The 56,291-nt window shown below is 73.1% G+C and carries 52 protein-coding genes and 1 CRISPR repeat array (2 of these 53 cut by a window edge); of the genes, 18 read left to right on the top strand and 34 right to left on the bottom strand.

Annotation, left to right across the window (positions count from 1 at the left end; all coding sequences use genetic code 11):
• From DFQ13_RS07955 to DFQ13_RS07930, 6 genes are all read right to left on the bottom strand, one after another.
• On the bottom strand, window positions 1–573 hold the 5' portion of the coding sequence (locus DFQ13_RS07955) for an alpha/beta hydrolase (protein WP_233427904.1). 159 nt of this gene lie to the left of the window's left edge; 573 of the gene's 732 nt are visible here — the first part of the coding sequence; the start codon lies at window positions 571–573; its stop codon lies off the left edge, out of view.
• Window positions 570–863 (bottom strand): DUF2516 family protein, encoded by a 294-nt coding sequence (locus tag DFQ13_RS07950; protein ID WP_035289652.1) that lies wholly within the window; start codon window positions 861–863, stop codon window positions 570–572. Before DFQ13_RS07950 ends, DFQ13_RS07955 begins: the two co-directional genes overlap by 4 nt.
• 99 nt (window positions 864–962) lie before the next feature.
• Window positions 963–1,655 carry a hypothetical protein gene (locus tag DFQ13_RS07945; RefSeq protein WP_110079400.1) on the bottom strand — a complete coding sequence of 231 codons (693 nt, stop codon included), beginning with the start codon at window positions 1,653–1,655 and terminating at the stop codon, window positions 963–965.
• 4 nt (window positions 1,656–1,659) lie between these two features.
• Window positions 1,660–2,106 (bottom strand): helix-turn-helix domain-containing protein, encoded by a 447-nt coding sequence (locus DFQ13_RS07940; RefSeq protein WP_052022027.1) that lies wholly within the window; start codon window positions 2,104–2,106, stop codon window positions 1,660–1,662.
• A 113-nt stretch (window positions 2,107–2,219) separates the two neighbouring features.
• Window positions 2,220–2,843 carry an AAA family ATPase gene (locus DFQ13_RS07935; protein WP_084176408.1) on the bottom strand — a complete coding sequence of 208 codons (624 nt, stop codon included), beginning with the start codon at window positions 2,841–2,843 and terminating at the stop codon, window positions 2,220–2,222.
• Between the two features lie 17 nt (window positions 2,844–2,860).
• Window positions 2,861–3,256: a TFIIB-type zinc ribbon-containing protein gene (locus DFQ13_RS07930; RefSeq protein WP_084176398.1), complete on the bottom strand. Its 396-nt coding sequence runs from the start codon at window positions 3,254–3,256 to the stop codon at window positions 2,861–2,863.
• Window positions 3,257–3,378: 122 nt separating this feature from the next.
• Between DFQ13_RS07930 and DFQ13_RS07925 the strand changes: the two genes are divergently transcribed.
• The 4 genes from DFQ13_RS07925 (at window position 3,379) to DFQ13_RS07910 (ending at window position 8,283) form a co-directional block, all read left to right on the top strand.
• Window positions 3,379–4,143: a 3-hydroxybutyrate dehydrogenase gene (locus DFQ13_RS07925; protein ID WP_110079399.1), complete on the top strand. Its 765-nt coding sequence runs from the start codon at window positions 3,379–3,381 to the stop codon at window positions 4,141–4,143.
• Window positions 4,144–4,274: 131 nt separating this feature from the next.
• Window positions 4,275–5,582, top strand: a complete 1,308-nt coding sequence (locus DFQ13_RS07920) for an MFS transporter (RefSeq protein ID WP_110079398.1) — start codon at window positions 4,275–4,277, stop codon at window positions 5,580–5,582.
• A gap of 17 nt (window positions 5,583–5,599) precedes the next feature.
• Window positions 5,600–7,522 carry a helix-turn-helix domain-containing protein gene (locus DFQ13_RS07915; RefSeq protein WP_110079397.1) on the top strand — a complete coding sequence of 641 codons (1,923 nt, stop codon included), beginning with the start codon at window positions 5,600–5,602 and terminating at the stop codon, window positions 7,520–7,522.
• Window positions 7,523–7,572: 50 nt separating this feature from the next.
• The gene (locus tag DFQ13_RS07910; protein WP_035289633.1) at window positions 7,573–8,283 is read left to right on the top strand and encodes a phytanoyl-CoA dioxygenase family protein; all 711 of its coding nucleotides are present in this window, start codon (window positions 7,573–7,575) and stop codon (window positions 8,281–8,283) included.
• Window positions 8,284–8,323: 40 nt separating this feature from the next.
• Here DFQ13_RS07910 and DFQ13_RS07905 read toward each other — a convergent pair whose 3' ends face one another.
• From DFQ13_RS07905 to DFQ13_RS07890, 4 genes are read right to left on the bottom strand one after another with little or no spacing between them, the layout of a single operon-like run.
• Window positions 8,324–10,639: an FtsX-like permease family protein gene (locus DFQ13_RS07905; protein WP_110079396.1), complete on the bottom strand. Its 2,316-nt coding sequence runs from the start codon at window positions 10,637–10,639 to the stop codon at window positions 8,324–8,326.
• Window positions 10,633–11,313: an ABC transporter ATP-binding protein gene (locus tag DFQ13_RS07900; RefSeq protein ID WP_035289630.1), complete on the bottom strand. Its 681-nt coding sequence runs from the start codon at window positions 11,311–11,313 to the stop codon at window positions 10,633–10,635. Before DFQ13_RS07900 ends, DFQ13_RS07905 begins: the two co-directional genes overlap by 7 nt.
• The gene (locus DFQ13_RS07895; protein WP_110079395.1) at window positions 11,310–11,834 is read right to left on the bottom strand and encodes a PadR family transcriptional regulator; all 525 of its coding nucleotides are present in this window, start codon (window positions 11,832–11,834) and stop codon (window positions 11,310–11,312) included. Before DFQ13_RS07895 ends, DFQ13_RS07900 begins: the two co-directional genes overlap by 4 nt.
• 42 nt (window positions 11,835–11,876) lie before the next feature.
• Window positions 11,877–12,236 carry a VOC family protein gene (locus DFQ13_RS07890; protein WP_110079394.1) on the bottom strand — a complete coding sequence of 120 codons (360 nt, stop codon included), beginning with the start codon at window positions 12,234–12,236 and terminating at the stop codon, window positions 11,877–11,879.
• Between the two features lie 87 nt (window positions 12,237–12,323).
• Here DFQ13_RS07890 and DFQ13_RS07885 point away from each other — a divergent pair, with 87 nt between their 5' ends.
• Window positions 12,324–12,800 (top strand): CGNR zinc finger domain-containing protein, encoded by a 477-nt coding sequence (locus tag DFQ13_RS07885; protein WP_052022025.1) that lies wholly within the window; start codon window positions 12,324–12,326, stop codon window positions 12,798–12,800.
• 27 nt (window positions 12,801–12,827) lie between these two features.
• Here DFQ13_RS07885 and DFQ13_RS07880 read toward each other — a convergent pair whose 3' ends face one another.
• Together DFQ13_RS07880 and DFQ13_RS34875 are read right to left on the bottom strand one after the other, a co-directional pair.
• On the bottom strand, window positions 12,828–13,103 hold the full coding sequence (locus DFQ13_RS07880) for a helix-turn-helix domain-containing protein (protein ID WP_219994336.1): 276 nt from the start codon (window positions 13,101–13,103) through the stop codon (window positions 12,828–12,830).
• Between the two features lie 343 nt (window positions 13,104–13,446).
• Window positions 13,447–14,655 (bottom strand): helix-turn-helix domain-containing protein, encoded by a 1,209-nt coding sequence (locus tag DFQ13_RS34875; RefSeq protein ID WP_325050909.1) that lies wholly within the window; start codon window positions 14,653–14,655, stop codon window positions 13,447–13,449.
• 83 nt (window positions 14,656–14,738) lie between these two features.
• Between DFQ13_RS34875 and DFQ13_RS07870 the strand changes: the two genes are divergently transcribed.
• Complete coding sequence (locus DFQ13_RS07870; RefSeq protein ID WP_325050908.1) at window positions 14,739–15,437, top strand: HAD family hydrolase; 699 nt, start codon at window positions 14,739–14,741, stop codon at window positions 15,435–15,437.
• A gap of 307 nt (window positions 15,438–15,744) precedes the next feature.
• Here DFQ13_RS07870 and DFQ13_RS07865 read toward each other — a convergent pair whose 3' ends face one another.
• Window positions 15,745–17,004, bottom strand: a complete 1,260-nt coding sequence (locus DFQ13_RS07865) for a DUF445 domain-containing protein (protein WP_407643145.1) — start codon at window positions 17,002–17,004, stop codon at window positions 15,745–15,747.
• Window positions 17,005–17,033: 29 nt separating this feature from the next.
• On the opposite strand from DFQ13_RS07865, the gene DFQ13_RS07860 reads away from it, so the two are divergent.
• The 4 genes from DFQ13_RS07860 (at window position 17,034) to DFQ13_RS35545 (ending at window position 21,394) form a co-directional block, all read left to right on the top strand.
• Window positions 17,034–18,200, top strand: a complete 1,167-nt coding sequence (locus DFQ13_RS07860; protein ID WP_181399891.1) for a pyridoxal phosphate-dependent aminotransferase — start codon at window positions 17,034–17,036, stop codon at window positions 18,198–18,200.
• Between the two features lie 91 nt (window positions 18,201–18,291).
• Entirely contained in the window at window positions 18,292–18,843 is a 552-nt protein-coding gene (locus DFQ13_RS07855) for an RNA polymerase sigma factor (protein ID WP_035289618.1), read from the top strand.
• Complete coding sequence (locus DFQ13_RS33650; protein WP_181399890.1) at window positions 18,840–19,244, top strand: hypothetical protein; 405 nt, start codon at window positions 18,840–18,842, stop codon at window positions 19,242–19,244. The genes DFQ13_RS07855 and DFQ13_RS33650 overlap by 4 nt, the downstream gene beginning before the upstream one ends.
• A gap of 254 nt (window positions 19,245–19,498) precedes the next feature.
• Entirely contained in the window at window positions 19,499–21,394 is a 1,896-nt protein-coding gene (locus DFQ13_RS35545) for a CHAT domain-containing protein (protein WP_181399889.1), read from the top strand.
• Here the strand turns inward: DFQ13_RS35545 and DFQ13_RS07845 are convergent.
• Window positions 21,342–22,208 (bottom strand): S8 family peptidase, encoded by an 867-nt coding sequence (locus DFQ13_RS07845; protein WP_233438319.1) that lies wholly within the window; start codon window positions 22,206–22,208, stop codon window positions 21,342–21,344. The two genes, DFQ13_RS35545 and DFQ13_RS07845, sit on opposite strands and share 53 nt — an antisense overlap.
• 455 nt (window positions 22,209–22,663) lie before the next feature.
• On the opposite strand from DFQ13_RS07845, the gene DFQ13_RS07840 reads away from it, so the two are divergent.
• Window positions 22,664–23,554: a hypothetical protein gene (locus DFQ13_RS07840; RefSeq protein ID WP_146241159.1), complete on the top strand. Its 891-nt coding sequence runs from the start codon at window positions 22,664–22,666 to the stop codon at window positions 23,552–23,554.
• Between the two features lie 358 nt (window positions 23,555–23,912).
• Here DFQ13_RS07840 and yczR read toward each other — a convergent pair whose 3' ends face one another.
• Window positions 23,913–25,352 (bottom strand): MocR-like transcription factor YczR, encoded by a 1,440-nt coding sequence (yczR, locus tag DFQ13_RS07835; protein ID WP_407643144.1) that lies wholly within the window; start codon window positions 25,350–25,352, stop codon window positions 23,913–23,915.
• A 61-nt stretch (window positions 25,353–25,413) separates the two neighbouring features.
• Between yczR and yczE the strand changes: the two genes are divergently transcribed.
• Together yczE and DFQ13_RS07825 are read left to right on the top strand one after the other, a co-directional pair.
• Window positions 25,414–26,043, top strand: coding sequence for a membrane protein YczE (yczE, locus tag DFQ13_RS07830; RefSeq protein ID WP_110079687.1), 630 nt, complete (start codon window positions 25,414–25,416; stop codon window positions 26,041–26,043).
• Between the two features lie 22 nt (window positions 26,044–26,065).
• Window positions 26,066–27,157, top strand: a complete 1,092-nt coding sequence (locus DFQ13_RS07825) for a calcium:proton antiporter (RefSeq protein ID WP_035289608.1) — start codon at window positions 26,066–26,068, stop codon at window positions 27,155–27,157.
• Between the two features lie 16 nt (window positions 27,158–27,173).
• Here the strand turns inward: DFQ13_RS07825 and DFQ13_RS07820 are convergent, their stop codons facing one another.
• The gene (locus DFQ13_RS07820; protein ID WP_110079387.1) at window positions 27,174–27,713 is read right to left on the bottom strand and encodes a Clp protease N-terminal domain-containing protein; all 540 of its coding nucleotides are present in this window, start codon (window positions 27,711–27,713) and stop codon (window positions 27,174–27,176) included.
• Between the two features lie 2 nt (window positions 27,714–27,715).
• The gene (locus DFQ13_RS07815) at window positions 27,716–27,925 is read right to left on the bottom strand and encodes a helix-turn-helix domain-containing protein (protein WP_110079386.1); all 210 of its coding nucleotides are present in this window, start codon (window positions 27,923–27,925) and stop codon (window positions 27,716–27,718) included.
• 64 nt (window positions 27,926–27,989) lie between these two features.
• On the opposite strand from DFQ13_RS07815, the gene DFQ13_RS07810 reads away from it, so the two are divergent.
• A complete protein-coding gene (locus tag DFQ13_RS07810; RefSeq protein WP_110079385.1) occupies window positions 27,990–28,757 on the top strand; it encodes a protein phosphatase 2C domain-containing protein in 768 nt (255 codons plus the stop codon).
• Window positions 28,758–28,839: 82 nt separating this feature from the next.
• On the opposite strand, the gene DFQ13_RS07805 is transcribed toward DFQ13_RS07810, so the two are convergent.
• From DFQ13_RS07805 to DFQ13_RS07790, 4 genes are all read right to left on the bottom strand, one after another.
• The gene (locus DFQ13_RS07805) at window positions 28,840–30,156 is read right to left on the bottom strand and encodes a UDP-glucose dehydrogenase family protein (protein ID WP_110079686.1); all 1,317 of its coding nucleotides are present in this window, start codon (window positions 30,154–30,156) and stop codon (window positions 28,840–28,842) included.
• Between the two features lie 19 nt (window positions 30,157–30,175).
• Window positions 30,176–31,546, bottom strand: a complete 1,371-nt coding sequence (locus DFQ13_RS07800; protein ID WP_035289596.1) for a glycosyltransferase family 4 protein — start codon at window positions 31,544–31,546, stop codon at window positions 30,176–30,178.
• A gap of 62 nt (window positions 31,547–31,608) precedes the next feature.
• Window positions 31,609–32,460 (bottom strand): glycosyltransferase, encoded by an 852-nt coding sequence (locus DFQ13_RS07795; protein WP_219994335.1) that lies wholly within the window; start codon window positions 32,458–32,460, stop codon window positions 31,609–31,611.
• The gene (locus DFQ13_RS07790) at window positions 32,457–33,422 is read right to left on the bottom strand and encodes a glycosyltransferase family 2 protein (protein ID WP_110079384.1); all 966 of its coding nucleotides are present in this window, start codon (window positions 33,420–33,422) and stop codon (window positions 32,457–32,459) included. Before DFQ13_RS07790 ends, DFQ13_RS07795 begins: the two co-directional genes overlap by 4 nt.
• A gap of 92 nt (window positions 33,423–33,514) precedes the next feature.
• Between DFQ13_RS07790 and DFQ13_RS07785 the strand changes: the two genes are divergently transcribed.
• Window positions 33,515–34,240: a polysaccharide deacetylase family protein gene (locus DFQ13_RS07785; RefSeq protein ID WP_219994332.1), complete on the top strand. Its 726-nt coding sequence runs from the start codon at window positions 33,515–33,517 to the stop codon at window positions 34,238–34,240.
• A gap of 62 nt (window positions 34,241–34,302) precedes the next feature.
• Window positions 34,303–34,696: a CRISPR direct-repeat array (repeat unit 28 nt; unit sequence GGAACAGCCCCGCCTGCGCGGGGAGGAG).
• A 66-nt stretch (window positions 34,697–34,762) separates the two neighbouring features.
• Here the strand turns inward: DFQ13_RS07785 and DFQ13_RS07780 are convergent.
• Genes DFQ13_RS07780 through DFQ13_RS07770 form a run of 3 tightly spaced genes read right to left on the bottom strand, consistent with a single transcriptional unit; the run spans window position 34,763 to window position 38,323 of the window.
• Window positions 34,763–35,740: a TolB family protein gene (locus DFQ13_RS07780; RefSeq protein ID WP_110079382.1), complete on the bottom strand. Its 978-nt coding sequence runs from the start codon at window positions 35,738–35,740 to the stop codon at window positions 34,763–34,765.
• Entirely contained in the window at window positions 35,737–37,134 is a 1,398-nt protein-coding gene (locus DFQ13_RS07775; RefSeq protein ID WP_110079381.1) for an MFS transporter, read from the bottom strand. The genes DFQ13_RS07780 and DFQ13_RS07775 overlap by 4 nt, the downstream gene beginning before the upstream one ends.
• Window positions 37,135–37,165: 31 nt before the next feature.
• Window positions 37,166–38,323, bottom strand: a complete 1,158-nt coding sequence (locus tag DFQ13_RS07770; protein ID WP_146241157.1) for a glycosyltransferase family 4 protein — start codon at window positions 38,321–38,323, stop codon at window positions 37,166–37,168.
• A gap of 119 nt (window positions 38,324–38,442) precedes the next feature.
• On the opposite strand from DFQ13_RS07770, the gene DFQ13_RS07765 reads away from it, so the two are divergent.
• Both DFQ13_RS07765 and DFQ13_RS07760 read left to right on the top strand, forming a co-directional pair.
• Window positions 38,443–39,513 (top strand): hypothetical protein, encoded by a 1,071-nt coding sequence (locus tag DFQ13_RS07765; RefSeq protein ID WP_110079379.1) that lies wholly within the window; start codon window positions 38,443–38,445, stop codon window positions 39,511–39,513.
• Window positions 39,514–39,527: 14 nt separating this feature from the next.
• A complete protein-coding gene (locus tag DFQ13_RS07760) occupies window positions 39,528–40,934 on the top strand; it encodes an O-antigen ligase family protein (RefSeq protein ID WP_110079378.1) in 1,407 nt (468 codons plus the stop codon).
• Window positions 40,935–40,942: 8 nt separating this feature from the next.
• Here the strand turns inward: DFQ13_RS07760 and DFQ13_RS07755 are convergent, their stop codons facing one another.
• On the bottom strand, window positions 40,943–41,908 hold the full coding sequence (locus tag DFQ13_RS07755) for a right-handed parallel beta-helix repeat-containing protein (RefSeq protein WP_035288181.1): 966 nt from the start codon (window positions 41,906–41,908) through the stop codon (window positions 40,943–40,945).
• Window positions 41,909–42,168: 260 nt separating this feature from the next.
• Here DFQ13_RS07755 and DFQ13_RS07750 point away from each other — a divergent pair, with 260 nt between their 5' ends.
• A complete protein-coding gene (locus DFQ13_RS07750) occupies window positions 42,169–43,626 on the top strand; it encodes a lipopolysaccharide biosynthesis protein (protein ID WP_052021866.1) in 1,458 nt (485 codons plus the stop codon).
• Window positions 43,627–43,681: 55 nt separating this feature from the next.
• Here DFQ13_RS07750 and DFQ13_RS07745 read toward each other — a convergent pair whose 3' ends face one another.
• From DFQ13_RS07745 to DFQ13_RS07705, 9 genes are all read right to left on the bottom strand, one after another.
• A complete protein-coding gene (locus tag DFQ13_RS07745) occupies window positions 43,682–44,239 on the bottom strand; it encodes an acyltransferase (RefSeq protein ID WP_110079376.1) in 558 nt (185 codons plus the stop codon).
• Complete coding sequence (locus DFQ13_RS07740) at window positions 44,236–45,336, bottom strand: DegT/DnrJ/EryC1/StrS family aminotransferase (protein ID WP_110079375.1); 1,101 nt, start codon at window positions 45,334–45,336, stop codon at window positions 44,236–44,238. The genes DFQ13_RS07745 and DFQ13_RS07740 overlap by 4 nt, the downstream gene beginning before the upstream one ends.
• Window positions 45,333–46,730, bottom strand: a complete 1,398-nt coding sequence (locus DFQ13_RS07735; protein ID WP_110079374.1) for a glycosyltransferase family 4 protein — start codon at window positions 46,728–46,730, stop codon at window positions 45,333–45,335. The genes DFQ13_RS07740 and DFQ13_RS07735 overlap by 4 nt, the downstream gene beginning before the upstream one ends.
• A gap of 2 nt (window positions 46,731–46,732) precedes the next feature.
• Window positions 46,733–47,371 carry a NeuD/PglB/VioB family sugar acetyltransferase gene (locus DFQ13_RS07730; protein ID WP_110079373.1) on the bottom strand — a complete coding sequence of 213 codons (639 nt, stop codon included), beginning with the start codon at window positions 47,369–47,371 and terminating at the stop codon, window positions 46,733–46,735.
• The gene (locus DFQ13_RS07725; RefSeq protein ID WP_233438318.1) at window positions 47,368–48,501 is read right to left on the bottom strand and encodes a DegT/DnrJ/EryC1/StrS family aminotransferase; all 1,134 of its coding nucleotides are present in this window, start codon (window positions 48,499–48,501) and stop codon (window positions 47,368–47,370) included. The genes DFQ13_RS07730 and DFQ13_RS07725 overlap by 4 nt, the downstream gene beginning before the upstream one ends.
• Window positions 48,498–49,793, bottom strand: a complete 1,296-nt coding sequence (locus DFQ13_RS07720; protein WP_110079371.1) for a glycosyltransferase — start codon at window positions 49,791–49,793, stop codon at window positions 48,498–48,500. Before DFQ13_RS07720 ends, DFQ13_RS07725 begins: the two co-directional genes overlap by 4 nt.
• Window positions 49,794–49,823: 30 nt before the next feature.
• Window positions 49,824–53,831 carry a DUF4082 domain-containing protein gene (locus tag DFQ13_RS07715; RefSeq protein ID WP_110079684.1) on the bottom strand — a complete coding sequence of 1,336 codons (4,008 nt, stop codon included), beginning with the start codon at window positions 53,829–53,831 and terminating at the stop codon, window positions 49,824–49,826.
• 288 nt (window positions 53,832–54,119) lie between these two features.
• Window positions 54,120–55,121, bottom strand: a complete 1,002-nt coding sequence (locus tag DFQ13_RS07710; protein ID WP_052021865.1) for an NAD-dependent epimerase/dehydratase family protein — start codon at window positions 55,119–55,121, stop codon at window positions 54,120–54,122.
• Between the two features lie 50 nt (window positions 55,122–55,171).
• Window positions 55,172–56,291, bottom strand: the 3' portion of a protein-coding gene (locus DFQ13_RS07705) for an acyltransferase family protein (protein ID WP_110079370.1). The gene runs 125 nt beyond the window's last position; 1,120 of the gene's 1,245 nt are visible here — the last part of the coding sequence; its start codon lies beyond the right edge, outside the window; its stop codon occupies window positions 55,172–55,174.

The following is a 56,291-nucleotide window of genomic DNA, read 5'->3' as shown; positions in this document are numbered from 1 at the left end:
GGCGACCACCAGGACCTGCGCCCGGACATCGGCCAGGGCTGCCGGGTCGGGTACCGGGACCTCGGTGGCGACGGCGCGCAGGGCCGGGCCGAGCCGCAGGAGGGCGGTGGTGCGGTCGTCGACGTAGGAGCCGGTGCCGGGCGGGACGGTCGGCGCGACCAGTGCGCGGAGCCCGGCGCGGTCGTCCGCGTCCGCGGCGTCGGCCATGGCCAGGACCAGCGCCGCCGAGGGGGCCGGGCGCGGCTTCGACAGCGCGCCGGGCAGGAGCAGGACCAGCCGGTCGAGGGCGGTCGGGTCGGCGGCGACCAGCGCGCACAGCGCGGCGGCGCCGAGCGAGACCCCCACGGCCTGCCGGGTGCCGCCCAGCACGGCGGCGACGTCGCGGGCGAGGGTGGCGTAGTGCCAGTAACCGGGAGGGGCGTCGGTGTTGTCGGCGTGCGAGGGCAGCGTCAGCACGGTCCGGGTGCCGGGCAGGCCCGACGCCGGGACGCGCGCCTCACCGGCGGTGGCCCCCAGCCCGGGGACCACCAGGGTGCGCGGGTCGCCGGTGCCGTACGAGCGGGCCAGGATCACCAGCGCTGGCCGCGCTGCACCTCGATCAGCTTGGGCCGCACGTCGACGATGTAGACCAGCGCCGCGACCAGGCCCGCGGTCCAGAAGAACCAGCCCGAGTTCGCGAAGCTGAACAGCAGCAGCGCGCCCACCGCCCCGGCGGTGATCCCCAGCCAGGCGGGTTTGCTGAGCCGGTCGGCGGCGGAATAGGCATCCGGTCGCTGCAACAGGGCGTGGATGAAGGCGAAGACACCGACGGGCACGGCGGCCCAGTCGATGACCCGCAAGATCCAGTAGGCGAGAACCGGCACAGCACCACCCTACGTGCGAACCGGGCAGGTCCACCACACGCCACGACCCCCGGGCGGTCGGTCCGGGGGTCGTGGGCGGGTGATCGCGATCGCCGCGGGCTACTTGTCCGTGGTCGGCTTCGCGGCGGGCTTGGCGGTCGCGGGCTTGGCGGTGCCGGTGGCCGCGGGCTTGGCGGCGGTGGCCGCGGGCTTGCGGGCCGGGTCGGCCTTGTCGGCGGCCTTGCGGGAGGTGGTGCGCACCTCGTGCGCCAGCTCGGCGCCCGCGTCCTCGACGGCCTCGGCGACCTCCTCGGCGAGCTCCTGGGTGGCCAGGGCGGTGCGCTCGGTGAGGTCCTCGGTCACGCTGGCGGCCTTCTCGCCCGCCGCGCGGGTCTTGCGGGTGACCTTGGCCAGCAGGTCCTCGGTCAGCACCCTGGCGTCGCCCGCCACGTCGCCCGCCTTGAGCTGCGCCAGGGCGAGGGCGTCCTCGAGCTGCTTGACCTGGGGCTGCTCGCGCAGCTTGCCCAGCGCGTCCTCGCCGTGCTCGGCCAGCTTCTGGTAGAGCGAGACGGCGGCGGCGGCGTAGGCGTCGACCAGCTTGCGCAGCTCGACCGGGTCCAGCTTGCCGCGCAGGCCCGCGACCTCGCCGGGGAGGTCTTCGACGGTGCTCTCCGCGCGGCCCTTGGCCCTGGCGAACGCCTCGGCGACGGCCTTGGCGGCGTAGTCACCGGCGCCCAGCACGGCCAGCAGCGGCGTGCGGACGGGCTCGGGCAGCGTGGTCTTCTCGGTGGCGGGCTTCTCGGTGGTGGTCATGTCGTCACTCCTCACTCGTGGAATCCGCGGTCCGCTTGCCGTCCACATCGGATTCCTCTGGTGTGGACCATCGGGTGTTCTCGTTCTCGCGCCGGAAGCTCTCGTAGACGTCCAGCAGGACCTGCTTCTGGCGCTCGGTCAGCTCGGTGTCGGCGCGCACGGCGTCGGGCACCGGACCCCCGACCGGGAGGTCGAGGATTCCCGCCCGCACGTACAGCGCCTCGGCGGAGATCCGCAGCCCCTTGGCGATCTGCTGCAGGATCTCGGCGCTCGGCTTGCGCAGGCCGCGTTCGATCTGGCTCAGGTACGGGTTGGAGACGCCCGCGAGCTTCGACAGCTGGCGCAACGAGATCTTGGCGGTGTCGCGCTGCTGCTTGATGTAGCCACCGATGTCGCGGCCCAGGTCGGCGACCTTGTCGATCGCGCTGGCCTCGCCGTCGGTGTCGCCCATCGGAAAGCATCTCCTCCTCGTGACGGGAACAACGCTACGCCCGAGTGCTAGCAACTGCAAGCGGAGAGCTTGCACCCGGCGGTGCGTCCGGTCACAAGGCGACCCCCACGGCCTCACAGCAGGTCGAGTACCCACTTCGCCACGGCGGCGGTCGTCTCGTCGACCTTGGCCGAGGAGGTGTCCAGCAGGCGCATCGGGGCGTCGGTCGAATCGGCGTTCGCCTTGATCCAGGCGTTGAACGCGAGCATGTCGGCGACGCGCCGCTCGTCGTGCCACTCCCGCCAGGCGGGGCGCGCGGACAGCCGGGCGCGCAGGACGTCGTCCTCGGCGACCAGGGCGAGGTAGTGCACGTCGCCGAACAGGGCGCGCTCCGGCCTGCGCTCGAACTGCGGGGGCGCGACCGTGCCGCAGAGCACGGCGGGGCGGCCGGACTGGTTGAGCATGGCCAGCAGGCGCAGCCAGGTGCGGCGGAACGCGCCGAAGTCGTCCTCCGGGTCGCGCAGCGCGCCGACCCACAGGACGTCCTGCTCCAGCACCACGGCCCGGTCGCCGAGCAGCGGACCCAGGCGGCGGCACACGGTGGACTTGCCGGTACCGCTGGGACCGGTCAGGGCGAACACCGGGAGCCTGCGGAACGGCTCCCGGTGCCCGCACCGGTCACACACGAGGAACGCGGCGTCCCCGCTCCCGTCCACCCGGGGTGCGTCGGCCCACTCGCCGCAGGCCGCGCAGATCATCGGGTTCACGGCGGAACTCAGTCGAAGAGGTCCTCGAGGAAGCTCTTGCGGCGCTTCTTGTGCCCGTATCCGCCGTGCCCGTACCCGGGAGGCGAGTCGCGGTAGCCGCCGTGCCCGTAGCCGGGGGGCGAGTCCCGGTACCCCGGGGGCGAATCCCGGTAGTGCGGCTGGTGCGGCTGCGCCGGGTAGTGGCCCCCAGCGGGTGGGTACGGCCCGGCGGGCGGGTACGGGCCCGCGGGCGCACCCGGCTGGTACGAAGCCGGCGGAGCGGCGTAGTGGCGCTGCTCGGCCACCGCCATCTGCTCCAGCTCCCCGTGGTCGAGGAAGATCCCCCGGCAACCGGTGCACTGCTCGATGTGCACGCCCCGCCGCTCGACCGTGTGCATCACGTTCTGACACTTCGGACAAATCACGGGGCCAGCCTACGCACTTGACCATGCGCATGTCCGCATGTGCGACACGAACACGGTGAACCCCCGGCTTGTGGTGCGGGCGCACATGGCCCGCGGGCACCCCCCGCTCCTACCGTGGACGCATGACGAGTGGTCCGGATCACAACCCCCTGGCCGGGCGCACGGCCCTGGTCACCGGCGGCGCGAGCGGCATCGGCCTGGCGTGCGTGCGGGCGCTCGCCGCCGCCGGGGCGAAGGTGCACGTGGTCGACGTGGACGCCGCCGGGGCCGCCGCGGCGGCGGAGGAGGTCGGCGGGTGGGCGCACACCGCGGACCTGTCCGACCCGCCGGCGGTCGACCGGCTGCCCGCCGAGGTCGACGTCCTGGTCAACAACGCCGGGTTGCAGCACGTGGCACCGCTGCACGAGTTCCCGGTGGAGCGGTTCACCCACCTGCAGCGGGTCATGGTCACCGCGCCGTTCCTGCTGATCCGCCGGTCGCTGCCGCACATGTACGCCCGCGGCTGGGGCCGGGTGGTGAACCTGTCCAGCGTGCACGGGCTGCGGGCCAGCGCGTACAAGGTCGCCTACGTGACGGCCAAGCACGCGCTGGAGGGGCTGTCGAAGGTCACCGCGGTGGAGGGGGCGCCGCACGGGGTGACCAGCAACTGCGTCAGCCCCGGGTACGTGCGCACGGCGCTGGTCACCGGGCAGATCGCCGACCAGGCCCTGGCGCACGGCATCGAGCGGGACGAGGTGGTCGAGCAGGTGCTGCTGGACCGGGCACCGCTCAAGCAACTGGTCGAACCGGCGGAGGTCGCCGCCCTGGTCGCCTGGCTGTGCGGCCCGCACGCGGCCCACCTGACCGGCGCCTCCCTGCCGGTCGACGGCGGTTGGACCGCCAACTGAATCACTCCCTCCCGCCACCCACCCCCTCGTCCCCACCCGGCATCGTCCCCGGCCTGGTGGGGCCGGTCCCCCGTTCCCTGCGAGAAACGCCGCAGGGCTTCCCTGTCCCCCTGTGAGAAAAGGTGATGACGATGACGGCAGCGCAGCCGAAGTCCTTCGTCCGCATCGTCGGCGCCAGCCTCGTCGGCACGACGATCGAGTGGTACGACTTCTTCCTCTACGCCTCCGCGGCGGCCCTGGTCTTCAACAAGCTGTTCTTCCCCGACAGCGACCCGCTCACCGGAACCCTGCTCTCCTTCCTCACCTTCGCCATCGGCTTCCTCGCCCGACCCATCGGCGGGCTGGTGTTCGGCCACTACGGCGACAAGGTCGGCCGCAAGAAGCTGCTGGTGGTGAGCCTGCTGCTGATGGGCGGCGCCACCTTCGCCATGGGCCTGCTGCCCACCTACGCGATGATCGGCGCGGGCGCCCCGCTCCTGCTGATCCTGCTGCGCCTGGTGCAGGGCTTCGCCCTCGGCGGCGAGTGGGGCGGGGCCGTGCTGATCGTCTCCGAGCACGGCGACGACGCCCGCCGCGGGTTCTGGGCGTCCTGGCCGCAGTGCGGGGCGCCGGGCGGCAACCTGCTGGCCACCGCGGTGCTCGCGGTGCTGGCCGCGGTCCAGACCGACGCGGCGTTCGAGTCCTGGGGCTGGCGCATCCCGTTCCTGATCTCCGGGGTGCTGGTCGTCATCGGGCTATGGATTCGGCTGACCGTGGCGGAGTCCCCGGTGTTCCTGGCGGCGGCCGAGCGGGCGGGCGGGCGGGAGCACGCGCCCGCCGTGGAGGTGTTCCGCACGAGCCGGCGGCAGGTGCTGATCACCATCGGCGCCCGGATGGCGGAGAACGTCTCCTACTACGTGCTGACCGCGTTCATCCTGGTCTACGTCACCACCGGGCTGGGCCTGACCCGCGGCCTCGGGCTGACCGCGGTGCTGGTCGGGTCGGCGGTGCACTTCGTGTCGATCCCGCTGTGGGGCGCGCTGTCGGACCGGCTGGGCAGGCGCCCGGTGTACCTGTTCGGCGCGATCGCCATGGCCGGGTGGGCGTTCGCCTTCTTCGCCCTGCTCGACAGCCGCTCCACCCCGGTCATCATCGCCGCGGCCACCGTGGGGCTGGTGCTGCACGGGGCGATGTACGGGCCGCAGGCGGCGTTCTTCTCCGAGCAGTACCCCACCCGGGTCCGCTACACCGGGCTGTCGATCGGCGGGCAGCTTTCCTCGATCGCGGCCGGTGCGGTGGCGCCGCTGATCGCGGTGGCCCTGTTCCAGGAGTATGGCAGCACCATCCCGGTGTCGCTCTACGTGGTGGCCATGTGCGCGATCACCACCGCGGCGGTGTTCCTGGCCGAGGAGACCGCCGGGACTTCCCTGCACGACGAACCCGCCCCGGCCACCCGCTGAGTGGCACCATCCCCCCGGTGGAGGCCCGCGACGCCGTGACAGACCTGCTCACCCTGCTCGACCTGCTGGCCGAGGGGGCGAGCCCGGAGGAGCTGTCCGGCGTCGCGGCCACGGCCCGCGCGTCCGGCCTCGGCGGGGACGCGCTGGCGGCGGTGGACCGCGCCGTCGCGGCGGCGCTGCGGGTCCGCCGCACCGTCACCGCCCACCGCCGCCGCGAAGCGGAGCTGACCGCCCTGTTCGACACCGCGGGCGACCTCGCCGCACTGCGCGACACCGACGCGGTCCTGCGCTCGATCGTCCACCGGGCCCGGATGCTCCTCGGCGTCGACGTGTCGTACCTGTCGCTGAACGACGAGCACGCGGGCAAGACCTACGTGCGGGTGACCGACGGCTCGGTGTCCGCGCTGTTCCAACAGGTCCAGCTCGGCATGGGCGAGGGCCTGGGCGGACTGGTGGCCCAAACCGCCCGCCCCTACGCCAGCCGCGACTACTTCGCCGACACCCGCTTCAACCACACCGGCCCGATCGACTCGTCGGTGCGCGACGAGGGCCTGACGGCGATCCTGGGCGTGCCGCTCGCCCTGGGCAGCCGGGTGATCGGCGTGCTGTACGCGGCCGACCGCACCGCCCGCGACTTCACCCCCGACGAGGTCGCCCTGCTGTCGTCCCTGGCCGACCACGCCGCCATCGCCATCGACACGGCCCGCCTGCTGGACTCCACCCGGGCCGCCCTGGCGGAGCTGAACACCGCGCACACCACCATCTCCGGCCACGTCTCCGCCCTGCGCCAGGCCGCGGAAGCGCACGACAAGCTGATGGACCTGGTCCTGCGCGGCGGCGACCTCGACGAGGTCGCCGGAGCCCTGGCCTCGGTCCTGGGCGGCGGGATCGCGGTGTTCGACGCGGGCGGGGCGGAACTGGCCCGGGTCGGCGACCCGTGCGGCCCGTTCCCGGTGGAGGCCTCCGGCCGGGCGGTGCTGGTGGAGGCGCCGGGCCGGGCAGCGCCGATGGACGCGACGGGTCGGGTGGCGGCGCAGGCGTCGGGCCGGGTGGCGGCGGTGGAGCGGGCGTGGGTGTGCGCGGTGCAGGCGGGCCCGGAGGTGCTGGGCAGCCTGGTCCTGTCCGGCCGAGCGGACCTGGGCGACGCGGAACGGCGGCTGTTCGAACGGGCCGGGGTGGTGACGGCGCTGCTGTTGCTGCTGCGGCGTTCGGTGGCCGCGGCGGAGGACGAGGTCCGCGGCGAACTCCTGTCGGACCTGCTGACCGCGCCGACGCGCAACCCGTCCGGGCTGGCGGCGCGCGGCGCCCGGCTGGGGGTGGACCTGTCGGCGCCGCACATGGTCCTGGTCTGCGCCTCGGAGGTCCCCCGCCGCAGGCTGGCCACGGCCGCGAGCCGCTACGGCGGACTGGTCGGGGTGCACGCGGAGCAGGTCGTGGTGCTGGCACCGGGCCCGGTCCACCCCGCCCGGGTCGCCACCGACCTGGGCACCGCCGTCGACGCCCCGGTCACCGTCGGCGCCGCGGGCCCGGCCACCGGCATCCCCGAACTGGCGGCGGCCCACGCCGAAGCGGCCCGCTGCGCCCGCTCCCTGCTCGCCCTGGACCGCGCGGGCGACGGCGCCACCACCGCCGACCTGGGCTTCATCGGCCTCCTGCTGGGCGACACCCGCGACCTGACCGCCCACGTCGACTCGGTCCTCGGCCCGGTCCTCGACTACGACTCCCGCCGAGGCACCGACCTGCTGGGCACCCTCACCGCCTACTTCGACTCCGGCGCCAGCCTCGCCCGCGCCAAGGACCTGCTCCACGTCCACGTGAACACGGTCGTGCAACGGCTCGACCGGGTGGCGACCCTGCTGGGCGAGGACTGGCAGGACCCGCGCCGCGCCCTGGAGATCCAACTCGCCCTCCGCCTGCACCGCCTGCGCGATAGCAGGTGAATCCGGTCAATCCGGTGGCACGGGCGGCTCCGCTGGGCTACACCGGAGGGGTGCACGAGGTTCTCTCCGAGTTGGGGGTGCGATCGGACCTGCTCGACCCGCAGCAACTGGTCGAGCTGGACGAGCTCGGGTTCTGCCGGTTCGACACCTTCCTCGACCGGGCGCGGGTCGAGGCGGCGATGGCGGAGTTGGAGCGGCTGCTGGCGGGGTCGGGCAGGCAGGGCGGGACGCTGCACCTGCGGGGGCTGCTGGAGGCCGGGCCGGTGTTCGACGCGTTCTGGCTGCGGCCGCGGTTGCTGGCGGCGGTGCGGCACCTGCTCGGGCCCGAGTTCCGGGTCGACGAGATGCACTACCGGGCGGGCACCCCGGAGCACGGGGGCCAGGCGCTGCACCGGGATTCGCCGGAGCGGGCCGGGCCGGGGCGGTGGCAGGTGTGCACGGCGATCGTGGCGCTGACCGACTTCACCCCGGAGAACGGGTCGACGCGGGTGGTGCCGGGGTCGCACCTGGACTGGGGGTTCGTGGCGCCGCGCGGGCACGAGGACCACCCGGACCAGGTGCTGCTGTCCGGGCCCGCCGGGACGGCCTGGCTGTTCAACTCGCACGTGTGGCACTCGGGCACCCGCAACAACTCCAGCGGCACCCGGCACGCCGTGCTCACCGGCTTCCACCGCCGCGGGGCGGCCACCACGCTGTTCGACGAGCAGCCCGCCGACGGCACCATCGCCCGGCTGGGCAGCGCCGCGTACCTGCTGATGTGACCGGCCCCGGGGAGGGCGGACCCTCCCCGGGGCCCGGGTCCTACTCCGTGCGCAGCGAGGTGAGCCGGGTGGCGCCGCGCAGGAACGGCAGGGTGACCACCGAGACCAGCAGGCCGAGGACGGCGGCGGCGAGGGTCATCAGGCCCACGCTCGGCCAGTCGACGTACAGCGGGTCGTTGCCCAACCGCAGGACCAGTGCGGCCAGGGCGATGCCGGTGCCGATGGCGATGAGCACCCCCAGTGCGATCGGGACGGCGATCTGCCACAGCAGCGACCGGGCCAGCGCCCCCGTGGGCACCCCGCTGGCGGCGAGGACGGCCAGCGGGCGGCGGCGTTCGCGGATGTGCTCCAGCGCCAGCACCAGCAGGCTGATCCCGGCCAGCAGCAGGATGAACACCGCCCCGATGAGCAGGCCGCGGCGGATGGTCAGGAACGACTGCTCCTCGACGAGGCGGGAGCCGTAGTAGTAGGGGTCGAACTCGTTGCTGTGCACCTTCCACCCCAGCGGGGCCAGCGCCGCGTGCGCCCGGTCCAGGGCGTCCGGGTCGGTCGGGTCGAGCACGACGTCGACGGTGGTCCGCGAGGTGGTGGGCAGCGGGTCCGGCAGGGTGCCGCCCGCGGTGAGGAAGAGGCCGTACAACGACGAGCCCGACTCGGCGGGCCGGGCGACGCGGCGAATCTCCGGGATGGTCCAGGCGGCCCGGGGGCGGTACTCCCCACCCGGGGCCACGTCCATCAGCCGCAGCGTGCGACCGGACGTGAACAGCTCGGGGAAGTCCGCACCGCCCACGGCGTAGACCTGCCCGCCCCCGCAATCGGGCACCCGGTAGACCTCGGTCACCACCGCGCAGTCGAGCACGTTGAGGCCGTAGGTCATCCCCGTCTCCTCCAGCTCGAAGGTCACGCTCTCGCTGGGGAACGCCCCGCGCACACCCGGCACCCCGTCGAGCAGATCGATGCTGCGCTGGATGGCGTCGGCCTCCGGGTAGACCTGCATGTGCGGGCTCTGCCCGGCCGTGGTCGAGACCTCGGACGGCGAGTCCGCGAAGCGGTCCGCCTGCGCGACCAGCACCGACTGCACGGCGATCGCCCCGGCGAGCACGATGGCCACCCCGCCGACGACCCTGGCCGAGGTGCCGGAGTCGAGCTGGAGCCTGCGGATGGCAAGCTGCCACGACGTCGGTCCGCCGCGCAGCCGCGCCACCGCCCGCTCGATCACCAGCGGCAGCAGGATCGGCACGCCCGCCAGCAGCAGCGTGGCCCCGGCGGCGACGCTGTAGGACCACACCTCGCTGCCCGCCCTGGCGCCGCCGCCGTGCCAGAGCAGCAGCACCACGCCGAACCCGATCACCGCGAACCGCCAGGCAGGCTTCCGGTTGACCGGCTTGCTGAACCGCACCACGCCCAGCGGCTCGATGATGGTGCGCCGCAGGGCGAACTGCGCGGTCAGCACGGCCAGCACCGGCACCGCGAGCACCACCAGCGCGGCCAGCCACCACACCGGCACGATGTCCGACGGGTACACGCTGATCCCGGCGAGCACCACGCCCGGCGCCACCGACCGCCCCACCTGGTACAGCCCGACCCCGACGACCAGCCCGGCAACAGCGCTCACCAGCGACTCCGCCGCCGCGATCCGCCGCACCTGCCGGTCACCCGCGCCCACCAGCCGCAGCGCGGACAGCCGCCGGTCCCGCTCGGCCCCGGCGATGCGGGTGCTGGCCGCGAGGAAGATGAACACCGGCACCAGCAGCGCCACGATCCCGAGCAGGATCAGCAGCAGCAGCGTCGGGTCGAGGTAGCGGACCTGCTCGAAGGTGCCGAACGCGTAGACGGGGGTGGTCAGCGAGCCGCCCACCAGGTCCGGTCCGGCGCCGACGTAGGCGACCAGGTCGTGCGGGTCGGGCACGCCCTCCTGGCCGAGCACCCCGGCCACGCGCGCGGGGAAGCGGTCGCGCAGCAGCCCCGAACCCGGCTCGGCGAGCAGGGTGGCGAGGTCGCCCGAAACCCACATCGACCCCTCGGCCGGCACCGCGTCCATGCCCGGCGGGACCGGGGAGGTGGCGTCCGGGGCGTACACGTACCGCACGGCGATGTTGCGACCGTGGAAGTTGGTGGAGGTGCTGCGGTACGCCAGCGGGGTGATCCCGCCTGCCGGGTTGGAGTCGGGGCTCGCGGCGGTCGAGCGGTCGTCGCGCGCCTGCAACGTCGGCTGCACCGAGGCGGCCAGCAGCAGCACGGCCACCGCCGTGGCCACCCCGAAGGTGCTGAGCAGGAACCTGGCCAGCGAGGTCCGGCCGCCCCCGACGGCCAGCCGGACCCCGATGGCCAGGTCGTTGCACCAGGCCCTCACCACGCGTGCTCCGGTTCCCTGGTGCGCCCGTCGCGCACCACGACCTCGCGGTCGGAGTACGCGGCGACCCTGGCCTCGTGGGTCACCAGCACGACCGCCGCCCCGGTCTCCCTGGCGGTGCCGACGAGCAGCCGCATGACCTCCTCGCCGCTGAGCGAGTCCAGGGCCCCGGTCGGCTCGTCGGCGAAGATCACCTTCGGCCGGGTCACCAGCGCCCTGGCCACCGCCACCCGCTGCCCCTGCCCGCCGGACACCTCGCCGGGCCGCTTGTCGGCCACCTCGTCGACCCGCACCCGCCCCAGCCACTCGCGGGCCGCCGCCTCCGCCGCCTTGCGCGGGGTGCCGCCGAGGCGCAGCGGCAACGCGACGTTCTCCAGGCAGGTCAGCTCAGGGACCAACTGCCCGAACTGGAACACGAACCCGAACTCGCCGCGCCGCAGCGCGCTGCGCTCCTTGTCGCCCATGGCCGACAGCTCGCGCCCGGCGTACACGACCGTCCCGGACTCGGGCGCGACGATCCCGGCCAGGCAGTGCAGCAGCGTCGACTTCCCCGACCCGGACGGCCCCAGCACCGCGACGACCTCCCCCGCCGCCACGCTCATCCCGGCCCCGTCCAGCGCAGGGGTTTTTCCGAACGACTTGCGCAGGTCGGTCCCGACCAGCAGCACGTCGCTCATGACGCGACCTGCGCGCCCAGGTCGGCCAGGCGGGCGGTGGTCAGCTCCAACCAGCGCAGGTCCGCCTCCAGGTGGAACAGGGCGTGGTCGCAGATCAACTGGTCGGCCAGGTCCCCCTCCCGCTTGCGCGCGGTCAGCTCCCGCATCGCCTTGAGGTGCGCGACCCGCTGCGCGTCGAGCACGTCCTCCGCGCTGCGCCCGGACATCAGCGCGAGCACGACCTTGGTGTAGAGCGCGCTCTGCAGGTAGATCTGCGGCTTCTCCGGGGTCACGAGCCACTCCGCCACGTCGGTGACCCCGGCGTGGGTGATGGCGTAGCGCTTGCGGTCGGGACCGCCCCCTGGTTCGACACCGCTCTCCTCCACGAGTCCGTTGCGCAGCAGACGGGACAGCGTCGAGTAGACCTGTCCGTAGGCCAGCGGGCGGTCTTGCCCGAAGCGCTCGTCGTAGGCGCGCTTGAGGTCGTAGCCGTGCCGGGGACCGGTCTCCAGCAGCCCCAGCAAGGCGTGTCCGATTGACATGCCCCGGGACTCTACCGGATGTGTATACACGCGGCGAATAGATCAGGAGAGGCAGAGGCAGAACGGGTGCCCGGCCGGGTCGGCGTACACGCGGAAGTCCTCCGCCCCGTCGTCCAGGAGCCGGGCACCGAGGCCGACCGCCCGGGTGTGCGCGGCCTCCAGGTCCTCGACGTAGAGGTCGAGGTGCAACTGCTGGGGGCGCTCACCCGTGGGCCAGGTGGGCGGGGTGTGGTCGGCGACGCGCTGGAAGGAGAGCCGACCGCCGGGGCCGTTCAGGTTCACCCAGCCGTTCTCCCGCTGCTCCCCCGGCTCCGGCCAGTCGAGGAGCCGGGCGTAGAAGCCCGCCAGGGCGATCGGGTCGGGGCAGTCGAGGACGGTGGTGCCGAAAGTGGGTACGGACATGGCGACCTCCTGGAGTTGGTAACCGGTATACCGAGTATGCGGGTTACGGCATCTTTCGACAACCGGTCACCGGCCTACAGTGGTGACGTGCGCACTGGCGAGGCGACCCCGGAGCACGACGCGGACCTGCTCCTGGACTTCCTGAACACGATCGACCTCGAGGAGCACACCGACCTGCTCGACGACGCCCACGGGTGGCGGTCATGGCTCACCGCACACGGCCTGTCGGACGGCGATGCGGCGCGGGTGCGGGCCGTGCGCGACGGGCTCCGGGCCGCCGCCGCCGGAGAACCCGCGTCCCTGGCCGGTTTCGCGGTGCCGGTTGAAGTGGCGGGCGGGGTACCCCGGTTGGCGGGGGCGGAGGTGACCGAAGCGGTCCTGGCGGCGGCGGTGCGGTTGGCGGTGCTCGGGGAGTGGGAGCGGGTGAAGATCTGCCCGGCGGACGACTGCCGGTGGGCGTTCTTCGACCGGAGCCGCAACCGGTCGCGGACCTGGTGCTCGATGCGGGTGTGCGGGAACCGGGAGAAGGCGCGGGCCTGGCGGGAACGCACCCGCCCGGAGTGACCTGATCACCGTTTGCCCGCTGCGTCTTCACAAATGAACATCAAGGCGCAGAACGGGCAGGTTTTGACATCGGCATGGTTGAGCAGCGGTTCCATCAACCAGCCAGGGCACCAGTTCAACCACCGGAACGTTCAACGCGGCGGCAAGGGTCCGCACAGTCGGCAAGTGATCAAGCGGCCGTCGACCGTTCTCGATCATCGAAATGTAGGAAACGGTGTAGCCCGCGCGGTCCGCCAGCATTGTTTGTGACATCCCGCGCCGTCGCCGTGCTCTACGCAGCAACAGGCCCGGCGAACCGGTCACCGGTCCATTCAAGGACGTTTCACCCGGTGAACTCATGAGACGGCTGGGCCGAACACATGCGGCACATACCCGCTCGTGGTTGTAACGGCTCAGTTCAGCTCCACACCCCCCTTCGCAAAGTCGGCGTCCCCTTGCCTGCGTCGTCCGCGCGGCCGTCACGATGGACACCTCGTGCCCGGCTTGCCGCTGAGCCGCAGCTCGCACCCAGCCACCTGGCACCGCCTCACCGGCTCGATTGATTCCGCGTGCTCTGGTCGAAACCACACGAAAGCAACGTTAAGGCGGCTGCTGCGGGGTAACCCGAGCTGTCAGCTCGGGTTACCCCTGCGCTCGGTTCGACGAACTACAGGGGTACGCCGATACGTGTCGCCAAGCGAGCCGCTTCGCCTGCCACGGTGCGACGGCCGCGCTGCACGAGCCTGCTCAGCACCGCGCGAGCGGCTGGGCGATGGCGCACGTCTTCTGGGGCTTGGCGCTCGGCGGCCGAAACCATCATGAGCGCGCCCGCGAAGTCGCGGCGCTGTTCATACCCCTTGGCTTGGTCGATCAGGAAGGCCACCCGCCGCTCGATGGACGGTGAGCTGTCGTGGTCGACCTGCTCAGCCAGGCGCAAGCCTTCCGCCGTGTCGCCGGTCTCGACCGCGACCGACACGGCGAACATCTTGACGTTGGTCGGCCCGAAGGCGGTCCACAGGGTGTTGCGCTCGCCGGTCCGCCTGGCCAGCGGCTCCACCAGGCGTACCCGGTCGTGAGCCACCCACCGGTCACCCCGGCGAGCAGCGGCGATCGCGGCCACCAGCAGCAGGGAGCCACGCAGCGCCACGGCGTCGAGGTCATCATCTGCGGTTGCGGCTTCAAGTTCCTGCGCCCCGTGCAGCGCCACCGTTTCAGCGCTTTCCGGCTCTTCGTCCGCAAGCAACACCTGCGCCAGGTTCCACCGGGAGACGGCCAACCGCAACGGGTCGTCGGCGGCTTCACCGGCCCGGATCGCGCGGTCGGCGGCAAGCAGCGCCAAGTCCACCCTTCCCAACCGTTTCGTCACCGATCGCACGAGGGCATAGAGATCAGCCGCGCACCGATACAGGTATCGCCTCCCACCCGCCTCGTCGTCACTGCGAATTGTTCGGAGTGCCCACTCGACAGCCGTGATGAGTCGGGGCAGGTCGCGGACGAGCCTGCTGTACCTCTGCGGAGAGGTCTGCCAGGTGTGCCAAGCCACTCCGATGCTGTCGTTCAGCCCACTGAGGTCGACAGGACCGGTGTCCACCACCGGCAATGTCAAAGCACGGCGCAATTCGTCACCGGCCGCACCGGGGACGGGTTGCGAAGCGGTGGCCGGTGCGTTGTTCAGGAGGACACCAATCGGTTGTTCCAGGACGCGGGCGAGTTCAACCAGCACACCCACGGTGGGCAACTTGGTACCGCGCTCGATCTGATACAGGTAATCGACCGAAATACCGGCCAAGCCCGCAATCACCGGCTGCGTCTTGTCAGCCGCGACACGACAGAACCGCACCCGCTCCCCAATGCACCGTGCGAGTTCTCGGTCCATCCGACTGTCCCTCCCCCGGGGATTGGATAGACCTGATGCTACGCGCCGGGCCAATGCCCCGACCGGGTGACAAACTGGCGGACATGATCACGCCTCGGCTGCTGGTGCTCTGGGACATCGACCACACGTTGCTTGCCTCACGCGGCCTGGGCCGGGAGATGTACGTACGCGCCGTACCGGCGGCGTTCGGCATCCCATTTGTCGACTTGGCCGACGTGAGCGGCCGGACTGAGCTGGACATCATCGCGGAAACCATCGCGCTGCACCGGGTTGAGCCCACTGAAGCCAACGTGTCGAGGCTCGCGCAAGCTCTGACGGACAGCTACGAAGCCGCCCGCGCCGAATTGGCCGAACGGGGCCGAGTGCTCCCCGGCGCGCGAGAAGCACTCGAGGCACTGGCTGAGGACGCGGCCGTCCACCAAGGCGTGCTGACCGGCAACCTGCGGTCGGTGGCGTACGTGAAGTTGGAGACGTTCCGACTTGCCCACTACGTGGACCTCGAAACCAGCGCCTACGGCGACGACCACAACGTGCGCGCCGAACTGGTGCGGGTCGCCCGACGCCGCGCGGTCGAGCGAACCGGCATCAGGTTCGACGGTGAGCACACGGTGCTGATCGGGGACACGCCCCGCGACGTGGAAGCCGCCCACGCGGCGGGGGCGCGGGTGGTTGCTGTGGCGAGTGGCCGAAACGGCGTTGACGAGTTGCGATCAGCGGGAGCGGCTGACGTGCTCCCCGATCTTCGGGACGTGACCTCGCTGGGGCGACTGCTCCACCGATGAGGTGACTCAGACACCAATAGGCTTGTTCAAAACAATCATAAAACAGGTCATTTTCGCTGGTCAACCTTGTTGTCGAAGCACCGAAAAACCACCCCCGCCGCACCCGATACCCCGCCGCACCCGATACCCCGCCGCACCCGATACCCCGCCGCACCCGATACCCCGCCGCACCCGATACCCCGCCGCACCCAGGGGGCCGAGCCCAGGTCCATTCTATCCCGCCACGGGCGCGGAGCGGGTGGAGACGATCATGCCTGTGGACAACTCGGGCGGTTGCCCACAGGCAGGACCGGGGGCTTGCGGGGGCTCAGGAGATGAGTTGGGCGACCGTGTAGATGAGCAGGCCCGCGAGGGCGCCGACGACGGTGCCGTTGATGCGGATGAACTGGAGGTCGCGGCCGACCTGGAGTTCGATCTTCTGGGAGGTTTCCTCCGCGTCCCAGCGGTGGACGGTGTCGGTGATCAGGGTGGTGATCTCGTCGCGGTAGTTGAGGACCACGTAGGCCGCCGCGCCCTCGACCCAGCCGTCGGCCTTGGTGCGGAGGTCGGTGTCGTTGGCCAGGCGGTCGCCCAGGGTGGTGAGGGCGGTGCGGACCCTGGTGCGCAGTTCGCTGGAGGGGTCTTCCGCGGCGTCGAGGAGCATGCGCTTGGCCGTGGTCCAGGCCCGGCCGATGATGTCCTTCACCGCGGGGTGTTCGAGGACCTGGTGCTTGACCAGTTCGGCCCGCTCCATGATCTTGGGGTCGGTCTGGAGGTTGCCCGCGAACTCGTGCAGGAACTTGTCGACGGCGGCGCGCATGGGGTGGTTGACGTCGGTCTTGACGTTCCAGGCGAACGTCAGGACCTCCTCGTACACGCGGTCGGCGACCAGGGCGTCGACGAACTTGGGCGACCAGGAGGGGGCGCGGTTGGAGACGACGCGCATGACCTGGTCGTGGTTGCGGCTGACCCACTCGTAGGCCTGGTCGCAGATCAGGTCGACCAGCCTGTGGTGGGTGCCGTCGTCGAAGACGCGCTGGAGGAGCTTGCCCAGCGGCGGTCCCCAGGGGACGTTGACCACGCGGGTGACGACCGCCTGCTCCATGACGGCCTGGACGTCCTCGTCGCGCAGGACGGTGACGGCGCCGCGCAGGACCGTGGCGAGTTCGGAGGTGATGCGCTCGGCGTTGTCCGGCTGGGCCAGCCAACCGCCCAGGCGACCGGCGACGCCCACGCGGCGGAGGCGGTCGCGGACGACCGACTCGGACAGGAAGTTGGAGCCGACGAAGTCGCCGAGGCTGTCGCCCAGGACGTCCTTCTTGGTGGGGATGATCGCCGTGTGCGGGATGGGCAGGCCCATCGGCCTGCGGAACAGCGCGGTGACGGCGAACCAGTCGGCCAGGGCGCCGACCATGCCCGCCTCGGCCGCCGCCCGCACGTAGCCCACCCACGCGGGCGGGTCCGGCCACAGGACCGTGGCCAGGAAGATGAGGGTGGCCGCGCCGAGGAACGACAGCGCGACCAGTTTCATCGTGCGCAGCGCGCGGCGCTTCTCCGCCTCGCCCGGGACCGGTGTCAGTTGCTCCACCCCGCCATTCTCCGTGAGGATGCGCAGTCGTGCCCCCACACCCGCTGGTACCCCGACTGCGACCGTTCACCTCGACGATCTTCGCGGAGATGACCGCGCTGGCCGCCCGGACCGGGGCGGTCAACCTCGGCCAGGGCTTCCCGGACACCGACGGGCCGCCCGCGATGCTGGCCGCGGCCCAGGAAGCGATCGGTTCCGGCGTCAACCAGTACCCGCCCGGACCGGGCCGCCCGGAGCTGCGGGCGGCCATCGCCGAGAGCCGCGCCCGGTACGGGACGGTGTACGACCCGGACGGGGAGATCCTGGTCACGGTGGGCGCCACCGAGGCCATCGCGGCGGCCCTGCTCTCCCTCGTGCAGGCGGGCGACGAGGTGATCCTGTTCGAGCCCTACTACGACTCGTACGCCGCCTCGGTGGCCCTCGCCGGGGCGACCCGGGTGGTGGTGCCGCTGGTGGAGGAGGAGTCCGGGCGGTTCGGGGTGCCGGTCGAGGCGCTGCGCGCGGCGGTGACCCCCCGGACCAAGGCGGTCCTGGTCAACACCCCGCACAACCCCACCGGCTCCGTGTTCACCGCGGCCGAGCTGGCGGGCATCGCCGCCGTCTGCCGCGACCACGACCTGCTGGCCATCACCGACGAGGTGTACGAGGACCTGCTGTTCGACGGCCGCACCCACACCCCGCTGGCGTCGCTGCCGGGGATGCGGGAGCGGACGCTGACCATCTCCAGCGCGGGCAAGAGCTTCAACTGCACCGGCTGGAAGATCGGCTGGGTCTGCGGCCCGGCCGGACTGGTGTCGGCGGTGCGCGCGGCCAAGCAGTTCATGACCTTCGTCGGCGGGGCGCCGTTCCAACCGGCGGTGGCCTACGCGCTCGGCCACGAGTCGGCGTGGGTGGCGTCGACGCGGGATGCGTTGGCGGACAAGCGGAACCGGCTCTCGGCGGGCCTCGCGGCGGCCGGGTTCGGGGTGCGGCAGGCGGAGGGGACGTACTTCGTGTGCGCCGACATCCGCCCGCTGGGCTACTCCGACGGGGTCGATTTCTGCTACGCGCTGCCGGAGCGGGCGGGTGTGGCGGCGGTGCCGCTGCAGGTGTTCACGGACTCGCCGGAGCAGTGGAAGCACCTGGTGCGGTTCGCGTTCTGCAAGCGCGACGAGGTGCTGGACGAAGCCGTCGAGCGGCTGGGGAGGCTGCGCTAGGTCACACCTTCGCGTGACCCCGGGAGCCACCCGCCGCACCCCGCCGTCGGACGGGCTGACGAGGGGTGGAGCGGACGGAGGTGCGTGCGGGGTGCGGGACTTGGTGGCGCTGGCGGCGGGCGGCGACCAGGACGCCTGGCGGGAACTGGTGCGGCGGTACTCGGACCTGGTGTGGGCGGTGGCGCGGGCCCACCGCCTGCAACGGGCCGACGCGGCGGACGTGAGCCAACTGACCTGGGTGCGCCTGGCGGAGAACATCGGGCGGCTGCGCGAACCCGACCGGGTCGGCGCGTGGCTGGCGACCACCGCCCGGCGCGAGTCGCTGCGGGTCCTCGGCGAACGGGGCCGCGAGACCGTGACGGACCGCTGGGCCGAGTGGGTCGACGGGGACGAGACCTGGCGCCCGGAGGAGGTGGCGCTGCGCGGCGAACGCGACGACCTGCTGTGGCGGGCGTTCGCCGGACTGCGCGAGCGGTGCCGGAACCTGTTGGCGTTGCAGTCTTTCGCACCCGAACTGACCTATGTGGAGCTGTCCGGGGTACTGGGCCTGTCGGGCAGCGCGGTGTCCAAGACGCGCGGCCGCTGCCTGGAGGCGTTGCGGCGGCGGCTGGTGCTGCTCGGGGTGCCCGGGGAGGCGGCGTGAGGGACGACGAGGCCGGGCTGCTCGCCGAGCTGCGCGAGGTGCTCAGCGGGCTCGACCCGGTGCCCGCCGGGGTGCGGGAGGCGGCGGTGGTGGCGGGGAGCCTGCTGGGGGTGCGGTGGGAGCGGGTCGAACTGGAGGAGGTCGCGGTGCCGCTGATGCGGGGGACCGCGCGGGTGTGGGCCCGGGAGCCGGACATCACCATCCGGGTGGGGGACGAGGTGACCGGGGTGGTGGCACCGGAACTGGGGGTCACCCGGGTGGAGTCGCAGGGGGCGGCGGGTGGGGCCCGGTACGCGGTGGACGCCGGGGGGAGCTTCGGCGGGCCGGTGGTCCGGGGGCGGGTTCGGTTCGTGCTGCACCGGGCCGGTGGGGTGCCGCTGGTGACGTCGTGGCTGGGGTGAGCGGGGGCGTGGCCGGGAACCGGGCCGCGGTGCGGGGAGCGCGGTCGGCGGCAGGGGGCCGAGCTCCGACGGGTCAGTTCGGCGATGGGCAGGACTTGGCGGAACACCCCCAGGCACAGGACGTAGAGAGAACGCAAAAGCAGGTGAAGGCTGGGGGCACGACCGCGCAGACGACTACGTCGGCGCGGAGGGCGGGCGACCGGCGGTCGAGGGCCGCGCGAGGTCCTGAGCGGGCGGGGCCGCGGGATGGGGAGTTGCGGACGTGGGCGGAGTGGTACGCGGAGGCGGTGCGGCGGCAGGAGGAGGGGGAGCCGCTGGTGGCGCGGCGGGCGGCTCGGGCGGCGATCGCGGTGGCGGGGGATGAGCGGGAGCGGGCCGAGTCGCGGTTGGTGTTGGCGTGGGTGTCGCACCGGTTGGGGGATGACGCGGAGGCGGAGGCGTTGATCGCGGTCGCTCGGCCCGGGTTGGGGGCGGGTGGGGTGGTGCGGGCGGACTGCCTCGGGGGGTTGATCCAGTGCGCGGCGGGGCGGTACGCGGAAGCGGTCGGTGTGTTGGCGGTGGCGGTGGCCGGGTTGGCGGGGAAGCCGCGGTGGCGGGCGAACGCGTTGGTGGGGTTGGGGGTGGCCGCGGGGCACCTGGGGCGGTTCGCTGAGGCGGATCGGGCGTTGGCGGAGGCCGGGGAGGTCTACGCCGGGATCGGAGAGGTGGAGCGGGCGGCCACCTGCGTGCACAACCGGGGGTTCCTCGCCGCTGAGGCGGGGGAGCACGCGCGGGCCGTGGAGCACTACGCGGCCTCGGGGGTTGATGAGGGGCGGTGGCCGGAGGTGTTGGTCGACCGCGCCCGGTCGGAGTTGGCGTTGGGGTTGGTGCGCACCGCTGATGCCACGTTGGCCAGGGCGGAGGTGTTGTTGGCCGCGGCGGGGCGGGCGCCCGCGTTCGCGGAGGCGTTGTTGGCTCGGGCTGAGCACGCCTTGGGCGGCGGGGACCGGGAGACGGCCGCTCGGACGGCCACCCGGGCCGCCGAGTTGTTCCGGGACCACCGGCTGCCCGAACTCGGCGCCCGGGCCCGCGAACTGGCCCGCCGGGCGGTTCGGGTGGACGCGCCCGCCCGCGTCGAACGAGCCAGGTCCGCCCTCACCGGGGTGAGCACGGCGCGGGACCTGCACGAGCGCAACGAACGGCTGCTGGCCCTGCACACCGGTGACGACGCCGAGCCCGCGCCGCTCGACGACCCCGCGCTGGTGGTCCTCATCGACCGGGGCGGCACCCTGCTCGCACTGTCCACTACGGACCTTCGAGAGATCGGTGACACCGCTCGCATCACCGCGGCCGCCCGTGCCTTCCACCGGCACGCCGTCCTCGCCGAACACTCCGCGAGCGGGAAGGCCCCCGCCGACATGCCTGCCCCAGGTCTGCTGGACGCCGGGCTGTTCCCCGCAGGCCATGCCTCCCCCGGCCTGCCCCCCGCTGGCCTGGTCCCCCCAAACCAGGCCTCCCCCGGCCCGCCTACTGCCGGGCTGTTCCCCACCGGCCTGCCGGCCTGCGGTGTGCCCGGTGCCGGGCTGTCACCCGCCCGCCAGGCTGCCGTCGAGTTCGCCCGGTTGTTGGGGCTGCCCGCAGGCCGCCGCACCGTGGTCGTGCCCACGCCCGCCCTGGCGGGGTTGCCGTGGGGGCTGCTGCCCGGTGGCATCACCGTCGCCCCCTCGGTGGCCGCCTACCGCCGTGCCGAGGCCGCTCCCGAGCCCACCGGGCCGCGCCTGTGGATCGCCGGCCCGGGGTTGGACCACGCCGTGCCCGAGGTGACCGCGCTGCACCGCGCCCACGGCGGCACCCTCCTCGTCGAGCCCACCGTCGACGCCGCTCGGGAGGCGATCGGGCGGGCGGGGTGGGTGCACATCGCCGCGCACGGGCACCACCGCGCCGGGGCGCCCGGGATCGACCTGGGGGACGGGACGCTGCACCCCCACCACCTGGGTGGGCTCCGGCGGGGGCCCGGGCGGGTGGTGCTGGCGGCGTGTGAGGTGGGGCACCCCTACGGGTTCCCGCTGGCCTTCCTCCGGCTGGGGGCCAAGACGGTGGTGGGGAGTCCGATCGCGGTCAGGGACCGGGGTGGGCGCGGGCCCGGGGTGCTGGGGGTGGTGGGGGCGTGAGGCGGGCGCGGGCGATCTCGGCGGCGACCCGGGGGGCGGCGAAGGAGGTGCCGCTCCAGCGGGCCGCGCCGAAGGTGCGCACGCCCCCGGCGAGGCGGACGTGGCTGCTGAGGACGTCGACGCCGGGGGCGTGGCGGTCGACCCAGGGGCCGCGGTTGGTGAAGGGGGCGGGTGAGCCGTCGAGCGCCGAGGCGCCGACCGCGACCACACCGGGGAGCGCGGCGGGCCAGAACGGGCGGGTGGTGCCGGTGTTGCCCGCCGCGGCGACGACCGCGGTGGTGGGGAAGCGGGCCAGTTCGTCCGCGAGGACCGGGGGGCAGCGGTCGTCGGCGGTGTGGCAGCCCGCGGTGAGCACGATGACGTGGGGGTGGGGGCGGGTCGACTCGTGGTGCAGGGCGGCGGCGAGGGTCCGGTCGTCGGTCAGGCCGCGGGGGGTGAGGACGCGGTGGGCGCGGATGGTGACCCCGGGGGCGTGGCGCAGGAGGACGCCCGCGACGAAGGTGCCGTGGCCCGCCTGGCGGTCGGCGCGGCCGTCGGCGTCCTCGTCGAGGAGTTCGGCGGTGGTGGGGTCGAACCAGGGGCGGTCGGCGAACCAGGGGTGCGGGTCGAGGCCGGTGTCGAACAGGGTGACCGTGACCGGTGGCGCCCACACCTCCCGCGGTGGTGGCGGGGGCGGGTCGGCCGGGGTGGGGACGGCACCGGTCCCGTGGAGGACCGGGGTGCCGACGAGGTGGACGTGGTTGGCCGCGACCGGGACCCGCTCGGCCACGTCGGCGGCTATCCGCACGCAGTCGGCGGCGACCGGGGGGCGCAATCGGAGCAGACCCGGACCGTCGGTTTCGACGGTGTCGACCCACCTCCGCAAAATGCGAGCGGCATCTTCCACCCGCGCCCTCGGGACGAGGAGTTGACCGGTTCGGACGAGGCACTGCGCGGGTCCGCCCGGGTCGTGCACCGTGAGGCCGCTGAGCCGTTCGGCCAGCTCGGGGAGGGCGTCCGGGTGCTGTGAGTACACAACGGACACCCTGCCGCCGCCGCGGTCCCCCCGCACGGAAGGCGGCTCGACGTCACCCGGACCGGTGATTTCCACTGTCGGTGATCATCGTCTCCATTCGGCCCACTGAGGCGGGGCGTTCACCGTCTTTCCGGGTGGAACACGCGCCACTAAGGTGCAAAAGGGAGAACCGGTGCTGGATAGTGGCCAGGTCGCACCGATCGGGCGGGGCCGGTTCGACGTCGGGCGACGAGTTGCGGATGGTGGTGACGGCGGTGAGCGGTTCCCGAGCTCCCTCCCGCACCCTGCTGCGCCTGGTCGTGACCGGGGCGTTGGCGCTGATCGGCTGGCTCGCGCTGGCGGTTTCCGCGTCCGCGCAGACCGCCCACGAGCCCCCCGCCCCCGAGCAGTCCCCGAGCGGCCAGCACGACGGTTCCGCCGCGTTGTTCAGCCTGTTGGACGGCACGCTCGACCAGGTCACGACGGTGCTCAACACCACGCTCAGCACCGTGGCGGGGGTCGTCGGCACGGTCACCGAGACCGCGAACCAACTGGTCGCGCCGGTGCTGGACTTCTCGCCACCCGCCCCGGTCGTCCTCCCTTCCTTACCGCCACCGCCGACCCTCCCGCCACCGCCGACCTTCTCGCCGCCGGTCGTGCCGCCGTTCACCCCGCCGTTCGTGCCGCCGTTCGTGCTCCCGGCCCCGGAGGCGCCCGCGCCGCAGGTCCCACCCGCGCCCGCCCCCGGCACCACCCCCATCACCGCCCCGGCCCCGGCCGCGCTCCCGCAGGTCCCCGCCGCCGTCACCGCCGCTGTCGCCGAGTCCCCGCGCAGGCACGACCAGGCGCAGACCCGGGTCGAGCGCAGGTCCGACCGGGCGCCCGCGGCGACCAGGGCGCCCGCCCAGGCCGAGCCGGTCGAGGCCACCGCGCTGACCGGGTCCGGCCAGGCGCCCCAGCAGCCGTTCTCCCCCAGCGCCCCGGCCGCGCCCGCCGCCGCCCCCTCGGGTCACGACCTGAGCGGTCAGGCCCGCGGTGGCGCCCCGCAGGGCGTCCTGTCCACGCGCACCGGCGCGGCGCCGCCGACCTTCGCCGTCGCCGTCGACGACCGGGTGTTCGCGCAGCCGGGCCGGGCGGCCGGGCTGCCCGCTTCGACGCCCGACTGACACCCGGGTCCCACGGGACCGGTCTGCCCGCTGCCGCCGACCACTCCGTCGGCCGCTCCCCCCAGGTACCGCCCGCACACCCGGTGGTCCTGGAGATCCCCCCGAGGAACCAGACGTCCCGATCGGCCGACCGCGCCCGGCCGACTCGGGGACTGGCCCCGGCGCCGCGATGCCCCCGCGGCGCCGGGGTCCCACCCTCGGTCGCCCGCCCGATCGGCACAACGAGGGGCTGTGCCGACTGACCTGGGCGTACGACCAGGGCCGAGTGCGCTGGATGGCGGAGTCGCAACCGAAAGGTCCACGCGACTACGCCATCCAGCGCACTACTTTGTAGCGGTTGGACCCCCTCCAGGGCCAGTCACGCCACCGGGACGAGTCCGGCCCCCGCTCCCGGCGCGGTCTCCCCGCCGACCTCCCCGGCCACCACCGCGAGCCTGCGCACGGCTTCGACCAGCGCCGGGGGCGCCAGCGTGTAGGGCAGTCGCAGCCACCGCTCCAGCCCGCCGTGGACGCCGAACCGCGAACCCGGCGCCACCCGCACCCCCACCCGCTGGGCCTCGACCGCGATCCGGGTGCTGATCGGCGCGGGGAGCGCGCACCACAGGCTCTGCCCGCCCGCGGGCACCTCGAACCCCCAGCTCGGGCAGTGCTCCCGCAGCGCGTCGACCAGCGCCCCGCGCTGGGTGCGGATCTGCGCCCGGCGCGCGGCCAGCAGCGGCTCCGGGTCGGCGTACAGCTCGGCCAGCACCAGTTGCTCGAAGACCGGGGAGCCCAGGTCGAAGGCGTACCGGGCGGCGACCAGCCGGTGCACGACCTCGGCCGGGGCGCGGACCCAGCCCAGCCGCAGCCCGCCCCAGTGCGACTTGCTGGCCGACCCGACGGTGATCACCTGGTTCGGCGCGAACACCGCCATCGGCGGCGGGCCGTCCGCCGGATCGCCGTCGAGGTCCAGCTCCACCAGGGTCTCGTCGACGACGGTCGGGGTGCGGGTGCGGCGCAGGACGGCGGCCAGCCGCTCGCGGCCCGGCACGTCGAGCCTGCGGCCGGTCGGGTTGTGGAAGTCGACGACGAGGTAGGCCAGCCGGGGCGCGGCCTGGCGGGTGGTGGCCGCCAGGCCCGCGAGGTCCCAGCCCGCCTCGGGCATCGGCACCGGGACCGGGACGGCGTGCGCGGCCCGGATGGCGTCGATGGCGTTGGGGTAGGTCGGCTGCTCGACCAGGACGCGGTCGCCGGGGCCGGTGAGGGCGCGCAGGGCCAGCGCCAGCGCGTGGTGGCTGCCGTTGGTCACCAGGACCTGGTCGGGGTCGGTGGGCAGGCCGCGGGCGGTGAACCGCTCGGCGAGGCGGGCGCGCAGCAGGGGGTGGCCCACCTCGTGGTAGCCGTGGCCGCCCAGCTCGACGGCGAAGCGGTCGCGCACCCGGTCGAAGGCCGCGAGGATGTCGGGCAGCGCGGCCGGGGCGGCGCGGGCGAGGTCGAGGGGCTGCTCGGTGAGGGCGGTGGGCGCGGTCGGGGTGTTCGGCTGCGCCGTCCAGGTGCCCGAGCCGCGCCTGCTGCGCAGGAAGCCATCGGCGCGCAACTGCTCCCACGCGGCGGCCACCAGGGTGCGGCTGACGCCGAGCGCCGCGGCCAGCTCGCGCTCGGCGGGCAGCGTGGTGCCCGGGGGCAGCTCGCCCTCCAGCACCAGCCTGCGGATGCCCGCGGCGAGCCCGGCGGAGCCCTGCCTGCTGCCCGCGGCCCGCCACTGGCCGAGCAGGAGGACCAGTCGGCGGGCCGAGATCCGGCCAGTGGGCGTGTCCACAAGGCCAATTGTGCATGATTGGCCGTGGATGAGAAGGCCAATGCCCGGCCACGATGGGGTCATGTCAGCTTTGGACGTGAGATCGGTGGCGGTCGGGGTCAGCCCCGGGCGCAGGCTCCCGCAGTTGTTCCTCGGACTGGTGCTCTACGGCACCAGCATGGCCATGCAGATCGAGGCCGCGCTCGGGCTCGCGCCGTGGGACGTGCTGCACGAGGCGCTGCACGAGCGGACCGGGCTCAGCTTCGGCACCGTCACCGCGATCACCAGCGTCGGCGTGCTGCTGTGCTGGGTTCCGCTGCGGCAGCGGCCCGGCGTGGGCACGGTGGCCAACGTGGTGGTGATCTCCCTGGCGGTCGACGCCGCGCTCGCGCTGCTGCCCACCCCGTCGGCGGTGGTGACGAGGCTCGCCTTCCTCATCGGTGGCGTGCTGCTGAACGGTTTCGCCACCGCCGCCTACATCGGCGCCCGGCTCGGACCGGGGCCGCGCGACGGGCTGATGACCGGGTTGTCCACGCGCACCGGCGTCTCGATCCGTTGGGTCCGAACGGGAATCGAGCTGACCGTGCTCGCCACCGGCTGGCTGCTCGGCGGGACCGTCGGCCTCGGCACCGCGCTCTACGCGCTCGCCATCGGCCCGCTCGCCCAGGCGTTCCTGCCGCTGGTCTCCTGGCGACCGCGCGCCGGGGCGTAAAACCGACATTACTGTCGACGGGGTGAACGACACGACGACCACCCCCGCCCTGCCCCGCTGGAGCCTGGCCGTCCCACCCGCCGCGGCGGTGGTGCTGGCCGTCACCTGGGGGCGCTCCCTCGGCGCCGTCCTGCTGGTCCTGGTCTGCCTGGGCCTCGGCGGCGCCGTCACCGCCGCGGTGCACCACGCCGAAGTCGTGGCGCACCGCGTCGGTGAACCGTTCGGCACGCTGATCCTCGCCCTGGCGGTGACCGTCATCGAGGTGGCGCTCATCGTCACCCTGATGACCTCCGGCGGGGAGAAGGCCGCGTCCCTGGCCCGGGACACGGTGTTCGCCGCGATCATGATCACCTGCAACGGGATCGTCGGCCTGGCGCTGCTGGTCGGCTCGCTGCGGCACCGGGAGCAGGAGTTCCGCGCCCACGCCTCGGGCGGCGCGCTCGCGGTGATCGTCGCCCTGGTGACGCTGAGCCTGGTGCTGCCGACCTTCACCACCTCCACCCCCGGACCCACGTTCTCCGGCGCCCAACTGGCCTTCGCGGGCGTCGCGTCGCTGGTCCTCTACGGGGTGTTCGTGTTCGTGCAGACCGTCCGCCACCGCGACTACTTCCTGCCCAAGGGCAGCACCTCCGACGACGACCACGCCGCCGCCCCCACCAACCGCACCACGTTCACCAGCCTGGGCCTGCTGCTGCTGTGCCTGGTGGCGGTGGTGGGCCTGGCGAAGACCGTGTCCCCGACGCTGGAATCGGCCGTGGAGTCCATCGGGGCGCCGGTGTCGTTCGTCGGCGTGGTCATCGCCATGCTGGTGCTGGCACCGGAGACGGTGGCGGCGGTGCGCGCCGCGCTGCGCGACCGGTTGCAGGTGAGCCTGAACCTGGCCCTGGGCTCGGCGCTGGCCAGCATCGGGCTGACCATCCCGGCCATCGCGGTGGCGTCGATCTTCCTGACCGGGCCGCTGCTGCTCGGGCTGGGCGCGAAGGAACTGGTGCTGCTGGTGCTCACCGTGGTGGTGAGCATGATGACGCTGGTGACCGGGCGGGCGACGCTGTTGCAGGGGACCGTCCACCTGGTCCTGTTCAGCGCGTTCGTGTTCCTGGCGGTCACGCCGTAGGTCGGGCCGCTGTGGATCAGGCCTTGGCCAGGGAGTCCCGGACGACCTCGTAGGTGACGCCGAAGCCGGTGAGGACGTCGGCGGCGGTGCCGCCGGTGCGGAGGATGGCCAGGAGCAGGTGCTCGTCGCCGATGGTGTTCTCGCCGCGTTCGACGACCTCGACCAGGCAGCGCTGCAGGACGCGCTTGCACTCGGGGGACAGCGGGACGCGCCACCCGAAGGAGCGCCCGCGCCTGCCCGCCGCGGCCAGGGCGCCCTCGCCGTGGCTGTGCTCCACGGCGGCGACCACCGCGTCCACGTCGATGCCCAGGCCGGTGAGGGCTTCGGCGTCCGCTGTGGACAGACCACCGCGGCGGCGGGCGACGTCGATGGCCTCGCGGGCCGCCGCGGTGGTGACCGCGTGCCGGACGAGGATGTCGGTTCCCGGGGTGCGGTCCTGGGCGAGGATGCCGAGCAGCAGGTGCTCGGCCTCGACCCTCGCCGCGTGGTCGCGCCCGGCGATCTGGACGCCGTCGCGGACGGCGTTGCGCGCGGCTTTGCTGAAGCGTTCGAACATCGTCAGTTCCTCCCGTGTTTCTTGTGCACGGCCTGCTTGCTGACACCCAGCTCGGCCGCGATCTCCTGCCACGACCACCCGTCCGCCCGGGCGCTGCGCACCTGGACCGCCTCCAGTTGCTCGAGGAGCTTGCGCAGCGCCGCGACGGCGCGCAGCCCCACGCGGGGGTCGCGGTCACCCGCGGCGCCTGCCAGTTGTGTTGCCTCCGCCATGGCGTCAACTTACGTTGACGAGGGCGGCTATGTCAACCCAGGTTGACGGAGGCAGGATGCGCACATGCCGCAGATCACCGTCGCCGAGGCAGCCGGGGTCGGACTCGACGGGCGGGAACGCCCGACCGAGGACGTCGTCATGGTGCTGCCGGACGCCGTGGTCGTGCTCGACGGCGCCACCGCCACCCGCGACGACCTGCCCTCCGGGGGCGCGTACGCGATTGAGCTGGGCGCGCAGCTCGTGGCCCGGCTGACCGCGGCGCCGGAGCTGCCACTGGTCAAGCACCTGGCCGGGGCGATCCGGGCGGTGGCCCGCGGCAACGGCTACACCCCGGGCAACAGCCCGTCGAGCACGGTGGCCGTGGTGCGCTGGACCGACGACGAGGTCGAGGCGCTGGTGCTGGCCGACACCCCGGTGGTGGTGTTCACCGACGACGGGTACGAGGTGGTCGAGGACACCCGGCTGGCCGACCTGCCCCGGGAGGCGCGGGCGACCACGGCCTCGGTCGACCGGCTGCGCAACCGGGACGGGGGCTTCTGGGTCGCCGAGGCGCTGCCGTCGGCCGCCGCGCAGGCGGTGCACCGGACGTGGCGGCGGGACCGGGTGCGGGCGGCGTTGATCGCAACGGACGGTGTGACCTGCGGGGTTGACCGATACGGCTTGTTCGACTGGGCGACCGCGCGCGTGATGGCGAGCGAGCACGGGCCGCAGGTCCTGCTGGACGCTGTTCGCGCCGCTGAGCGCGGCGATCGGGACGGTGTGCGCTGGCCCCGCCGCAAGGCGCACGACGACCAGGCACTGGCGTACCTGGACTTCACCGACCCCGCGTGAAGCCCGCCCGCGGTTTCGCGGTGGTCGACCTGCTGGTGGGCGGGCCCCGGCCCGGCGGGGTCGCCGAGCCGGGGCGTGGGGCTCAGCTCTTGCCGATGCCGATCCACTCGAAACCGCCGCGGCGGGCCACGGCCGGGTCCAGCAGGTTGCGGGTGTCGATCACCGTGGGCCTGCTGACCGACTCCGCCAGCCGGGACCAGTCCAGCGAGCGGAACTCCGGCCACTCGGTCAGCACGACCACCGCCTCGGCGTCCTTCGCCGCCAGGTACGGGTCGTCGACGACGGTGACGCCGGTCAGGTCCGGGTGGGGGTTGTCCGGGCGCAGGGCCGGGTCGTAGCCGACCAGGTCCGCCCCCGCCTGGCGCAGCAGCGCGGCCACCGCGAGGGCCGGTGAGTCGCGCAGGTCGTCGGTGCCCGCCTTGAACGTCAGGCCGAACAGGGCGATCCGCTTGTGCGACAGGGAACCGCCGCGCTTGCCGGTGACCGCCAGCCGGACCTTCTCCACCATCCGCTGCCGCTGGCGGGTGTTGGTGTCGATGGTGGCCCGGATCAGGCGGAACTCGAAGTCGGCGGCGTCGGCCAGTTGCAGCATCGCCGAGGTGTCCTTGGGCAGGCAGGAACCGCCCCAGCCCGGGCCGGGTTGCAGGAACGCCTGGCCGATGCGCTTGTCGTAGCCCATGCCCTCGGTGACGTCGGTGATGTCGGCGCCGAGGCGGTCGCACAGCTCGGCGACGGCGTTGACGTAGGACAGCTTCATCGCCAGGAAGCAGTTCGCCGCGTACTTGACCAGCTCGGCCGACGGCGCGTCGGTGAGCACGGTCGGGGCACCCAGGCGGGCGTAGAGGGCGGCGACGCGCTCAGCGGCGTCCTGCTGGGAGCCGCCGACCACGATGCGGTCCGGGTTGAGGAAGTCGTAGACCGCGCTGCCCTCGCGGAGGAACTCCGGGTTGGACACCACGGCCACGTCGTCGCGGGCGAGGAGTTCGGCGGTGCGCTCGGCGGTGCCGACCGGCACGGTGGACTTGTTGACCACCACGCAGCCCGGCGGCAGCAGCTCGCGCACCTCCTCCACCACGGCCTCGACGATGCTCAGGTCGGCCACCCCGCCCACGCCCATCGGCGTCGGCACGCAGAGGAACATGACCTCCGGGCCCTCGGCGGTGTGCCGCATCGCCGAGGTGGCGCCCAGCACGAACGTCAGCCGACCGGCGGCCATCCCCTCGGCGACCAGCTCGGCCAGGCCCGGCTCCAGGATGTCGATCTCACCGCGCCGCAACCGCTCGACCTTGGCCGCGTCCACGTCGGCGCAGACCACGTCGTGGCCGAGCGAGGCCAGGCACGCCCCCGTCGTCAACCCCACGTACCCCGTGCCGACCACGGCGATGCGTCGTACGAACACCGATTCCACTCCCTTGGTCTCAGCTCGCGCTCGGCGCGGGCTCCGCCCCCGGCGCCATCATGCGAGCCGAGGCGAAAGCACGCAACGCCCCGTCGTCGGTCAGGTCCACCAGCGGGTTGCCCCACTGGTCGGTCGAGTCGCCCCCGGTCGCGGGCGGGCCGCCCGGGAACGGCCCGGCCGACTCGAACCCGGTCAGGCCGTCGTAGACGGAGATGTAGGCCTCGGCCTGCGGGCGCCAGTCCAGCACCTGCTCGGCGCGGCGCCTGCCCGCCGCACCCAGCTCGCCGCGGCGGGCCGGGTCGTCGGCCAGCGCCACGACCGCGTCGGCCAGGCCCGCGCTGTCGCCGGGCTCGACGTAGACCGCGCAGTCGCCGCCGGACACGACCGTCTCGGTGAGCCGGTAGGCGACCACGGGCAGCGCGTAGGCCATGTACTCCATGGTCTTGTTCATCGTCGACACGTCGTTGAGCGGGCTCAGCGGGTCCGGCGACAGGCCGATCGAGGCGGCGGACAGGTAGCGGGTGATCTGCTCCGGGCCGACGCGGCCGGTGAACTCCACGTAGTCGTCGAGGCCGAGTTCGGTGGACTGCCGCTTGAGGTCCTCCAGGCAGTCGCCGAAGCCCAGCAGCACGAAGCGGAAGTCGGTGCGGCCGTGCTCGTGCACGATCCGGTCCGCCGCCTCCAGCACACCGTCGACACCGTCCTGCGGGCCCATGATCCCCAGGTACGCCACCAGGTGTTCACCGCCGCGCCGCGCGGTGGCGTCGGTGTGGACGGGGCGCATCTTCGTGGTGTCCGGGCCGGAGCGCACGACCGTGGTGTGCCCGCGCGGCACGCCACCGCGGCGCACGGCGATGTCCTGGTAGGACGTGTTGGTCGAGATCACCCGGTCCGCGGTGCGGAAGGTCCGGCGCTCCAACCACTCCAGCACGGCCAGTTGCAGCTTGCCGACCAACCCGGTCGGCTCGCCGAAGCGGGAGCGGTAGACCTCCGGGTTGAGGTCGTGGTGGTCGAAGACGAACCGGACGCCCGCGGCCTTCCACGGCAGCGCCAGCGCCCAGTACGTGTCCGGCGGGTTGCACGCCTGGATGACGTCGAAGCGGGCGCGGCGGCGCACCTTCAGGCTCAGCCACGCGGTGCGCACCCAGCAGTAGGCGAACTCCCAGGCGAACCCCAGGGCGCCCTCGGCCTGCCGCGGCGGGGCGTACTTGTACAGGTGCACGCCGTCGAGTTCGGCGTACGCCGGGTCACCGGGGCCCTTGGGGCAGATGACCGACACCTCGTACCCGGCGGCCTTGAGGGCTTGGCACTCCAACCACACCCGCCGGTCGAGCGGGACGGGCAGGTTCTGCACGATGATCAGGACGTGCGGGGCCCTCTGACGCCTCACGGGGACCTCATTCTCTGGAAGTACCGACTCCCGGTAATCGCCCGAGGTGTCGCTCGGGTTACCTACCGGCCGGATTCGGCCGCGCGACTGGTGGTGTCGGCGGACCAGGACGCCTGCGTGCCGCGCAACCGCCGCCAGGTCAGCAGCACCCGCTCGGCCACCAGCACGGCCAGGTAGCACCCCGCGTCGAGGAGACCGACCTCACCGGCCCGCACGGCGCCGCTCAGCTCACCGAGGGACACCGGCGCCCCGGTCGCCCGGTGGCCCAGGCGGTCCAGCTCGGCGTTGCCCCGGCGCACCCTGGCCCGGCGCCGGATCGTGGCCACCGCGCTGCGCGGCGGGCGCACCAGCGACCGCGCACCCGGGGCCACCGCGGCCTCGGCGGCGGTGAAGGAGCGGTGCACGTAACCGTCGTCGGCGATCACCGGGGGCATCGGGAAGATCCGCGCGTGGCCCTGTTCGGCGAGCATGTAGGCACCGGTGCCCGCCAGACCGCGCCGCGCCACCATCAGGTGCTCCAGCACCCGGTGGAAGCGGGTCACCAGGGCGGAGGCGCCGGTCAGGTCGTACTCGGGGACCGGGGCGCAGGCGAGCGCACCCGCGTCCACGCACCCGGCCAGCTCGCGCACCGACGCGGCGGACAACTCCACGTCCGCGTCGAGGTAAAGGCGGGGGAAGCCTGCGCACGACCGGTCGCCGAGCAGCAGCGCCGGGACCTTGCCCGGCACCTCGGTGTCGATCACCCGCACCCCGAACGCCCGCGCCACGTCGGCCGTCCCGTCCGTGCACGCGTTGGCCACCACCACCACGTCCAACTCCCCCGGCTCGGCGCCGGAGAGCAGGGCGTGCAGGGTGCGCCCCAGGACCCCGGCCTCGTTGTGCGCCGGGATGACCACGCTGACCACCCCGCTCACGCCGCGACCCGCTCCCCCGGCAGCACCGCGCCCGGCTGCCACCCGCGCACCCACTCACCGCGCCTGCGCCACACCTCGGTCCACCGCCCCGGCCTGCGCAGCACCCGCTCCGCGACCGACCGCAGCAGCACGCCGAACGCCATCGCCCCCAGGCCGTAGCGGCGCGCGAAGCCGGTGTAGTGCCGCCGCACGACGGTGGCGCGGCCACACAGCACGAGCACGTCCCGCCCCGCCTTCGTCGAGGAGGAAGCACCGATCGCGTGCACCACCTCGGCGGTCGGCGTCATCGACGGGCTGAACCCCAACCGGGCCGCGCGCAGGCACAGGTCCTGGTCCTCGCCGTAGATCAGGAACAGCTCGTCGAACCCGCCCAGCGTGTCCCACAGCTCCCGGGACACCAGCAGGAACCCCCCGCTGATCACGTCGACGTGCCGGGTGCTGTCGCGCCCCCAGTGCCCCAGCGCCTCGGGGTCGAACACCCGCGAGCCCCGGGCCACCACCGACAACCCGAGCGCCCCGCAGGTGAGGCTCCAGAGGGTGATGCGGCCGAAGCAACTGCGCGGGTCGACAGTGCCGTCCTCGGCCAGGTAGCGCCCACCCGCGATGCCGTGCCCCGGATTGGCCCGCAGGTGCGCCAGCAGCGCGTCGATCGCCCCCGGCTTCGGCTCGGCGTCCGGGTTGAGCAGCAGGACGTGGTCACCGGTGGTCCGCTCGACGCCCCGGTTGACGGCATACCCGAAACCGGAGTTCCGACCGAGGCGGGTGACGGCATTTGCCCCCAGGAACCGCTCGGCAACGTCGGCCGCCCCATCAGCGGAACCGTTGTCGACGAGGACCACCTCGTGGGTGGCAGCGGGCTTCGCGGGCCCGGTCAACGCGGCGAGCGTCCGTTCGAGGTGGGCGGCGGCGTTGTAGGACACCATCACGATCGACAGCTCGGGGCCGCCCCTGTTCCCTGCCACAGCCGTCCGCTCGGTCGTGCCGGCCCGCTGGCGGCGGCCCGGTCTCCGTGTTCGGCATCGGGGGCCGTTCGCACACCGTTACACCTGGCAGGATGTCCGCCATGCTGGGCCAGACCGCTCGCCGCCTCATCCTCCCGCTGACCTCCCCCGTCGGCTCCATCCGCACGGTGACCACCCCAACACCCCAGGTCGTCCTCACCTACGACGACGGGCCTGTGCCCGAGGACACCCCGGGCGTGCTGTCGGCGCTGTCCGACGCCGGGGCTACGGCGACGTTCTTCGTGCTGGTGGCGCGGGCGGAGCGAAACCCCTCGCTGCTGGGGGAGATCGTGGATGCCGGGCACGAGGTGGCACTGCACGGGATCGACCACGTGCGGCTGACGACGTTGTCCCCCGGGGAGGTGCTGCGACGGACCCGGGAGGGCAAGGAACGGCTGGAGCAGATGTTGGGGGCGCCGGTGCGGTGGTTCCGGCCGCCGTACGGGGCGCAGCAACCTGCCACGTGGGCGGCGATCCGGCGGTGTGGGCTGGAATCGGTGGTGTGGAACCGGACTGGGTACGACTGGCAGGACGATCCGGTGGGGGAGGTGGCTGAGCGGACGTTGGCGGGGGCTTCGGCGGGGGACGTGATCTTGATGCACGACGGGCACGCTGGGCTGGACGTGGGGGTGGATGACGGGCCTGCGCCGGGGTTTTCTCGGGAGGGGTTGGCTCGGGCGGTGCTGGGTGGGTTGGCGGAGCGGGGGTTGGCGCCGGTGTCGCTGGGGGAAGCGGTGGGGACGGGGAAAGCGGTGAAGGGCGCGTGGTTCCGGAAGTAGGCGGGGAGCCCCGCTGACGCGGGGAGGATCGCGCGTGTCACGGGCCGCGCCCGCTGCTGCACGGAACAGCCCCGCATGTGCGGGGAAACGGGGCGCGCGGCAGGGGGTGGGTGGGAGGCGGAGGAACAGCCCCGCCTGCGCGGGGAGGAGTGAATGCGACTTCATTCAGTTCTTCCGGGGTCAGGAACAGCCCCGCCTGCGCGGGGAGGAGCCTTCGCTATCACGAAGTCCCCGGCGGAGGGCGGGAACAGCCCCGCCTGCGCGGGGAGGAGACCCACCCCCGAGGACATCCGGGCCGGCTACGGCGGAACAGCCCCGCCTGCGCGGGGAGGAGCGCGACCGACGCCGCCCAGGCCGGTGGCTGGACGGAACAGCCCCGCCTGCGCGGGGAGGAGCTGGTGGGCCAGGCCCCGGAGCATGGCGAGGGTGGAACAGCCCCGCCTGCGCGGGGAGGAGGCTTGTTGACCTGCGGTTTTATTGGGCTTGGTGGCGGTTTTCATTCACTTTCGGCGGGCCTCCGGGTCAGGTGATGGGGGAGGGGGATTGGGCGTCCTGGATGAGGAGGGTTGGGGGCTTGCTGCCGTCGGCGGGGACTTCGTAGATGGAGGGGACCTTGGCGTTTCGGAGGGCTGCGCCGTAGGCGATGTTGTTGTTGTCGAGCCAGGTGGGTTGGTCGTCCAGGCCTTGGGTGGCTGGGATTTCGATGGTTTTGCCGGTGGCCAGGTCGAGGACGTTGAGGACCCAGGCGCCCAGGCGGCCTTGGCGTTTCTTGAAGGCGACTCGGGTGCCGTCTGGGGAGAGGGAGGGGCATTCGGCGTTCTGGATGACGTCGTGGGCGGTGCGGGTTTGGAGGTCGCCCTTGACGAGCCAGGTGCGGCCTGCGGTGGCCAACGTCGCGTAGAAGGTGCGGTTGTCGTCGGCGACTGTGACACCCCAGTAGTTTCGGTCGGCGGCGGTGACTTCCTTGCCCTCCAGGGTGGCGGTGAAGGTTTCCAGGGAGTCGATGACCTCGCCGGTGCGGAGGTCCATCACGCCGGTGCGGGTGGAGAAGCCGCCGGGGACCGAGTAGGAGTCGCCGGTGACGAAAGTGGTCCAGCTCACGACCTCGCCGGTGTGGGAGATGCGGGCTCGGCTGGGGATTCCCGCCACCGGGGTGGTGTGGGTGACCTTGCCGGTGGCGTCGAGGACCGCTGCCTCGTAGGAGGGGCCGATGCCTGCCAGGCGGAGGCAGACGGTGCGGCCCGTTGAGCGGTAGACGCGTTCGCAGCGGAGGTCGGTGGGGCTGCGGCCCGCTGCCGGGTCTTCGACCTTCGTCAGTTGGTTGACCTGGTGCAGGCCGCTGGACATGTCGACGAAGAGGAGGCCGCCGGTGGGGGCTGCGGAGGCGGGGGTGCCGCCGGGGGTGGTTCCGGCGAACTTGACCGCCAGGTAGGTGCCGCCGCCCAGGACGACCAGGACTATGGCCGCCACCGCCAGCAGGGCGCGGCGCCTGTTCGTCATGGCTGGACCTCGTTCTTCTTCTCGGCGTCGGGGGTGTTGATGGTGGTCTGGTCTTCGCCGGAGCGGCCTACCAGGAGGACCGCCGCGACCAGGGCCGCCACCAGCAGGGCCGCCGCGATCATCGTGGCGGTGGGCATGGCGACGACGGACAACAGGATGCCGAAGCCGACCGACGACAGGAGCCTGGCCAGCGCTTGGCCGGTCTGCACGACCGCCATGCCGCCCGCGCGCAGGTGCTCGGGGACGACCGCCCCGGCATAGGCCATCAGCACCCCGTCCGTCGCCGCGTAGAACAGGCCGTGGACGGCGAGGGCGGCGATCAGCACGCCGTAGCCGCCCCACGGCAGCAGCAGAGCCGCGTACACGCCCAGCAGCAGCACGTGCCCGGCGACGAACACCGGCCACCGGCCGACCCGGTCGGCGATGCGCCCCATCGGGTACGCGCCGAGCAGGAAGACCAGGGCCGTGCCCAGCGGCAGCAGCGGCAGCACCGTGACCGGCACGTCCAGGGTCTTCTGCGCCACCACGTACACGAACGCGTCGCTGATGGTGGCCAGGCCCAGCACGGTGGCCGCTGCGGCGACGCGCAGGAAGCGGCGGTCGCGCAGCAGGCCGAAGGCCGAGCGGAGGCGGATCGCGGGGCGCTTGACGGCGCGGCGGGACGCGGCGGCTTGGGCGGAGCTGGACGGGGCAGCTTGCGCGGTGGCGCGGGGCGGGGCGGATTGGGCGGCGGCGCGGGGCGGGGCGGGGGCAGGGGTGGGGAGGCCGCGGGGGTCGGCGGGGACGAAGGCGGCCAGGACGATCAGGGCGATGAGGCCGAAGCAGAAGCTGGTGACGAAGATCGGGCCCGAGTCCGCGCCCAGGGAGGCCAGCAGCAGGAAGGTCAGCAGCGGGCCGAACAGCGCCCCGACGGTGTCCATCGCCCGGTGCAGGCCGAACGCGCGGCCCAGGCTCTCGGCGGGGGTGGCCAGGGAGATCAGTGCGTCGCGGGGGGCGGTGCGCAGGCCCTTGCCCGCTCGGTCGAAGGCGAGGACGCCGCCGATGGCCAGGCCGGAGCCGCCCGCGAGGGGGAAGACCAGTTTGCTGGCCGTTGACATCGCGTAGCCGGCGAAGGCGACCACTTTGTACTGTCCCAGCCGGTCGGCGAGGTAGCCGCCGACCAGGCGCAGGATGGTGGTGGCGCCGGTGTACAGACCATCCAGAAGTCCGAATTGGACGTATCCGAGCTGGAGGGTGTAGATCAGGTACAGCGGGAGGAAGGCCGAGACCATCTCCGCCGACACGTCCGTCAGGAGGCTGACCGCGCCCAGGGCGACGACCGTGCCGGGGACGCGGCCGGGCCGCGACGGACCGGTGCCGGTGTCGGGGGTGGCGCGCGCCGACGCCAGGTACATCGTCGACTCCTCACCGCGCCGGCCGGGCCGGTCAGCTCTTCGTCACACCTCGGGCGATGTCCGCCACCTGAGCCGCTGCCCGCGCCCACGAGTGGTGGGCGCGCACGTCGGCCATCTCCCGCGCCACGCGGTCGAAGATCGCGTCGTCGGCGCGCAGGCGCGCGATGGTGCTTGCCAGCTCAGCCGGATCATCGGAGTCGACCAGGTCGCCGTTACGGCCGGTGACGACGATCTCGGGCATGGCGAAGGCGTTGCGGGCCACGCACGGCAGGCCCCGGGACAGCGCCTCGACCAGCGCGATGCCGAAGCCCTCGAACTTCGAGGGCATGACGAACAGGTCGTGCTCGTCGTACACCTGGGCCAGCCGCTCGACCGGCAGCCTGCCCAGGAACGTCACCCCCGGTGGCGGTTCGCCCACCATGGGCCACTCCCGGGGTCCCACCACGGTGAGGGTGAAGTCCGGGTCGACCTCGGCGCGCAACTGGGCCAGGGCGGCGACGACCTGCGGGCCGGACTTGGTGGCGAAGTCCTTGCCCACCAGCAGCAACCGGGTGCGCGGTCCTTCCCGCCTGCGCCGCAGGACCTCCTCGGGCACCGCCGCGCCCGCCCAGGTCGCGGAGGCGCCCGGGTTGACCACGTGGACCTTCGCCGGGTCCACCCCGGACACGCGGACCAGGTGTTCGGCGAACCAGCGGCTCATCGCCAGCACCCCGGCGGCCTCGGCGTAGACGCCGCGCTGGCGGTCGCGCAGCCGGATGAGGTCGGCCTCGTCGAGGGACGGGAAGTGGGTCAGCCGCCCGCGTTCGTCGCGGTGTTCGAAGAGGACGTCGTAGCTGAGGTCCTGCAGTACCAGGTACGGGCGGTCGACGACGGCGAGGTCCTGCACCTGGAGGACCACGTCGGCGCCGGAGGCGGCGACGTCGTGGCGGACGGCGGTGTCGAGGTAGCGGCGGGCGAGCCGGGAGTGCTTCCACATCGACACCCAGGTGCCGTCGACGCGGCGGGCGTTGAGCGCCTTGAGGCCGAGGCGGACCGGGTCGGGGAAGCGCACTCCAGCATCGACACAGTCGACGCCGGGGTGGTCAGGGGAGTCGGGGACGTCGCGGAGGGCGCGCCGGAGGTTCCACGGGGTGTAGGACCACGTCGGTTCCGGCTGGGGGTCCCACGCGCAGGTGAAGCCAAGTCGCACGCGGTCACCATAGCCGCCTCGACTACACGGCCAGTAACAATTCCGCCCCTCGAACGACGATAGATCCGGAGGGGCGTGCCGGCTCCGCTCGCCGGAGGCCTTGGATCGGGGAACATGAGATGGACTTCTGGAGGACCGTAGGCGTCCTGCTCCGCCGCTGGCCGGTGGCGCTGGCCGTGTTCGGCGTCACGCTGGGCATCGCGGGTGCGGTGTACGGCACGGTGCCCACCGAGTACGAGTCGAAGGGCCTGGTCATCCTGACCGTGCCCACCTCGGGCGCGACGGTGACCAACGACCCCACCAAGCCGCCCGGTGTGGTGAACCCGCTGCTCGCCTTCGACGGCAGCCTGCAGATCACCTCGCAGTTGCTGGTGCAGACGCTGAACGACCCCAAGATCGTCGAGCAGCTCACCGCGCAGGGCGCCACCGCCAAGTACGAGGCGGGCGACGGTTCGCTCGACGGCCCGTTCATCATGGTCGTGGCGACCGGTGCCTCGCCGGACGAGTCGCAGCGCACCGTCTCACTGGCCTTCGACCGGGTGCGCGAGGAGCTGTCGAAGCGGCAGACCAACCTGGGTGCGCCGGACTCCACCTTCATCAACATGGAGAGCGTGGTCGCCCCGACCCCGGCCGAGCCGAAGATTGGCGGCAAGGTGCGGGCCGCGGGCGCCGCGTTCGCGCTGGGTTTCGCCGCCGCGCTCACCTCGGTCTACCTGCTGGAGTCGCACTCGCGGCGCAAGCGCGGCGGTGACAAGGCGGGCAAAGCGGGCAAGTCCGGCCGCAAGGCCGAGGTCGCCGAGCCAGAGGAACTGCTCAGCGGCACCGCGGCGCCGGAGCCCGAGCGCAAGCCGCAGCAGGGCACCCGGACGACCAACGGCACGGGCACCAACGGCTCCGGTGTCACCGGCGCGGCCGTCAACGGCGCTGCTGTCAACGGCGCTGCTGTCAACGGTTCCGCCAACCCCAACGTCCGGTTGACCCCGGCCAAGCCCGACGGCCCGGTGAAGCCCAACGGGGCGCCCGTCAACGGGGCGCAGGTCAACGGGGCGCAGGTCAACGGCACCGACGGCAAGGGGACGGCGAACGGGGTGCTGCCGACCGGTGCGCGGCCCGTGCAGCCGCCGAACGGCGACCCGCAGGCCACCCGGCGGATCGCCCCGGTGCAGCGCCCGCCGCACCGGCCGAGCTGAGCCGCGGACCGGACATGGTGCTGCACGACCTGGCCGACGAGGGCAGGCGCACCCGGCAGCGGGCCGACGCGGCCACCCTGGTCGGCGTCTACCTGTGCTTCCTGGTCCTGGTGCCCGCCCGGCTGGTGATCGGCGGGCTGCCGCTGGACGTGCGGCCGTCGCTGCTGCTGGGCCTGGGCCTGGGCATGTGCTGGCTGTGCGCGCAGATGGTGGACAACCTGGGCATGGCGAAGGGCCCCAACCCGGCGCGCACCGGGATCTTCGTCTTCGCCGCCTCCCAGGTCGCCACCTACGGCTACGCGACGTGGAAGTACCTGCCCGCCGACGAGCTGAAGTCGGCCGACCTGAGCTTCATCACGATCCTGGGCCTGCTGGTGGTGGGGCTGCTGGTGTGCGACGGCATCCGCACCCTGGACCGGCTGGACCGGGTGCTCAAGTTCGTCGTGGTCACCTGCGCGGTCATGGCGTTCATCGGCCTGTTGCAGTTCTTCCTCGGGTTCGACCTGGTCAAGTACATGACCGTGCCGGGGCTGCGCGAGGTGGGTTCCGGGGAGTCGGTGCTGGAGCGGTCGATCTTCCGCAGGCCCTCGGGCACCGCCGGGCACCCGATCGAGTTCGGGGTGGTGTGCGGGTTCGCGGTGCCGTTCGCCGCGCACTACGCGTTCCGCACGCAGGCGGCGGGGCTCAAGGCGCGCAACTGGTGGATCTGCCTGCTGCTGCTGGCGATGGGCGCGGTGGTGTCGCTGTCGCGGTCGGCGATCCTGGGGATGCTGGTGGCGGCGATCTTCCTGATCCCCACCTGGCCGGTGCGCCGCGCCGTGCAGACCGTGGTGGCGGCCACCGGATTCCTGGTGGTGCTGCGGTTCTTCGTGCCCGGTCTGGTGGGGACGCTGCTGAGCCTGTTCAGCAACATCTCCAACGACCCCAGCATCCAGGGCCGCACCGACGACTACGACTCCACCAGCCAGACCATCGCCGACAACCTGTGGCTGGGCAAGGGCTTCGGCACCTACCTGCCCACCAGGTACGGGCCGCTGGACAACCAGTACCTGGGCACGATCGTGGAGAACGGGCTGGTCGGGTTGGCGGCGCTGATCGCGGTGTTCCTGCTGGGCATGTGGGCGGCCGGGGCGGCCCGGCGGGCCACCCGCGACCCGCACGTGCGGGACCTGGCGCAGACGATCCTGGCCTGCATCGCCATGCTCGGGGTCTCCAGCGTCACCTACGACACCTTCGCCTTCAAGATCGCCAGCGGGTTGATGTTCATCCTGATCGGCGCCGCCGGGGCGCTGATGCGGATCAACCGGGCGACCTCGGGCGGGATCTCCGGGCCGACGCTGCGGTTCTCCGCCAAGGCGCTGGCCGCCTGGGCGGCCCGGGGCGTGGCCACGGCTCGTGACCAGGCCCGGGAGCCCCGGTGACCGGCGGGTCAGCGCTTGACCTCACCGCCGTCGGCGAAGGTGTTGCCCGCCCAGTCCAGTTGCCCGGCGACGTTGGCCGGGCCGTAGACGAACGACTTGCCGAACACGTTGTTGCGGATGGTCCGGTTCGAGCCGTTCGGGTCGAGGTAGATGGTGTAGTTGCCGCCGTCGAGCCAGTTGCCCTCGATGAGGACGTTCGACGGGGCGCCGCCCTCGCCGCCGATGAGGATGCACGAGGTCTGGTGGCGGGGGTTGGAGATGGTGTTGCCGCGGATGGTGATGTTCGAGCTGCCGGTGGACTGCACGCCGTCGTTGTGCGGCTCGTCGCTGTCGAGGCCGGTGTACTCCAGGTCGTGAATCCAGGAGTACTCCAGGGTGCTGCCCTGCTCGGTGTGCACGCCGTCGTTGCAGCCGTGGATGTTGACCCGGATGGTGTGCACCCGGTTGAAGCCGATGCCGTAGCCGCAGCCCTTGCCGCTGCCCGCGATCTCGGTGTCGATCACCTGCAGGTTGGCGTACTGGTCGAGCTTGTAGATGCCGTACGGGGCGGTGGTCTTGATCAGCGAGCGGGTGATGCGCACGTTGTCGGCGGCGACCCGCACCGAGCAGGGAATCGACTTGCCGTCGATCACGGTGCCCGGCTTGTCGATGACCAGTTCACCCTTCTCGCAGTTCATGGGGGTGAGCTTCACGCCGGTGTGCTGGTAGCCGGTGTTGTGCGGGCCGGGCTGGGCGCTGGGCGGGGGCGGCGGGGCGGCCTGCGGGGGCGGCGCGACGGGCTTCGGCTTGGCGGCCGTGGTGGTCACCGGGGGCGGGGCGGCGGTGGTGGTGCTGGCAGGCGGGGCGGTGGTGGGTGGCAGCAGCGTCCCGGTGGGGGTGGCGCTCGTCGGGGTGGTCGATCCGAGGGTGGGCGGCGGGCCGCCGTCCGCGCTCTCGGCCTCACCGCAGCCGCCGAGCAGCAGGGCGGTGGTCACGACCGCGGCGAACGCCCCGGGTCTGGAACGGGGACGCCTATCTCGAACAGATCTCATCCTGGTAACTCCTCATTCGTTCCGGGTGGCCACGCACGACACGCGCCCATTCCCGGTCACCTTTTCCCGACGCCAGTCGATCACCGCAGGCCTTCTTACCCGAAATCCTCGTGCACGCACACCCCGGGGGCAACCGGTCACCCGGGCGCCCCGTCCACACCACCCGCGCGCAGGCAGCCGCGGCGAGCCCGTCCGGAGTCCCGGTGACCACACCCGACCAGTCCACCGAGCCCGCCGCGGCGCCCGCGCCCCCGGCGGAGGGCAAGGTGCGCAAGGCCCTGGGGCTGAGCTTCCTCAACACCGTGACCGGCAAGCTGGGCACCCTGCTGACCGGGGTGCTGCTGGCCCGCATCCTGGCCCCGGAGGACTTCGGCGCGTTCGCGGTGGCGCTGGTGGCGCTCAGCGCGGTGCTGGCGGTCAACGAGCTGGGGGTGAGCCTGGCGCTGGTCCGCTGGCCGGGCGACCCGCGCGACATCGCCCCGACCGTCACCACGATCTCCCTGGTCAGCAGTGCCGTGCTGTACGCGGTGTGCTGGTTCGGCGCGCCCGCGTTCAGCGCCGCGCTTGGCGCCCCGGAGGCGGCCGGGGTGGTGCGGCTGCTGTGCGCGTCGGTGCTGATCGACGGGGCGACGGCGGCGGCGGCGCAGTTCGTGAACCGGGAGTTCCGCCAGGGCGTGCGGCTGGTGGTGGACCTGTCGAACCTGGGCCTGTCGACCGGGCTGACCGTGGTGCTGGCGCTGGCCGACTTCGGCCCGGCGAGCCTGGCCTGGGGGCGGATCGTGGGCAACGCGCTCTCGGCGCTGCTGCTGTTCCGGCTGGTGTCGCTGTGGCCCCGGCCCGGCTGGGACCGGTCGCAGGCCCGGGAGCTGATCAAGTTCGGGCTGCCGCTGGCGGGGGCGTCGCTGCTGGTGTTCGCCATGCTGAACGTGGACTACGTCGTGGCGGGCCACCTGCTCGGCGCGGTCGCGCTGGGCCTGTACCTGCAGGCGTTCAACCTGGCGAGCTGGCCGGTGAACATGTTCTCCACGGTGGTGCGCCGGGTGTCGCTGGCGGCGTTCGCGCAGGTCCAGCACGACCCGGAGGAGCGCGAACGGGCGCTGGGCCGGTTCGCGCAACTGCTGGCGCTGACCGCGCTGCCGGTGTCGGCGCTGCTGGGCCTGCTGGCGCTGCCGATCATCCGCACGCTCTACGGCGAGCAGTGGGTGGGTGCGGCGGAGGCGTTGCAGTTCCTGGCGATCCTGGGGATGGCCAGGGTGGCTGGGGAGCTGGCCTACGACTACCTGGTGGCGCTGGGGTTGCCGGGGCGGACGCTGTGGATTCAGGGCATCTGGACCGGTGGGCTGGTGGTGGCGCTGCCGATCGGCGCGCTGGTCGACGGAATCCGGGGGGTGGCCGCCGCGCACGCGGTCGTCGCGGTGGTGCTGATCATGCCCGCGTACGGGGTCGCGGTGCGCCGCACCGGGGTGTCGCTGCGCCGCGTCCTGGCCCTGGTGGTGCGGCCGGTGCTGGGCTGCGCGCTGCTGTGCGCGGTGGTCCTCGGCGTGCGGGTGCTGCTGGACCAGACGTTCGTGGAGCTGCTGGTGGCGGGCCTGCTCGGCGTCCTGGCCTACGCCGCGGTCGTGTGGCCGATGCGGAACCTGCTCAGGAAGCCCGGTTTCTGACCGTCGGAACAGGACAGTGGCCCGTCCCGGGCGGGAACGGGCCACTGTGGACTGTTCAGGTCGCGCGCAGGCCGGGGCCGTCCTGGACGTGCCGGGTGCCGCACCCGGTGCAGCGCAGGTCGGCGGGCAGGCGCTCGCCGCAGACGCAGACCCACGCCTTGAGCCGGGCCGGGTTCCCGGCGACGAAGGCGTGCGCGGGCACGTTCGCGGTGACGACCGCCCCCGCGGCGGCGAAGGCGTACTCGCCGATCTCGGTCCCGCACACCACCACCGCGCCCGCCCCCAGGCTCGCACCGCGGCGGACCAGGGTGGTGTACAGCTCCTCCGGTCCCTTGCGCAGGTGCGCGCGGGGGCGCAGGTCGTTGGTGAACAGCACGTTCGGGCCGAGGAAGACCTCGTCCTCGCAGGTGACCCCGGTGAAGACCAGGGTGCCGTTCTTCACCGTGACCCGGTCGCCGAGCACGGCACCGGTCTCGACGAACGCGCCGTCGCAGATGTTGCAGTCGCGGCCGACCTTGGCCCCGGGCAGCACGTGCGCGAACGCCCACACGCGGGTGCCGTCGCCGACGTCCTCGCTCTCGCAGAGGCCCCTGGGGTGCACGTACGGGGTCACGGCACGAGCCCGGACAGCACCTCGACGACCCGCTCCTGCTGCGCCGGGGTGATCTCGGCGAACAGCGGCAGCGACAGCAGCTCCCCCGCGGTCTTCTCCGCGACCGGGAACGAACCGGTGCCCAGCGCGGAGAACGCGCCGGTGCGGTGGACCGGGACCGGGTAGTGGATGCCCGCGCCGATGCCCGCGGCGTTGAGGCCGGCCAGCACGCGGTCGCGGTCGGCGACCCGGACGACGTAGAGGTGCCACACCGGCTCGTTGCCGTCGAGCACGACCGGGCGGCCCACCGACGGCAGCGCGGCGAGCAGGTCGTCGTAGCGGGCGGCGGCGGCCCGGCGGGCGGTGTTCCAGCCCTCCAGCCTGCGCAGCTTCGCCGAGAGGACAACCGCCTGGAGGGTGTCCATCCGGCTGTTGAAGCCCAGTTCCGGGTGCTCGTACTTGCGCGGCGAACCGTGCTCGCGCAGCAGCCGCACCCGCTGGGCCAAGTCGGCGTTGTCAGTCACGACACCGCCCGCGTCGCCGTAGGCGCCGAGGTTCTTGCCGGGGTAGAAGCTGGTGGCGGCGATGTCGCCGAGCGACCCGGCGGCCCGGCCGTGGCGGCGGGCACCCTGCGACTGCGCGGCGTCCTCCACCACGGCCGCGCCCACGGCGTCGGCGATCGGGCGGATGCGCTCGACCGGCGCGGTCTGCCCGTACAGGTGCACCGGCAGGATCGCCTTGGTGCGCGGGCCGACGACGGACTCGAGCTGGTCGACGTCGATCAGCAGGGTGTCGTCGGTGCAATCGACCAGGACCGGGGTGGCGCCCGCGCGGGCGACCGCCTCGGCGGTGGCGATGAAGGTGTTGGCGGGCAGCACGCACTCGTCGCCGGGGCCGACGCCGAGGGCGCGCAGCGCCAGCTCGATCGCGTCGGTGCCGTTGCCGACGCCGACGCAGTGCGCGACCCCGCAGTAGGCGGCGAACTCGGCCTCGAAGGCGCCGACCGGGGCGCCGCCGATGAAGGCGGTCTTGGCCAGGACCTCGGCCCAGCCCTCGGCCACCTCGTCGGCGACCTGCGCGTGCTGCGCGGCCAGGTCGACCAGGGGGATGGCGGTCATGGTGCGGTCCTTTCCTGCGGTGCGGTCGCCGCGGACGTGGGGGCGGCGGTCGGGGGCGTGGGCCCCGGGACAGTCTGCGCGGCGGTCGCCTGCGCGGCGACCGGTGGCCCGGGGGCCGTCGTCGCGGCGGCGGTGCTGGCGTGGGCGCTGAGCTTGGCCATCTCGGACTTGGCGTTGGCGTCGTCGACCTGGAGCCTGCCGCGCCAACGGGAGACCTTGCGGTTGACCTTGTAGCGGAAGATGCCCGCCGACGCCTGGGCGGCGTCGGCAAGGCGGGCGTCCAGGGCGGGGCGGTGGGCCACGGCGTGCGCGTACTCGTCGAGGACGATGCCCGCGGCGCGGCGCAGGCTGAACCGGGTGTCGACCAGCCCGCGGCCGTACTCGCCCAGCCGGGCCCGGGTCTCCGGGGACTCGGCGAGCACCCGGATCGACTCGGCGAGGGCCGGGACGCCCGCGCCCCGGCTGCCCGGGCCCAGGCCGAAGAAGCCGTCCCAGAGGAACCGGTCCACGGTGGACTCCTCGAACAGCTCGCTGAAGCCGTCCTCGCCGACGACCACCAGCGGCTTGCCGAAGGCCATGCCGCGCAGCGCGGAGCTGCCCATGCCGACCACGACGTCCGCCGCGGCGTAGGCCGGGCGCGGGTCGGCCAGCTCACCGGCGAGCACGACGACCCGGCGGCCCGCGCGCGCGTTCGCCCGCGCCGCCGCCTCGGCGACCTGCTCCCTGGCGGGTCCGTCGCCCGCGATGACCAGTTGCACCCGGGTTCCGCTGAGGCTCAGCTCGGCGACCGCGGCGCAGGAGGCGAGCAGGCTCTCCAGCTTGAGGTCCGGGGCGAGCCTGCTGACGATCGCGACCAGCGGCAGCTCCGGGTCCAGGCCCAGGTCGGCGCGGAAACCGGAGGCGTCGACCGCGCCGGGGTGGTCCTGGGCGGTGTCGACCGGGGGTTCCAGCAGGGTGACCCGGGTGTGCCCGGCGGCGCGGGCGGCGGCGGCGATCTGCTCGGTGCCGACCATCAGCGGCACGGTCCGGGGGAAGAACGGCACGACCGACATGGACATGACCGTGGCGACGGTGGCGTGCGGCGCCCCGCCCGGACCGGCTGCCGCGGCGATCGCCTCGACGGCGGGCGGCCACTCGAAGCCGTGCACCACGTCGACGGCGCCGCTGGCCGAGAGCGCGCGGAGCTGCCGGATGACCCGGGCCGATGGCCTGCCGCGCTCCAGCGGGATCTCCACGTGCGGCAGCCCGGCGGCGCGCACGCGCTCGACCACCACCCCGGGGGCGGAGAACACGACGACCTCGTGCCCGGCGTCGCGGACCTCGGTGGCGAGCTGCACGGCGTTGATCTGCGAGCCGCCCAGTTCCATGGCGTGCGGGTAGACGATGATCCGCATGGCTAGCGCAGCCTCCGTGCCGGGTTGCCCACCCAGGTCTGCCCGGTCGGGACGTCGTCGAGGACGATCGAGCCCATCCCCACCACGGCCCGCTCACCGATCGTGCGGCCCTCGCGGACCAGCGCGCCCTGCCCGAGGTAGGCGTCGCGGCCCACGGTGACCCCGCCGCCGAGCGAAGCGCGACCGGCGAAGGTGGCGAAGTCGCCGATCACGCAGTCGTGGGTGACGAGCACGTGCGGCATGGCCACCACGTGCCGCCCGACCGGGACCGGGGCGGTGATCACGGCACCGGCCAGCAGCACGGTGCCCGCGCCGAGGTCGGTGCCCGGGGCGACCGACGCCGCCGGGTGCACGACGGTGGCCCAGCGCTCGTCGGGCAGCCCGACCCGCTCGACCAGCGCCGCCCGGGCGCCCGGGCGGTGCACCGAGGCCACGCACGCGACGGCCAGGGCGTCCGGGTGCTCGGCCACCAGCTCCGCGCCGCCGAGCACGGCCACGCCGTCGAGGTCGGCGCCGTGCTTGGCCGGGTCGTCGTCCAGCACGCCGAGGGGGGTGAACCGCTCCGGCAGCGCGCGCAGCGCGGCCAGCACCTCGCGGGCCAGGCCACCGCCGCCGAGGAGCAGCAGCGGGCGGGCGGTCACGCCGGTTCCACCACTCGACCGACGGCCGCGGCGAGCGAGTCCACCACGTGCCGCTGCTCGTCTTCGGTCAGGTCGTGGTGCACCGGCAGGATCAGCGAGCGGGCGGTCAGGTGCTCGGTGACCGGCATCGGCGCCGAGGGGTGCCCGGCGTAGGCGGGCTCCAGGTGCGAGGCCATGATCCCGCGCCGCGCGGACACGCCCGCGGCCGACAGCGCGGCCAGCACGCCGTTGCGGTCGGGCATGTCGTCGGCCAGCAGCACCCAGAACGACTGGTAGTTGGTGGTGCCGTGCGCCGGGTCGGTGACCGCGCGCAGGCCGGGCAGCCCGGCCAGCAGCTCGTGGTAGCGGGCGGCGATCTCGCGCCTGCGGGCCACGATGGCGTCCAGCCTGCCGAGCTGCACCAGGCCCATGGCGGCCTGGATGTCGGTCATCCGGTAGTTGAAGCCGGTCTCCAGGTAGCTCTCGACGACCGCGCCGCCCGCGGCGTGGCGCTGCGCGGCGGACACGTTCATGCCGTGCTCGCGCAGCCTGCGCAGCCGCGCGCCCAGCTCGGGGTCGTCGGTGGTGACCATGCCGCCCTCACCGGTGGTGATCAGCTTGCGCGGGTGGAACGACCAGGCGGCCAGGTGCACGCCCGCGCCGACCGGGGCGCCGTCCAGGGTGGACCCGGCGGCGCAGGCGGCGTCCTCGACGATCGGCAGGTCGCCGACCACCGCGCGCAGCCCGGCGATGTCGGCCGGGACCCCGCCCTGGTGCACGGCGAGGACCGCGCGGGTGGCCGGGGTGAGCACGGCGGCGACGGTCTGCCCGGTGAGGTTGCCGGTCAGCGGGTCCACGTCGGCGAAGACCGGGGTGGCGCCGCAGTAGCGCACGGCGTTCGCGGTGGCGATGAAGGAGAACGACGGCACCACGACCTCGTCGCCCGGTCCGACGCCGAGCACGTGCAGGGCCAGGTGCAGGCCGGTGGTGCAGGAGGAAACCGCGACCGCGTCGGCGGCGCCGACCCGTTCGGCGAAGCGCTGCTCGAACTCGGCCACCCGGGGTCCCTGGGCCACCCAGCCGGAGCGGACGACGGCGGCGACCGCGTCGGCCTCCTCCGCACCGAGCAGCGGGCGCATGACTGGGATCACCGGGTCCTCCTCGACGGTTGCGGGGTGGCGTGCGGTTCGCGTTCGCCGTCACCCTCTGCATCCATCGGGGAAGCCGCACCGAACGTTGCACCCCCGGCGGCGGGACTTTCGCCACCCGCCACTGTGGACCACCCCAGCCGCTCGGCGAACACCCGCGCCCGCTCGGCCCACGAGTGCCGCAGGGCCACCTCGCGCCGCGGGCGGGGGGCCCGGCCGGGCCGGGTGGCGGCGGCGACCCCGGCGACGAACTCCTCGGCGTCGCGCGCCACCAGCAGGTCGGCGCCCTCGTCCTGGAGCCTGCGGTGCGCGGGCAGCTCGGAGGCCACCACCGGCAGGTCCGCCGCCAGGTACTCCAGCGTCTTGAGCGGGAACGACGCCCGGTTGAACGCGGTGTCGGCGTACGGGCACAGCCCGACGTGCATGGCGGCCAGCCAGCCGGGCAGCTCCTCGAACGCGACCGCGCCGACCGCGTGCACGTTCGGCCGGGCCAGCAGCGCGGGCGCCCGCTCCGGCTCCCACGCCGGGTCGCGCGGGCCGACCAGCAGCAGCCCGACCCCGGTGTCGGCGACCGCCTCCAGCAGGGCGATGTCGATCCGGGCGGAGAGCTGCCCGACCACCCCGGCGACCGTGGCGGGGAAGCCGTCGGGCAGCGGGTTGGGCACCAGGTCCGGGACGCGGGCGTAGGCGTCCGGGTCGCAGCCGTTGGGCAGGTCGGTCGAGCCCGCGCCGAAGCGCAGCCAGCGGGCGGCGAGCTGGGGGCTGACGGTGAACACGACGTCGGCCGCGGCCAGCGCGCGCCGCTCCTCGGCCTCCAGCTTGGCGGTGTCCTGGCGCATCAGCGCCGCGCCCGCCACCCAGTCGTCGGTGCCGTAGAGGACGTCCACGACGTCGTCGCCCCAGTGGCCGAGGACGTCGTCGAAGGAGCAGGCGATGACCGCGGCCGGGGTGCGGCCCAGTTCGCGCAGCGCGGACCGGACCTGCGCGCGGACCAGCGGCCAGGTGGTCAGCCGGATGCCCGGCCTGGTCAGGCCGGGCAGCACGACTGGGGTGAGCCGGTGCAGGCCGGGGGCGGCCTCGCGCAGGTCTGCCCGCCAGGACCGCCCGCCCGGCGCGACCCCGCGGTAGCGCCGCGGGGTCGCCGGGGAGACGGGCGGGTCGACCCAGAGCACGTCGGCGTAGCGGGTCAGCCGCTCGGCGAGGTGCCGCTCGGTGCCCCGCACCCCGTCGAAGGTGACCCCGGAGGCGACCACGACGAGCCGCCGGTCGCCGGGTGCGGTCGTCGGCTCGCGCATGGTCGTCTTCCTCCGGTCAGCCAGGGGTTGTCACGGGTTCTGGTCGAACACCACGTCGACCCAGTAGTTCGCGCCGCCGTAGGAGTCGCCCGGGAAGCCGGACCCGCTGCGGTACACGCCGTTCGGGTTCGACCCGGCCGACAGCGGCGGGCTGGACACGCTGGTGCGCTGGAAGTACCCCGCGTCGGCGGAGTAGCGGCCCACCGCCGTGGTGTACGAGCCGACGTAGGTCTGCCCGGCGGTCACCTGCACCGGGGTGTCGAAGATGAGCGTCTGCCAGCCGGACGCCGTTTCCCCGGTGAAGGTGCCGGTGGCGAGCTGCTGACCGGTGGCGCTCCACAGCGAACCGGTGTGCGTGCCGGTGTTGAGCGCCCCCTTGTGGAACTTGACGCCCTTGACCCAGCCGGTCGTGGCGGGCACGAACCGGACGCCCAGCTCGTAGGCGCCCCCGTCGTTGGACGACTCGACCGCGGGGACCATGGCCTCGCTGAACAGCGAGCACGGGCAGGTCTGGGTGGCGACCGGCCACAGGTTCCACAGCGAGGCGCCGGGCATGATCACGCCGTTCGCGTCGGCGATGCGGATGCTCACCAGGTACGGCGCCCCCGGCACCAGCCGGGCGCCCGGGGTGAAGGTCACCGTCTTCTGGTCCGCCGACAGGGTCAGCGCGCCGCCGACCTTGGCCCAGCCCGGGTCGGTCATGGAGAACTGCGCGGAGTCCAGGTCGACCGGCTCGGAGAACGTCACCGACACGGTGGTGTCCAGCGGCACGTCGCCCGCGCCCGCGGCCGGGGTGCGGGAGACGATCGTCGGCGGGGTGGTGTCGCCGTTGGCGCCCGCGGTCCACACCACGTCGACCCAGTAGTTCGTCGCGTTGTAGGAGCCGGTCGGGAAGCCGCCGCCCGCGCCGTAGCGGTAGAGGCCGTTTCCGCCGTAGGCGCCGTCCTTCACCGCGTGCATGGACTTGTAGTCGGCGCTGGTCTTGAAGTACTCGCCGGTCGCCGAGTAGCGGCCGACCGGCGCGTAGTACGACACCACGTAGGTCGTGTTCGCCAGGACGTTGACCGGCTGGGTGAAGGTCAGCGTCTGCCAGCCGTTCGCGGTCTCCCCGGTGAAGGTGCCGGTGGCGAGGCGGGTACCGTCGACCGACCACAGCGAGCCGGTGTGGGTGCCGGTGTTGCCGTCGCCCTTGAAGAACTTCACGCCGAGGACCTGGCCGCGCACGTCGAACCGGACCTTGGTGCCCAGCTCGATCGCGGACACGTCGTTGACCGCGTTGACCGCGGGCACCGCGAAGTCGTCCCACACCGAGCACGGGCAGGTGGCCGCCCGGGGCACGCCGGTCTTGAACTGGAACTCGTGGTTCTGCGGCGCGTTGCCCGCCAGGTCGTAGGCGCGGGTGGACACGTAGTACGTGGTGCCGCCCGCCCACGGGTTGTTCGGGGTGAACGTGACCGTGCGCTTGTCCGCGGCCAGCGTCGTGGTGCCGGAGATGCCGCCGCCGGGGCCGTTGACCGCGACCAGCGCCGAGGAGGCGGTGACCGGCTCGTCCCAGACCACGGTGATCGGGGCGGTGAGCGTGACGCTGCCCTGCCCGTTGGTGGGCGAGGTGCTCGCCACCTCCGGCGCGCGGGTGTCCGGGCCGGGGTCGAGGGCGAACACGACGTCGACCCAGTAGTTGGTGGCCCGGTAGCTCTCGGCCGGGAAGCCCGACGCCCCGACCCGGAACACGCCGTTGGGGTCGCCGACGACGCTCTGCTTGGCCGACAGCGGTTCCAGGCCCTTCGCCGAGGTGGCGAAGTAGTCCTGGTCGGCGGCGTAGCGGCCGGTGTCGGTGTGGTAGGAGGCCACGTAGGTGGTGCCCGCGGTGATCGGCACGGCCACCGGGAACGACAGCGTCTGCCAACCGGTCGCGGTCTCCCCGGCGAAGGTGCCGGTGGCCAGCTTCTGACCGGAGGCGGTCCACAGCGTGCCGGTGTGCGTGCCGGTGTTGCCCGCGCCCTTGTAGAACTTCACGCCGCGGACGTAGCCGTCGGCCTGGGCGGTGAACTTCGTGCCCAGCTCGACCGCGCTGAGGTCGTTGGCCGACGGGTTGGCAGGCGCGTCGGTGGCGTTCCAGATCGAGCACGGGCAGGTGCGGGTGTTGACGGTGATCGCCCGCGACAGGACCGCGGACAGGTTCGCCGAGTCGTCGACCGCGCGGACCCGCAGCGTCTTCGCGCCCGACGACGGCGGGGTGAAGGTGTGGTTCCAGGTGTTGGTGCCCGCGGTCCAGGTGGCCGCGCGCCAGGTGCTGCCGTCGACCGAGACCTCGACGCCCGCGACCTTGCCCGCGGCGTCGTTCACCGTGCCGGAGAAGGTGTACGGGGTGGCCACCGTGGGGTTCGGGGTGGCGTTCACCGCCACCACCGGGGCGGCGGTGTCGGTGCTGGCGGTGGTGGCGGTCAGGCCCGGTTGCAGGGTCGCGGCCTGCACGCCCATGTCGGCCAGGACGTTGACCGTCGCCTGCTTGATCCGCACGTCGGAGGTCGGCATGTCGGTGCGGAAGGCGTGCTCGTCCTCCACGCCCCAGGCCCACTGGACGGTGCCCGCGCCGAAGACCAGGGCGCCGCTGGCGGCCCGGTACAGCGTCAGCGCGTGCGTCTTGGTGCCCGAGCGGTAGAGGTCGCCGTGGTTCTGGAGCACGTAGTCGCCCTGCATGGTGACCGTGGTGCGGGAGAGCTGGGCGACGCCCGCGGGCTGGGAGCCGTTCTCCTCCACCGTGTCCCACTCGTAGCCGAGGGTGCCGGGCTGGAAGGTGTAGCTGTCGGTGGCGGTGGCCAGCGGGGTGTTGCGCCAGAGCCGCATCTTGCCGTACGCGGCGGGCACGGTCAGCGAGTCGTCGCGGCGGCCGTTGACGGTGAAGAGCTGGCCCAGCAGGGAGTTCTCCGGCCTGCCGCCGTCCGAGGGCGGGCTGAACCGGGGGTCGCGCCAGGTCCCGGTCCACTGCGGGCTCGGGTCGATCTTGGCGTTGGCCTTGGTCTCCTTGTAGATGATCATGTTGCGCCACGGGGTGGCGGAGGCGTCGATGCTCGGCGCCCAGCGGTGCTTCCAGAAGATCTCGTTGCCGGTGAGGAACGCCATGTGCACCCCGGCGTCGCGGGCGGCCTCGACGTTGTCGCGCTGCTCGACCGACCAGTACTCGTCGTGCCCGACGGCCATGAACACCTTGTGGTTCTTGATCAGGTTTCCGCGCCTGGCCGAGTCCACGTTGGTCGTGTACGTCATGTCGTACCCGTTGGCCTCCATGAACTTCAGCATCGGGTACTCGGCGTTGAAGATGTAGTTCTCCTCGCCGCCGCCGGTGATCGGGCGGTTGTAGCTCACCCCGTAGGAGGAGCCGCCGTCGCCGGGACCGGTGCCGGTGTAGAGGCTGTTGCCGCCGTAGCGGTTGTAGGCGTGCCAGGTCGCGTCCGAGGTCTGGAAGGCGATCTTGGCGGTGCTGCTGTCGTCGCGGACGACGAACGGGATCTCGTTCTCCCCGTTGGTGTCGTTGCGGTGCAGCACCGCGTAGTACAGCCCGGAGACCGCGTAGTTGGGCACGGTCCAGGTCAGCGAGACCGCCCAGTTGCCGCAGTCGACCATCTGGGTCGGGGCGTCGACCTTGCAGTCGGGCTGGCTCTGCGGGTTGACCCGGTTGACCGTGCCCATCTTCCGCGCGCCCGCGCCGCCGTAGTGGCCGAGCCGGTAGATGTCGATCTTGTAGCTCGCCGCGTCCGTCTTCACCTTGAAGTTGACGGTGCCACCGATGTTGGTGCTGATGTCGGTGGTGAACCCGGCGATCGAGTCGTCGATGCCCGCGACCTGCCAGTTCGGGTCGCCCAGCTCGGTGTTCTCGCAGGCGACCCGGTTGACCACCGGCGCGGTGCAGGCCGCGGCGGCCGCCGGGGGCGCGAACACCACCGCGGGCACCGCCGCCAGCCCCGCGGCGAGCGCCACCACCGTCACCCTGGACACCGAACGCCGAACCACCGTGCCGATGGCGTGCACTGCGCGCATCAGCCGCTCCTCCCGCACACCGGGCCGCGCTCCCGCGCGGTCCCGAAATCCCACAGTTTGTCCGTACTTGTCACCGTGGGTGAGGCAGCAAGTTCCGAAGGCGTGCGCACACCGCGATCAGCTCTCGCGAGCCCGCCGGGGTCACTCCTGTGTAGACGGGATCGAGTCGGGAAAACCCTTCGTTACAGGGCGTCGGCACAAAACACGAACTCGCGGAGTACGTCACCTTTTCGCCGGAACCCTGGGCGGCCGGATGCACACCCTCGGTGAAAGTCGAGGGTGGCGCGGTCACTTCCCGGATTCGGCGCGCCACCACGCGACGAGGTCGCGCAGACCGGTGTCCATGCCGATCTCGGGCTTCCAGCCCAGGTCGTGCGCGGCGGCGCTGATGTCGGCCAGCCGCCGGGTGACACCGTTCACCTTGCGCTCCGGGCCGTGCTCGACGCCGAGGTCGGAGTCCATCGCCGCGAGCAGCGCCCTGGCCAGCCCGAGCAGGCTGGTCTCGGAGTGGCTGGCGATGTTGTAGACCGCGTCGGTGACGTCGGCGCGGGCGGCGAGGAGGTTGGCCCTGGCGATGTCGTGCACGTGCACGAAGTCCATGGTCTGCGCGCCGTCGCCGAAGATCAGCGGGGCCTTGCCGTCGACGATCCGCTCCATCCAGCGGATCAGGACCTCGGTGTAGAGGCCGTGCACGTCCATCCGCGGGCCGTAGACGTTGAAGTAGCGCAGCGCCACGTAGTCGAGGTCATACATCGCCTTGAAGCTGCGCAGCATCCCCTCGTTGAACGCCTTCGCGGCGCCGTAGAAGGTGTCGTTGTTGTACGGGTGGTGGCGCTCGGTGGTGGGGAACTCCTCGGCCAGGCCGTAGATCGAGGCCGAGGACGAGGCGATGACCTTCTTCACCCCGGCGGCGGCGGCCGCCTCCAGCACGGTGAAGGTGCCGTCGACCAGGACCTCCAGCGCCAGCCGGGGCTCCTCGGCGCACTGGGTGATGCGGATGGCGGCGAGGTGGAACACCAGGTCCACGCCCGTGCTCAGCTCGCCCATCAGCTTCGGGTCGTTGATGTCGCCCTCGACGAACCGCAACCGGTCGCCCGCGGCGGCCCGCGCGTCGGCCAGGTTGGCCATCCGGCCGCGCACCAGGTTGTCGACCACGACGACCTCGGCGGCGTCGGCGGCGATGAGCTGGTCGACCACCGAGGAACCGATGGTCCCGGCGCCACCGGTGACCAGCACGCGCTGACCGGCGATCGGTTGGGCTTTTGCCGACGGGGCGTGGTTGTCCGCCATGGTGATTGCCTCTCGTGCGAAATCGGGTTCTGCTCGGGTTCAGCTTCGATTTACCGGGTCGAGCGGCCGCGCAGCTCGGCCAGCGACCGGTGCTCGATGAACGGGCGCTCGAAGGCGCGGTGGAACAGGTGGGACACGGCGAGCACCACGGGGATGCCGACCACCAGCAGCAGGACGAACCGGGCGTCCGCCGAGTCGACGGCCGGTTCGACCCCGAAGTGGTACACCAGCCACAGCAGCGGCAGGTGGATCAGGTAGACGCTGTAGGAGAAGTGGCCGAGGAACCGGGGGACGCGACCGGCGAACGCGGCGGCGACCGGCCGCCACCCGCCGCCCGCCAGCACGGCCAGGGCCAGCGCGGTCCCGGCGCCGACGGCGAGGTCGACCCAGAAGTAGTGCGCGTCCACCCACACCGGCCCGGCGGTGAACGCGAGCACGGCGAACCCGGCGAAGCACAGCAGGGCCGCCGCCCCGACCAGCGCCCGCGCGCGCAGCCCGGACCGGACCACCTCCGCGGCCACCACGCCGAAGACGAACAGCGCGAAGAACTGCGGCGTCAGGTTCTGGATGCCGTCGAGCGCGGGCACCCGCTCGGACACCACCTGCGCCGCGACGACCACGGCCAGCCCGAGCGCGGCGAGCGCCCAGCCCGGCACCCGCCTGCGGACCAGCAGCACCAGCGGGAACAGGAAGTAGATCTGCCACTCGATCGCGATCGACCAGAACGCGCCGTTGGGCCGGGGCGCGTCGATCACGTCCTGCAACAGCAGCGCGTGCACCACGATCCCCTTGACCGACACCAGGTCGCCGGTCAGCGCCGGGGTGACGAGGCCGAACACCGCCGCCGACAGCGCCAGCGCCGCCCAGTACGGGGGCAGGATGCGCCAGGCCCGCCTGCGCAGGAACCGGCCGACCCCGCCGAGCCGGTAGTCCCGCCGCGCCGGGGCGATGGCCAGCGAGAAGCCGCTGACCACGATGAACACCGCCACGGCGAGGTGGCCGTAGACCAGCCACGACGCCCAGGCGGGGCCGGTGTCGCGCGGGTAGCCGGGGTAGGTGGTGAGCCAGATGTGGTGCGCGACGACGAACACCGCCGCGAACGCCCGCACACCGTCCACGAACGACAGCCGGAGCGCGGGCGGCCCGGTCTCCACGACGATCGGGGCGAAC

The organism is Actinokineospora spheciospongiae (genome assembly GCF_003182415.1).
GTDB classification, from domain to species: domain Bacteria; phylum Actinomycetota; class Actinomycetes; order Mycobacteriales; family Pseudonocardiaceae; genus Actinokineospora; species Actinokineospora spheciospongiae.
The sequence above is the reverse complement of the archived record's forward strand: the minus strand, read 5'-3'. Positions and strand labels throughout refer to the sequence as shown.

Excerpts from the sequence above, each read along its gene's own strand:
- DFQ13_RS07945 (WP_110079400.1), bottom strand. The coding sequence starts at position 1,655 with ATGACCACCACCGAGAAGCCCGCCACCGAGAAGACCACGCTGCCCGAG.
- DFQ13_RS07940 (WP_052022027.1), bottom strand. The coding sequence starts at position 2,106 with ATGGGCGACACCGACGGCGAGGCCAGCGCGATCGACAAGGTCGCCGAC.
- DFQ13_RS07935 (WP_084176408.1), bottom strand. The coding sequence starts at position 2,843 with ATGATCTGCGCGGCCTGCGGCGAGTGGGCCGACGCACCCCGGGTGGAC.
- DFQ13_RS07925 (WP_110079399.1), top strand. The coding sequence starts at position 3,379 with ATGACGAGTGGTCCGGATCACAACCCCCTGGCCGGGCGCACGGCCCTG.
- DFQ13_RS07920 (WP_110079398.1), top strand. The coding sequence starts at position 4,275 with ATGACGGCAGCGCAGCCGAAGTCCTTCGTCCGCATCGTCGGCGCCAGC.
- DFQ13_RS07900 (WP_035289630.1), bottom strand. The coding sequence starts at position 11,313 with ATGAGCGACGTGCTGCTGGTCGGGACCGACCTGCGCAAGTCGTTCGGA.
- DFQ13_RS07895 (WP_110079395.1), bottom strand. The coding sequence starts at position 11,834 with ATGTCAATCGGACACGCCTTGCTGGGGCTGCTGGAGACCGGTCCCCGG.
- DFQ13_RS07890 (WP_110079394.1), bottom strand. The coding sequence starts at position 12,236 with ATGTCCGTACCCACTTTCGGCACCACCGTCCTCGACTGCCCCGACCCG.
- DFQ13_RS34875 (WP_325050909.1), bottom strand. The coding sequence starts at position 14,655 with ATGGACCGAGAACTCGCACGGTGCATTGGGGAGCGGGTGCGGTTCTGT.
- DFQ13_RS07870 (WP_325050908.1), top strand. The coding sequence starts at position 14,739 with ATGATCACGCCTCGGCTGCTGGTGCTCTGGGACATCGACCACACGTTG.
- yczE (WP_110079687.1), top strand. The coding sequence starts at position 25,414 with ATGTCAGCTTTGGACGTGAGATCGGTGGCGGTCGGGGTCAGCCCCGGG.
- DFQ13_RS07820 (WP_110079387.1), bottom strand. The coding sequence starts at position 27,713 with ATGTTCGAACGCTTCAGCAAAGCCGCGCGCAACGCCGTCCGCGACGGC.
- DFQ13_RS07815 (WP_110079386.1), bottom strand. The coding sequence starts at position 27,925 with ATGGCGGAGGCAACACAACTGGCAGGCGCCGCGGGTGACCGCGACCCC.
- DFQ13_RS07810 (WP_110079385.1), top strand. The coding sequence starts at position 27,990 with ATGCCGCAGATCACCGTCGCCGAGGCAGCCGGGGTCGGACTCGACGGG.
- DFQ13_RS07785 (WP_219994332.1), top strand. The coding sequence starts at position 33,515 with ATGTCCGCCATGCTGGGCCAGACCGCTCGCCGCCTCATCCTCCCGCTG.
- DFQ13_RS07780 (WP_110079382.1), bottom strand. The coding sequence starts at position 35,740 with ATGACGAACAGGCGCCGCGCCCTGCTGGCGGTGGCGGCCATAGTCCTG.
- DFQ13_RS07775 (WP_110079381.1), bottom strand. The coding sequence starts at position 37,134 with ATGTACCTGGCGTCGGCGCGCGCCACCCCCGACACCGGCACCGGTCCG.
- DFQ13_RS07765 (WP_110079379.1), top strand. The coding sequence starts at position 38,443 with ATGGACTTCTGGAGGACCGTAGGCGTCCTGCTCCGCCGCTGGCCGGTG.
- DFQ13_RS07760 (WP_110079378.1), top strand. The coding sequence starts at position 39,528 with ATGGTGCTGCACGACCTGGCCGACGAGGGCAGGCGCACCCGGCAGCGG.
- DFQ13_RS07740 (WP_110079375.1), bottom strand. The coding sequence starts at position 45,336 with ATGACCGCCATCCCCCTGGTCGACCTGGCCGCGCAGCACGCGCAGGTC.
- DFQ13_RS07735 (WP_110079374.1), bottom strand. The coding sequence starts at position 46,730 with ATGCGGATCATCGTCTACCCGCACGCCATGGAACTGGGCGGCTCGCAG.
- DFQ13_RS07720 (WP_110079371.1), bottom strand. The coding sequence starts at position 49,793 with ATGCGCGAGCCGACGACCGCACCCGGCGACCGGCGGCTCGTCGTGGTC.
- DFQ13_RS07715 (WP_110079684.1), bottom strand. The coding sequence starts at position 53,831 with ATGCGCGCAGTGCACGCCATCGGCACGGTGGTTCGGCGTTCGGTGTCC.
- DFQ13_RS07710 (WP_052021865.1), bottom strand. The coding sequence starts at position 55,121 with ATGGCGGACAACCACGCCCCGTCGGCAAAAGCCCAACCGATCGCCGGT.